This is a genomic window from Flavobacteriaceae bacterium, from assembly GCA_003443635.1.
Taxonomy (GTDB): domain Bacteria; phylum Bacteroidota; class Bacteroidia; order Flavobacteriales; family Flavobacteriaceae; genus AU392.
In genome coordinates, this window is the sequence record CP031964.1 from 807401 (window position 1) to 865071 (window position 57671).

Below are 57671 nucleotides of genomic sequence, written 5' to 3' on the forward strand. Positions count from 1 at the left end.
ATTCTAAAAGTAGAAGCAGAAAGAGTGATAAAGTTGTTGCCTAAAATGAAACCAGGTATTCAGTGGGGAGAACCAGTAACTGTACCTTATGCCTTTCCTATTGTTTTTCGAGTTCAATAATTTTTAAGCTTGTTATACTAATAATTATCAATGACTTAAAACTATTGCTGAGTTGCAAAAAAATATGTACTTTTGCAGCCCAATTTTCATATTTAAAAAGCAATGAATATTACAAGAGAAAACGTTGACACTTTAAATGCAGTAGTAAAAGTAGATATCACAAAAGAAGATTATAGTGATAAGGTTGATAAAATTTTATCAGATTACCGTAAAACAGCAAATATTCCTGGATTTAGAAAAGGACATGTACCTATGGGAATGGTAAAAAAGCAATATGGTAAGGCTGTTTTAATTGATGAAGTTAATAAACTTATTCAAGATGCTCTTGGTAAATATTTAACAGAGGAAAAATTAGATGTTCTAGGTAACCCATTACCTAAAGCACAAGATGATTTAAATTGGGATGATGATAATTTTTCTTTTGAATTTGAATTAGGTTTAGCACCACAATTTGAAGTTACTGTAAAGGGGAAAAAAGCAATCACGCAATATAAAATTGTTGCAGATGATAAAATGATTAATGACCAGTTAGAGAATATTCAAAAACAATATGGGAAGTTAGTTTCTAAAACAGAAGTTGCTGAAGGAGATGAGATAACTGGAGTTTTTGCAAATGAAGAAAAAGGAATTGATAATTCTACAACAATTACTTTAGATAAAATAAAAGGAAAAGTAAACGCTAAAAAGTTTATAGGAGCTAAACCTGGAGATGTTATTACATTAAAATCTAAAGGATTATTTGCTGAAGAACAAGATGTCGTGAATTTATTAAAAGTAACATCTGATGAAGCTGCAAATTTAGATGTAGAGTTAACCTTTACAATTAATGAAGTTAATACTAGAGAACTTGCAGATTTAGATCAAGAGTTGTTTGATAAATTATTTGGAGAAGGAAATGTGAAATCTGTTACTGAACTTAAAGATAAAATTAAGGAAGATGCAGAGAAACAATTTGTTCAGCAATCAGATCAAAAATTATTAAATGATATTACAGAGTATTTAATTGATAATACAAAGTTTGATTTACCTGTTGAATTTTTACAAAAATGGATTCAAGCTGCTGGAGAAGAACCTTTAGATGAAACTCAAGCTAAAGAAGAATATGAGAAATCAGAAAAAGGAATGCGTTATCAGTTAATCGAAGGACGTATTATGGCAGACAATAACCTTCAAGTAAATTTTGAAGATATTAAGGAGTATTCAAAACAAATGATTAAAACTCAAATGGCTCAATTTGGACAGTTAAACCCTTCAGATAAAGAGTTAGAAGATATCTCTGCTAGAGTATTATCTAATCAAGATGAAGTAAAACGTTTATCTGAGCAGGTTGTAAGCCAGAAATTGTTAGAATTTTATAAGGAAAATGCAAACTTGAAAACTAAAGAACTTACATACGAGAAATTCGTCAAAGAAGTTTACGGATCATAGTTTAAAAAATGATTATATTTAAGCGTTGAATTCTATAGAATTCAACGCTTTTTTATTGATAATAATTTTACACAAAAAAAACATATGGATTACGGAAAAGAATTTGAAAAATTCGCAATAAAAGATCAGGGAATTAGCAGTACATATTATAATAAAATCATTAGTAGTATGTATCCAACTAATTTAACACCTAATATTATTGAAGAACGCCAGATGAATATTGCGATTTTTGATGTGTTCTCAAGGTTAATGATGGATCGTATTATTTTTATGGGTACAGGTATTAACGACCAAGTAGCTAATATAATTCAAGCACAACTACTGTTTTTAGAGAGTACAGATGCCTCAAAAGATATTCAGATATATATTAATTCTCCAGGAGGTAGTGTATATGCGGGTTTAGGTATATATGATACGATGCAATTAATTAAGCCAGATGTAGCTACTATTTGTACAGGTATGGCAGCATCTATGGGAGCAGTATTATTGTGTGCTGGCGAAAAAGGTAAACGTAGTGGCTTAACACATTCACGTGTTATGATTCACCAACCATTAGGAGGAGCACAAGGTCAAGCAAGTGATATTGAGATTACTGCACGTGAAATTTTAATACTTAAAGAAGAGCTTTACAATATAATTAGTAAACATTCAGGACAAGATTACGACAAAGTATATAAAGATAGTGATCGTGATTATTGGATGAAAGCTGATAAAGCTTTAGAATATGGTATGATAGACGAGATACTAGCTCGTAACTAATAATTAAAGATGAATCTTGTTTTTTAAAAACTTATGGCAAAGGAAGAATTAGAATGTTCGTTTTGCGGGCGTAAAAAACCTGAAACTAATTTACTTATCGCTGGTTTAGATGCACATATTTGTGATCGTTGTATTGAGCAAGCACATGGTATTGTTGTAGAAGAATCTAAAGATATTGTAAGTGACGAACTTTCGGCAGAATTAATGTTGAGGAAGCCACAACAAATCAAGGCTTTTCTTGATGAATATATTATTGGTCAAGAACATACAAAACGCGTAATGTCTGTAGCTGTTTATAATCACTATAAACGTTTATTGCAATCACCGACAGATGATGATATTGAGATTCAAAAAAGTAATATCATAATGGTTGGGCAAACTGGTACCGGGAAAACTTTAATGGCGAAAACTATTGCCAGAATGCTTAATGTACCTTTAGCAATTGTAGATGCGACAGTATTAACAGAGGCAGGGTATGTTGGAGAAGATGTGGAAAGTATTTTAACACGTTTATTACAAGCAGCAGATTATAACTTAGAAAAAGCTGAGCGTGGTATCGTTTTTATTGATGAAATTGATAAAATTGCTCGTAAGAGTGATAACCCATCTATAACACGAGATGTTTCTGGAGAAGGTGTACAACAAGCATTATTAAAACTTTTAGAAGGTACAGTTGTAAATGTGCCACCCAAAGGTGGACGTAAACACCCAGATCAGAAGTTTATCGAAGTGAATACAGAAAATATATTATTTATTTCTGGAGGAGCTTTTGATGGAGTAGAACGTTATATATCAAGACGCCTTAATATGTCTGCCATTGGTTATAAAGCATCACATGATGATGAAACTATAGATCCAGATAATTTATTGCAATATATTACACCTAGAGATTTAAAAGACTTTGGGTTAATTCCAGAAATTATTGGAAGACTCCCAGTCTTAACTTATATGAATCCTTTAGACGGTAATACATTAAGAGCAATTCTTACAGAACCTAAAAATGCTATCATTAAGCAATACAAAAAATTGTTTGCTATGGATGATATTGAATTAAATGTCACAGATGGTGCTTTAGAATTTATTGTAGGTAAAGCTATCGAATATAAATTAGGAGCTCGTGGATTACGTTCGTTATGTGAAGAAATCTTAACAGATGCGATGTTTAACCTTCCTGGAAGTGAAGAAACAAAGCTAAGTGTAACTAAATCTTATGCAGAAGAAAAACTTACAAAAACAAAACTTAAAAAGTTGAAAGCAGTATCTTAAAAAGCTTTTTAATTAATGTTTTATATAAAAAAGAAACCACTCTAAATAGAGTGGTTTTTTATTTTGGATTTTTAATTAATACTGCTTTATTATTCTTAATAGCGATGTAAATATAAAATTATTCTTGTATGAAAAAAGCTATATTTCTAGTTTTTAGATAAAGCACAAATTATAATCGTTAAAGGAAAATAAAATTGATTTTCGTCGATGAAATAAGATGTGTAACTTATTTAGCGATTTAAAATTAATAACTCATCTATATAATTACGAGTATTAGACAATCGTGGTACTTTATGTTGTCCGCCAAGTTTATTATTTTGTTTTAGCCAATCATAAAACAAGTGCTTTCTAGCAATACAAATTTTAGGCTTGTTAAGTGTCATATTATTATAACGTTTTGCTTCATAATCTGAATTTAATGACTTTAAAGCATTGTCAAATAATTCATTAAAATAATCAATGTCAGCTGGGAGTGTTTTAAATTCTATCAGCCATTCATGAGCTCCTTTTTCTTTACCTTCCATAAATATTGGAGCAGCAGTGTAATCTTTAATCTCAGCTTTTGTTCTTTTACAAACTTTCTTAAGCGCATCTTCTGCATTTTCGATAATTAACTCTTCACCAAATACATTAATATGGTGTTTTGTACGACCAGAAACTTTAATTCGATAAGGTTTTAAAGAGGTAAATCGTACGGTATCTCCAATTTTATAACGCCATAATCCAGCATTTGTAGTAATAACAACTGCATAATTTTTATTTTTTTCAACTTCATTTAAAGGAATTATTTTTTGATGAGAAGTTCCATAAGTATCCATAGGGATAAACTCATAAAAAATACCATAATCTAACATTAATAATAACTCACTCGATTTATTTCGATCTTGAATTGCGAAGAAGCCTTCTGAAGCATTATAGATTTCATAATATTTAAAATCAGATTTTGGAATAATAGATTTGTATTGATCAACGTAAGGTAAAAAACTTACTCCTCCATGAAAATAAGCTTCCAAATTAGGCCAAATATCTAATAAACTGTTTTTTCCGGTAGATTCTAATACATTGTTTAATAACACGAGCATCCAAGAAGGCACACCAGCCAAACTTGTAACATTTTCTTTTATAGTTTCATCAACAATTGCCTGCATTTTATATTCCCAATCACTCATTAATGATACTTTACTACAAGGAGTACTACTATATTCTGCCCAAAAAGGCATATTATCAATCAAAATAGCAGAAAGATCTCCAAAAGCAGTGCCGTTTTCTTTATATAATTCTTTACTGCCCCCCAAACGTAAACTCTTTCCTGTAAATAGTTGAGAGTTTTCATTATTATTTAAATACATGCACAGTAAATCTTTTCCAGCTGCATAATGACAATCTTCTAGAGATTCGGCACTAACGGGAATAAATTTACTTTTTGCATTTGTAGTACCACTAGATTTAGCAAACCATTTTATAGGAGTTGGCCAGAAAATGTTGTGCTCTCCTTGCCTAGAGCGTTCAATATTTACTTGTGAATCTTCATAATTTGAAATTGGAACACGTTCGCTAAATGTTTTATAATTTTTTATAGAAGCAAAATCGTATGCCTTTCCAATTTCGGTATCTTTAGCAGTGTTAACGAGATCAAGAATTAATTCGTTTTGTACTTCGTCAGGGTATTTTAAAAACAATTCGATTTGATGAAATCGCTTTTTTAAAAACCATGACGCAACAGAATTTACTAAAGGAATTGGCATATATTGGTTATCTTTACGATACTAAAATAACAAAAATCTTTTTATGCATTACCAAGGTGTTTTAACTAAAATGGAAACGGAGTTTGCACAGCCTATTCAATATTTTTTAGTTTTTGAAAACGACTTTTTAAATATGAATCAATTGCTAAATAAAACTGTTCATATCCAATTCGTTAAACATCAATGTTTAAACTGTAAAAACGATCGAGAGATATATAGGCAAGGGTTTTGTAAATCTTGTTTTTTTGAAATTCCTCAAGCTGCAGATTGGATTATGCGCCCTGAATTAAGTACTGCACATTTAGATAAAGAAGATCGTGATTTGGAATATGAAAAGCGAGTGCAATTGCAACCACATATTGTATATTTAGCAAACTCTAGCAATGTAAAGGTTGGGGTTACACGAAAAAACCAAGTACCTACACGATGGATAGATCAAGGCGCACATGAAGCTATTGAAATTGTAGAGGTTCCAAATCGATATTTAGCAGGAATTACAGAAGTTGCATTAAAAGAACATGTAGCAGATAAAACAAACTGGCGTGTAATGCTGAAAAATGAAGCTGAAGATGTAGATTTAATTAATTGGAGAGAAAAGCTTAAAACATATATTCCAGAAGAAGCACAATCATATTTTATTGAAAATAATAAAGAAACAAACTTGGAGTTTCCAGTATTTCAATACCCCCAAAAACCTAAATCTTTAAACTTAAAAAAAACATCAGAGTTTACAGGGAAACTTGTTGGTGTAAAAGGGCAATATTTAATTTTTGAGGATGATACTGTTTTTAATATAAGAAGTAATGAAGGAACAGTAGTAAATATATCTATGATTTGATTTTTTTTTATAGATTTATAAGAAATTATAACCATATTTAAAATGCTTTATCAACTAAAATTAATCACTTTTTTTACCTCCTTATTTTGTTTTATTAATATATATGGCCAACAAAAATCTATCGAAATAACTAGTAAAAGGAATGACGATAATTCAGTGACTCTCAACTTTAAAAAAATGAATCCTGGTAGTACATATGTTATAATTAGCTTTAAAAGGTTGGCAAATACGAATAGTAGAAGTGTAGTGCAAAGAACAATAAAAGGGAGATCAGGTAATGTATTAACTCTAAAACCAATAAACGATAAGAATGGTATAGAGTATTCATATAGTTATACTTATATGGATGGAGATCACAAACCTAAACCAGATGAAAATTTTAAATACGTATTACCATTTAAAAATAAAGAAAAAGTTGAGGTTAGAAATTTAAGTTATTTAGGAAAACGATTTGGAAATACGGAACCTAAGAATTGGAAAGCTTTTCAATTTTTAGTGACCTCAGGAGATACTATTTATGCATCGCGAAAAGGTATTGTTGTTAAAATTGAAAACGATTTAAACTCAGATAATACTCAAGAATATAGTTTTAAATCTAAAGCTAATTATATTATTGTTGAGCATAAAGATGGAACATTAGCTAGATATGGTGTTCTTAAAAAAAATAGTATAATGGTTAAATTAGGGGATAAAGTATATCCTTCAATGCCAATAGCTATTGCTGGCAGTTATGATAAACCCGAAAATAGCCAACTTAGATTTACTGTATATTATTTAGATAAAGGTAATTTAGAAAGTTATGATAGGAGTAAAGAAAATTTGTCTAATCAAAGACATTTTTATGCTCATATTGACCCATTTTTTTATGTTAATGATGGGCAAATAATAAAACTAACTGCTGGAAATACTTATTCCACAATTCTTAATAAAGAAATTATTGAATTAGAAATGACTAAAAGAGAAAAAAAGAAACTGGCTAAGTTTAACTAAAACGCATATAACTTTATAGCTTGTACTAATCCAATAACCACTAATAAAACTCCTGTGATTTTATTAATCATTAAACTTATATTTTGAACCTTGTTTTTAATAATGATACTAAATTTACTATATAAGTATAGTGTTAATAGTTTACCAAAATAAACTCCAAAAAAGAATAAAAATAATACAGTTAATGATGATTTTAAGGATAGCATAATATCGTTATTATTAATAATACTAAATGCTACGATCCAATAAATTAAAACGGGGGGGTTTAAAATACCAGTTAAAAACCCTGTGGCATATTTAGATTTTGCTAGTTTATTCTTTTTTGGTTTTTTTTCAGATTGTTTTTTAAAAAATAAAAACCCTCCAATTGTAATTAATAAAATCGCAATTACAATTTGGATCCATAGGTTATCATTAAAAAAATCGCGAACGACCATATTACAATGTAATGCGTAATATGATAAAATTACTTCAGCAATTCCAGCAGCAAAAGCTATTTTAAAAGCTTGTTTTGCATTTTGCTTTAAAGTAGTATTTATAACTGCTATATTAGAAGCGCCTAGAGGTAAAGCTCCTATAAAGGCTGCTAAAACACCTACTATAAAATAAATTATAACCATTATCTTTTTGTAGTGATTGGAAGATCAAACTTACAAAGAATTTAAGTATAACAAAAAGAAATATAATTTATACTAAAGGGCTAATTAACAGTATCTTTTTTCTTCTTCTTTTTCTTGAAAAGACTATTAATGGCATTATTTACGCCGTCTTTTATGATATCATCTTTTGCTTTAGTAGAATCAGGAGTATTAGATTTTGTTTTTTTTCCTCCCAATAAATCACCTATTAAATCTCCAACTTTATTTTTCCCTTTATTAAGTAATTTTTGTTTTTCAATTTCGATAAGCTGTTGAGTTAAATTAGTTATTGCGCTGGTAAGATCGGTTTTTACTAGTGGTTTTGTATATGTTCCACCAATAGTTGCTGTAATAGGGATCGTCATTGTATTAACTTGAGAATCATTTATACGTCCTATAAGCTGATTAACATCGCTTCCTAAATATTTTGCAGGAACTTGAAAAACAGCATCGTAAGCTATAGAGGTATCAAAACCATGAGATCCAGAAATTTCAATAGGAATATCTTCGTATTTAAGATTAAATGGTTTAACATTTACTTTTCCGTTGGCAAAATCTAACCTTGTTTTTAAATCTTTAAGTTGTAATTTTTTAAAATCTATAAATTGTAATGCTCCTCCTAGTTGATTTAATATTTCTGTATTAAGTGGGTTTACGGTAGAAGTCATTATTTCTGCATTAGAATTTCCAGAAACTGTATTTAAATCAGGAGTAAACTCATTAGTTAATTTTCCTGACAAATCAATAGTGGTATTCAATTTTCCGTTAAGAATTCCTGCAATTGGAGCTAAGTTTTGTAATAATTTTAAACCATTAAATGATTTTGCAATGTCAAAATCATTAGCGCCAAGTACTAAATTAAAAACAGGAATTTCTGTATGGGTTGCTACATTACCATTAATAGTTAATTTCCCGTCAAATAAATTTGAAGTTAAATTGTTTAATGAAGCCTGTTGATCTTTTATCTTTAAATTTCCTTTTACATCTTTTAAAATCAAATTATCATACACTACATTTTTTACATTGGCATTAATATTACAATCTAAAAAATCCGGAATTTTAAGTGATTCAGTATCGCTTGTTGTTTTATTTGAAGTGTTATTTGTTTCATCTTCAACCATAAAGTCACTTACTGAAAAATTATCAGAAGTGAGATTAAAGTTTCCTTGTAGCTTTTTATCGCTTAATAAAAAACCTAGTAAATTAGTAATAGTTCCATCTGCATTAAAATCACTCTGTCCAGTTTTAGCACTAAAATCTTTTAGTGTAACAAGGCCTGGTTTAAAATTTACATTTGCTGTAGAAATATGAATTGGATTGACGATATCTTCTGAGGAAAAAATAAAGTTATCTATACTTAAATCACCATTATTTTTAATACGTTCATAAGCATTAGTTTCAAGAGCTTTCATATCAAAATTAGAACGAATATTTGCTTTTAAAACTCCACTCAATTCTTTGTCTAATTCAATAGGGTAGGCTTTCGTAATATTTCCTAAATTAAGTGTGCCATCAATATTGCTATTAACCAGCATATTAGTCGTTAAATTCTTTAAAGTAGCTGATGATTTAAATATATCTTCATCAATTTTAAAATTCAACTTATCAATTAATATATAGGTGTCATCAATATTCCCTGTTGTGTTGCGTATTGAGGTATTTATAGAAATATCTTTAACGCGTTTTGGCAGATCAGGGTATTTAAATGAGGCATTATTTGATGCAATATTTATATTTAGATTTGGAATAGTTTCGTCAGAAGACAAACCTTTTATGATACCTTTTACTTTAAAATCACCAGAAGTTTCTACATTATCTAAATTTTTAGAATAAGCTTTAGGAATTACAGCTAAGAAATCTTTAAATGATGATTCTGGATTTTCAAAAGTTATATCAATGTCTTGACCATTTTCTAATTGTTGTACATAGCCCTCAAAATGTAGAGGTAACTCGTTAATATAACCTTTGTTTTCTTTAAAAGTGTATTTGCTATTAGCAAGATCTAATCCTATAAGTGCATCTAATTTAATAGGATTACTATTTAAGTAACTAGTGCTATCAATATTAAAACTAATATTTGCTTCTGTATTAGTATCTAATTCAGATTGGTCAGCAGAGAAGATTCCTTTTCCTATATGGTTTAATTCAGAAATATATATGGATGTTTTTGAAAGATCATCAATATAGGTTAATGCGCTGTTATTAATTTTGTAATCTTCAATGTCGATAGAAAATCCACTAGATTCTTTTTCAATAGCATCCTCTTCATCCACACTTTTTTTAGCAATATCATAATTGGCGTTTCCAAATTTATCTGTTTTTAATACTAATAATGCTTCATTAACATAAATAGAATTCACAACCATAGGGTCTTTACTTGTGTCTTTAAATAATTCTTTTATAGACATTGTAAAAGCTATAGATTTTATAGAAGCTAAATTTTCATTTTCAAAAGGCGCAAAATTGGTAACTTCTAAATCATTTACACTAACATTAGCTTTAGGGAAGCTACTTAAAAAACTTATGTTAACGTTACTGAATTCAACTTTAGCATTAATATTGTCATTAATAAGGTTTTTAACTAAATCTTCTATTTGTGATTTAAATAAAAATGGAGCAACAATCAATAAAATAAGAATTGAGAGTAGTGTTATACCAATTACTTTTAGAGCTTTTTTCATAATTTTTGTCATTCTGAATTCATTACTGTGTAGGCAACAATCTTTGTAAGGATATATAATTAAATACGTGTAAGATTAAAAAATAGTTTATAATTAGATGTTTTTTAATGTTAAATCAATTCTATTTCTTCATTAGTTTTAAGTTTAAAACGTTTTCTAAACAGAAAAACACCTAAATATAAAAAAGGAGTGTCAAACAGAGCGACAAGTACTTTAAACAAAAAGCCACTAATTAATAAACCTTTAAAATTAGACCAATCTATAATTCCAAATGAACAAAGAAGTAATAAAATAGTTAATGTATCTACAAACTGAGAAAACCAGGTTGAAAAATTATTACGCAACCATAAATGTTTGCCTTTGGTTAAACGTTTCCAAAAATGATAGATTTGAATATCTATAAATTGTGCAAATAAATATGTAATCATACTGGCAAATACAGCAATAACAGAATTTCCAAATACGGTAGTGAACAATTTATCATCTACTGGAGACCAATCTGTAGCTGGAACACTATTAGATACATAAATAATTAAGAGTGAAAATACTGAAGCAAATATCCCTGCTATTACTACTTGATTCGCTCTTTTTTTTCCATAGATCTCACTAATTAAATCGGTTATTAAAAAAGTTATAGGATAAGGTAAGATGCCAACAGAAATTTCAAAAAGTTTATTTCCAAAAACTTCTACGTCAATTGGATACCAATAAAAAAATTTCTGAAAGATTAAATTTGAAACTACTAAAGATGTGATAAATAAAGCTGCTAAAAATAGATAAATACGTTGTGCTGCAAGTTTGTCTTTAAGAGTCATAATTGTGGATAAATTCTTATTACAAATATAGCTTAAAGTGATTTTGTTTTGTTTATTTGGAAAACGAATTATGAGTCAACCATCTAAAATTTACATATCGTTAGGAAGTAATAAAGGAGATAAATTTAAAAATCTTCAGAATGCTATTGACGCTATTCATCAGAATGTTGGAAATATAAAAAATATCTCCAAAGTATATAATTCGCCAGCATTTGGATTTGAAAGCAGTGATTTTTTCAATGCTTGCCTTTGTGTAGAAACTCTAAAAAAACCTAATGCAGTGATGAAGCAATTGCTTGCGATTGAAAAATCTTTAGGGCGAGTTCGTTCAAAAAAAACTAAGGGTTATGAAGCACGGAGTATTGATTTAGATATTATTTTAATTGATGATAAGATTATAGATACAAAGCTACTTAAAGTTCCACATACAGAAATGTATAAGCGAAAGTTTGTGTTGAAACCTTTAAATGATATTGCTTCAAAAATACCTCACCCCGTATTTAATGAAACAGTAGAAGCTTTACTTAAAGATTGTTCTGATGAAAGTAATGTTGAACCTGTTAAAATTTGGCTGAAAAACCCTATGAGAAATTATGGATTTTCAAAATACCGTTATATAGCCATTGAGGGAAATATAGGAGCAGGAAAAACTAGTTTAGCAACTAAGATAGCACAAGATTTTAATGCAAAACTTATTGCTGAACGTTTTGTAGACAATCCGTTTTTACCTAAATTTTATGAAAATACAAAACAATATGCTTTTACATTAGAGATGTCTTTTTTAGCAGATCGTTATCAACAGCTTACAGACGATGTTTCGCAACTTGATCTGTTTAAAGATTTTATAGTTAGTGATTATGATGTATTTAAATCATTGATTTTTTCTAAGATTACACTTCAGGAAGATGAGTTTAAACTCTATCGAAAGCTTTTTTATTTAATGTATAAAGATGTTTCAAAACCTGACTTGTATATTTACCTGCACCAAAATACAGCACGCCTTCAAGAAAATATTAAAAAACGAGGCCGCAAATACGAGCAGAATATTGAAGATGATTATTTAGAAAAAATTAACGCAGGATATTTAGAGTTTTTAAAAACTCAAACCAATTTTAATGTTAAGGTTATTGATATCTCAGATAGAGATTTTGTGAAAAACAGAGAGGATTATTTGAGTGTCCTTAAAGAAATAACAAATTAAAACAGTGTATATAGTGTTGTTATAATCCTTCCTTTATTATTATCCAAAATAACCTCACTTAAGTTTTCTTCTTCTTTGACTTTTAAATTAAAAGGAGCTTCTAGCAAATTTACACCACTATTATGTTTTAATCGGATGCCTTGACCAGAAATAATATCTTTGTTTGGAGTAAAACAACCTATTGGTATATGCTCAGTTAAGATAATATATTTGTAATGCTTTAGTTTTTTGATTATTTGATTTATTTCAGTATTAGATAGATGCTGAAGAACTTGTCGTAATATAATACAGTTAGTGGTTGGTAAATTATCTTTGGCAATGTCTAAACAATAAAATTCTAGACCATCTGCTTTAAAAAGCATTTTATTTCTTTTAATTAATGATTCAACAATATCTATGGCAATATATTTGCTGGTATGTTTGATGAGATGTTTTCCTATGTTGAAATCTCCGCAACCCAAATCACAAATGGTTAATGAATTATTGTGAGCATCTAAAAAATTAGTTACAGCTTTTAAATAAGGATTTATGATTTTTGAGATATGTGAGCCTTCACCAGAATAAAAGTCAAAATTTTTTCCACCCCAAAGATGCCTCTCGTAAATTTGTTCCATTGCAGCTTTTGTAGCCCAAGGCACCTTTATTCTTTTCGTCATTTTTTCGTTAGGATATCAAGATTATTGACATTTTAGATAAAGATTTTGTGAAAAACAGAAACGATTATTTGAGTATTGTTGAAGAGATTTGTTCGAGAGATTAAAAAAGCAAGTAGGGTTTGCTTTTTTAATTTTAATTATGATAAAATGGAATCATAATTAAGAACAACCACATGGTTTTCCTACGCAACTAAGGATAGGGTTGCAATTTGGTGGTGGTGTTTGCTCAGGAATTCTTATGCAACATTTATGAGTCTCTCCAGTTTCAACATCACCTCCAAATAAATTGGATAACTCCTGTAGTGTAAGTTGTTGTATTCCATTAAGTTTTAAAAGATTTTTTAACATAAGACAAAATTTAAAATTAATAATTGTCTTAAAAGTAGTAAAATAAACAGAAGAATTTACTTTGTTTATTATTTTATTAATTTTGAAAACAAATCCCAGATCATAACTCCAGCACTAACAGAAATGTTTAAAGAATGTTTGGTGCCAAATTGAGGGATTTCTAGTACTAGATCACTGGCAGAAACTATTTCTTGATCAACACCTTTAACTTCGTTTCCAAAAACGAGAGCATAAGTTGTGTTAGTTTCAGGAGTGAAATCATTCAGCATTATTGCATTTTCAGCTTGTTCGATGCTAACGATTTTAATGTTTTTAACTTTCAATTTTTCAATAACACCCATTGTATGTTCAGCATATTCCCAAGCAACAGTATCTGTACTCCCTAGCGCTGTTTTATGAATATCTTTATGTGGTGGTTTAGCTGTAATTCCGCAGAGATAAATTTTTTCAATTAAAAATGCATCGCTGGTTCTAAAAACACTCCCAATATTATTTAAACTCCTAATATTATCTAAAATAATAATTAAAGGGGTTTTTGGAGCATTTTTAAAATCATCAATACTTAAACGTTCTAATTCGCTATTTTTTAATTTTCTCATGTTAAAATCTCCATATTATTGTAGATAACTTATGTATTTTCAATTTTATAAAAAATCAAATATTAATTACATTAGCAATCTTATGACTTTGCAAAAATAATATTTATAAACTACTTGTCTGTTGGCTTCAAAAATTAAAAAAGTAACACCTTTAATGCAACAATATAATGCTATAAAAGCAAAATATCCAGATGCATTATTATTATTTAGAGTAGGTGATTTTTACGAAACATTTGGAAGTGATGCTGTAAAGACTTCAAAAATTTTAGATATTATTTTAACCAAACGTGGTGCTGGTAGTGAAAGTGAAACCGAATTGGCAGGTTTCCCGCACCACTCTTTAAATACATATTTACCAAAACTAGTAAAAGCGGGAGAACGCGTTGCTATTTGCGATCAGTTAGAAGACCCTAAACAAACCAAAAAAATTGTAAAACGTGGTGTAACAGAATTAGTAACACCAGGTGTAGCACTAAATGATGAGGTGCTACACTCTAAATCCAATAATTTTTTAGCATCCGTTTATTTCGGGAAATATATTGGAGTTTCTTTTTTAGATGTTTCTACAGGAGAGTTTTTAACCTCACAAGGGAATGAAGAATATATCGATAAGCTATTACAAAATTTTAATCCGAGTGAGATCTTAATTTCTAAACAAAAGCGTACTGAATTTGCTAATGCTTTTGGAAGTGATTACCATACATTTTATATGGAAGATTGGATATATCAAGATGATTATGCTAATGAGACGTTATGCAAACATTTTGAAACAAAATCACTCAAAGGTTTTGGTATTGCAGATTTATACGAAGGAATTATAGCTTCAGGATCTATTTTACATTATCTCGCCGAAACTCAGCATCATAAACTACAACATATTACAGCAGTAAATCGTATCGCAGAAGATGAGTATGTGTGGATGGATCGTTTTACTATTCGAAATTTAGAATTGTATCATTCTACAAATATGAATGCGGTAACGCTCATTAATGTTATTGATAAAACGATTTCTCCAATGGGAGGTCGTATGCTAAAGCGTTGGTTAGCATTGCCCTTAAAAAATGTCGAAAAAATAAAAAGCCGCCACGAGGTAGTTAAATACTTATTAAACGAATCGGAAACCTTAAATAAAATACAGAATCAAGTAAAAAAAGTAGGTGATATAGAACGTTTAATATCTAAAATAGCAACTGCTAAAGTATCGCCTCGAGAAGTAGTTCAACTTAAAAACTCGTTAGAAGCTATTGTTCCTATTAAAGCAATGACATCTAATTGTAGTAATGATGCTTTAAAAGTTATTGGGGATACTATTCAAGATTGCGAAGTGCTTCGTGAAAAAATTAAAGAAACTTTAAATGAAGATGCACCAGTTAATATTTTAAAAGGAGGAACAATTTCTTCAGATTTCTCTTCAGAGTTAAAAGAACTTAGAGATTTGGCATTTTCTGGGAAAGACTATTTGGATAAAATGCTGGAGAGAGAAAGTGAACGTACAGGTATTCCGTCATTAAAAATAGCATCAAATAATGTATTTGGTTATTATATAGAAGTACGAAATACACATCGTGATAAAGTTCCAGAAGAGTGGATTCGTAAACAAACCTTGGTAAATGCCGAACGTTATATTACTGAAGAATTAAAAACCTATGAATCTAAAATTTTAGGTGCAGAAGAACGCATTTTAGCTATCGAACAACAGTTGTTTTCTGAGTTAGTTGGTTGGATGAATCAATATATAAAGCCAGTACAGCAAAATGCACATCTGATTGGTCAATTAGATTGTTTATGTGGTTTTGCACAGTTAGCAAAAGAGAATCATTATGTATACCCAATTATAGACGATTCATACGATTTAGAAATAAAAGAAGGACGACACCCAGTTATTGAAAAACAATTGCCTTTAGGAGAACCTTATATTACTAATGATTTATTTTTAGATAGATTTACTCAACAAATTATAATGATTACAGGGCCTAATATGTCTGGTAAATCAGCGATTTTAAGACAAACAGCACTAATTGTTCTATTAGCACAAATAGGAAGTTTTGTGCCAGCTGGAAGCGCACGAATTGGTTTAGTTGATAAAATTTTTACACGTGTAGGTGCAAGCGATAATATATCGATGGGAGAATCGACATTTATGGTGGAGATGAATGAAACAGCATCTATACTTAATAATATGTCAGAACGTAGTTTGGTATTACTTGACGAGATTGGCCGTGGTACAAGTACTTATGACGGAATTTCTATCGCTTGGGCAATTAGTGAGTATTTACATGAGCATCCAGCAAAAGCAAAAACATTATTTGCAACGCATTATCACGAACTGAATGAAATGACCGAAACTTTTGAACGCATTAAAAATTATAATGTGTCTGTAAAAGAGTTGAAGAATAATGTTCTTTTTTTAAGAAAATTAGTTGAAGGTGGTAGCGAACATAGCTTTGGTATTCATGTGGCTAAAATGGCTGGAATGCCACAGCAAGTGATCCATCGTGCAAATAAAATATTAAAGCAATTAGAAAAATCACATTCTAGTGAAGAACTCACTGACAAAGTGAAATCTCTAGATGATGAAATGCAATTGAGTTTTTTTAATTTAGATGACCCTCTTTTAGAGGGCATTAAAGAAGAAATTCTGCATATAGATATTAATACTTTAACCCCAGTTGAAGCTTTAATGAAGCTTAATGAAATTAAACGAATGCTTCAAAAAAAGAAAAGAGCTTAAAAGAAATTATTTTTTGCAAAAAAGCCTTTGGTATTATTATAAATATTTTAAATTTGCACCTCCTTAAGCAATTAGGGATTACAACAAACGTTGTAAGTTCTTTTAAAACTACTGCGAAAGTAGCTCAGGGGTAGAGCATCACCTTGCCAAGGTGGAGGTCGCGGGTTCAAATCCCGTCTTTCGCTCTAAACCTTAAAAATATACCAATGCTGAAGTGGTGGAATTGGTAGACACGTTGGACTTAAAATCCAATGTCCATTAGGACGTACGGGTTCAAGTCCCGTCTTCAGTACTAAAGCCTTTATCGAAAGATAAAGGCTTTTTTTATTCAAATTAAAATGTCTGTTATTTTAGCTTTTAAGAATATTATCTATAACAGAACCAGAAATAATCTTTATAGCTCCTTCTTGTTGTTCACCAGCTATTTGACTATTAACCCTCCAATTGTATGTGGTAACAATAATGATTTTTTGTTTTGGTACAATTAAAATCGTTTGCCCTCCATAACCCTGAGCCATAAAACCAGAAACACCATTTCCTTCTCCTATCCACCAACCATATCCATAACCTTCATTACTTCCAAATAAATTGGGTGGCTGCTGTTGTTTTGTAGCATCTTTAATGAATCTTTCAGAAATAATACGTTTTCTATTAAACTTACCTTTATTTATATAGAGTTCCCCAAATTTCATCATATCTTTAGGTTTTAACTCTAAGCCAGCACCACCGTTATAAAAACCATCTGCATGTTGCTCCCATCGTAAATCGGTAATTCCTATAGGTGAGAACAAATATTTTTTTGCAAACTGAAGTGTACTCATACCAGAAGCTTTGGTTAAAATAGCAGAAAGTAAATGCATTCCACCACTATTATAATTCCATACTGAACCAGGTTCATGAATGATAGGTTTGTCTAAAACGTAGTTGAACTCATTATTTGAAGTAACCCATTTATTGTATTCTGAATTTCTGCCATTTTCATTCCATTCTAACCCACTAGTCATACTAAGCAAGTGCTTTATTTTAATGGCTTCTTTTTCTTTGGAAGTTTCGCTTAAATAAATTGAAATAGATTCGTCTACCCCTCCAATAATCCCTTTGTCAATAGCGATTCCAATTAATGAAGCTATTACACTTTTTGTTACCGAACGAACATGATCTAGGCTATCTGAAGAATAGCGTTTAAAGTATTCCTCAGCAATTAACTTATGATTGTGATTTACTAATAAACTTTTAATATTATTAATGTTTCGAGCTGTTTTGTATACGTTTTCTAATTCTAAAGGATAGTAACCTTTAGAGTTTGACGCGGAATATCTATCAGATTTATTTTGTCCACAACTTTGAAAACAAATCAAGATCACTAATAATTCAATAATTCTTTTCATTTCAAATTAACTTTATAAAACGGATGAATTTTTTTAATCTTATTTTTTGTCGAGATATTCAAACAATTTTAATTTCAGCCACCAACGATAGATCTCATCATCATCAGCGTTATATAAACCTTGTGCTAATAAATAGGGAGCTTCATTAATAATAAAAAACTTATTGACTACCGCAGAAGTAGGGTTGTTAGTATTTTCTACTACATATGGTTTGTATTTCTTATTATCTGGTGTTGTATAATCTACTTGTCTGGTAACAATACCTACAGCAAAAGCCTGAGCTCCTTGAGATGGAAAAAATATTGGTTGTAATTTAATTTTATCCCCTTCTTTTAAATCCATTGCTCCCCACATTAAAAAACGCAATTGACGAAATCCAAACGAAGGTTCTGAAGTTGTCAGTTCTTTTAAATCTACTTCTCCAGTTGCTGTATTTAAACGGGAAGTGACAATTTTATCTTCGAGCACTCGAACCGTGGTATAATCTTCAGGGGTTGAAACTTTTGGTCCAACCGCTAAATATAGCTGTAGTGTTTTTTCATCAAGATAATAAAATTGTGTACGTCCGTTGGTATCTTCAAATTCGGGAGAACCTGTATCGTGAACTTCAAAAAGAATAGCAGATTTTCCATACCAATATACTTTCTGTGCAGTCATGATAACCTGATCGTTTACCGCTTGTCCTTTTTTATTTGTGTATGTACGACTATAAACAGCTCGATATGGGCGGAAATTTTTGAAAGTAATGTCCTTAGGAAACGTTGATGGCCAACTTTGAAGGTCTGCAAATTTTTTCTTGTAAGGGTGAATACTTTGGGCATTACATAATGATGATGTAATAGCCACTAGAAGTATGATTAATAGTGTTTTAAAATAATTTTTCATAATATTGTTGTTAATTGATTGATGCTTTAAATATCGCTTGTAAAACTTCAAAAAAAGGGATTTAAAGATGTTTTTTATGTGACGTTTTTGTGATGAACAGAATGAGATAATTATCTGATGTATATTGTCAAAAAAAATCTTTTATGAGTAATACTATCACTGAACCATTTACAGTTGGCGATTGGTTAATTGAACCAGAGTTATTATGTATTTCAAAAAGTAAAGAAGTCAGAAAGTTGGAATTCAGAACTATGGAGATTTTACTTTGCCTTGTTTCTAATCAAGGAGAAGTAGTGTCAAAAAAGAAATTACTTAATGAAGTTTGGGGAGAAGTATATGTAACTAGTAATTCATTAACAAGAGGAATTTCAAAATTAAGAAAAGCTTTTGATGATGATCCTCACAATCCAAAATATATTGATACTATAAGTAAGTCTGGTTATAGGTTAGTTGCTCCCGTTAAATTTAATCTGGATTCTAATTATAACACACAACTTGGCACCTTAATATCTCCAACAACCTCAGATGATAAAAGTAGACGATGGTTATGGAGTTTGGTCGCTATAACTGTTGTTTTAGTATTTAACTTAGCGAGTGTTTCGTTTAGAGATATCTATTCTGAGTTCTATGACCCAATTCCAGTTTCTACCCTTGTAGGGCCAGAGAGAGGGTTGGCTATATCTCCTGATGGAAAAAAAATATCTTTCTCTTATGTCGAGCCAGGAACAAATAATATAGATGTTTATGTAAAACTTCTTGACGATTTGAGTCAAATCAAATTTACAAACCTAGAAACTCAACAAGCCTATGGTATTTGGTCTCCTGATGGGAATTACATGGCTTATGCTAGCGTAGAAGATGGAAATTGTGGTATATATAGAGAACCAAGTTTTGGAGGAGAAAAGGTTCGTATTGGAGATTGTTTTCAGGCACCAAGAGATTTTGTATGGTCTCCCGATGGAAAGACTATTGCATTTACTGATTTCAAGCCTAGACGGCAAACCAGAAGTATTTTTTTCTTGGATATAGAAACCCATGTTTCTGAAGAAATTTTAACTACCGAAAAAGGAATATCAAATAAGACTCCTACCTTTAGCTCAAATGGAGAATATCTTTTTTTTAATAGAACCATCGATGGTCAAAATGGAGATATTTATAAAATGCGCATTTCTGATAAAGAATTAACCCGTCTAACTTTTGATAATTCATGGATTCTTGGATTAGACATTTTTGATAATGGGAAGCAAATAGCTTTCTCCTCAAATAGAGGAGGTCCATGGGCGATGTGGAAAATGCCTATTTCAAATGGAATTATAACACGATTTCATATCAATGATCGAGTGCCTGCTTATCCAAGATTTTCTGCTAATGGAAAACGTATGGTATATAAAAGTATCCAAGACCAAATTCAACTTTGGACTATTGAGAAAGAAGAATCAGGATTTAAAACCCCTGTACAAGTTGCCAGTTCTACCAGAACTGAAATACACCCATCTCTTTCTAACGATGGAAATAAAATAGTATTTATATCTAACAGATCAGGAAATTTTGAAGTTTGGTCCAATAACTTAAAAGATAATAATCTTACTAAATTAACGTCACTTAAAGGTAGTTTTGTTAATATGCCGTCCTGGTCTCGAGATGGATCTGAAGTGGTGTTTGATGCTAGAATTAATGAAGATAATGCCATATATATATTAGATGTAGCTTCTAAACTAATAAGAACTTTTATTGACTTAAAAGGAGATCAGGTTAATGCTCGTTATTCTAGAGATGGGAAATTTATTTATTTTGCCTCTAATCACTCAGGAACATGGCAAATCTGGAAAAAATCAGTTTTTGATACTAATGCAGCTATTGAGCAAATAACCACCAATGGAGGATATCATATGCAAGAAGGTTATAATGATGGTTATTTGTACTATTCTCGATCTGACGCTTCAGGTATATGGAGATTAAAAGAAGGAGATGATAAAGCAGAAGAATTATTTATATCAAATTTAAGTAGTATCGATTGGGGGAGTTGGGTGCCAGTTAATGATGGAATTCTCTATATAAATAGAGATTTTGGAATACAAATTTACCACCAATCTTATAATACAGAAAAAGCACCTGTTTCTCTATTTAATCCTGCCAAGCGAATTCAGCTAGCAAACCCAACCTTAACTGCTACTTTAGATGGAAGTAAAATTATATTTGCTCAGATTGAAAATAGTGAAGATGAAATTATGATGGTAGATTTTAAATAATGTCTTTATAATATTTTTATTAATCGAATACTATATTTTGTTCAGATTTATTATAAAGCTCTATATTTTTCACTTCACTTAATCCATAAAATCGATACCGCACGCCAACAATATCTCCAATAGAATTTTCAAATTGAGTTGAGAAAACTTTTTTATGATCTACAGAAACTGTAAGATGTTTGTTTTCTGTTTTAATATTAATAATTCTAAATTCAGAAAAATCTACGCCTAAAGAAGATAAATCATTTGTTTTACCATTTATCGTTTTTTCACTTATTAAGCCTTCAATTTCTGAAATACAACCTGAAATTGCAAACGGAATAATTAATGCACTTTTTGTGCCTATAATGTATACATATGTTTTTTGACAAACCGCCCATTTTTCTCGATATACATTTTTAATACTCGAGTTTAAGATAAAATTATCGCCAGAAATGGAGTCTAAAGAATTAATATAATGAAATGTAGAAATTAAAGGTTGTGTACTAGATTTAATTTCATTCATTACGTTATTCGAAAATGATAAATTGTGCTGTGACCAGCTTTTATCTCTTATGTATTTTGGTATAGGTTCATAATCTATGGTTGCTAACCAGCCATCTGTTTTAATAAATAAATCGTGCTCTTTTATGATATTACCATCAATCATTAATTTTGCTCTAAAATAACCAGGATAGTAATACTGTCCAGTCGCTTGAGTTTGCTCTTGTTCTAACTTTATGATTTTTGTAGGATCCCAAAACTGCTGAATATAAATGCTATCTGATTGAACTCCGTTTAAATTAAAATCAAAAACTACTGAGTTAGGTAGTCCTTTGGTAACAGGCTTACTTGCAAATGTTATCTTTGAAACATCAAAACCTGCCTCTTCTTTATTATTAATACCTATAACCGAAAACAGTGAAATAAAAAACAGAGCAATTATTGAAGCATATCCAAAAATTTTAACCTTGTTATCGTTAGGTTTTATTTTTCTGTTTTCAGAAATGTTGTCCTCAGATTTTATTTTAAAATCTCTCCAATTATCATATCCTGCAAATTGAGAAAGAGTATTTAAAGTACTTATACTTGGAGCACTTTTATAATTTACTTTGCCCCAAACACGTTTTAATGTTGTTGAACTAAGAAGAACCTGTGTTTCTTTTTGTATTACCTCACTTAACTCAATAAACATTTCGCTATGCCATTCTTTGGCAATTCCCCATCCTAACTTTTCTTCAATTTGAAGTAAGCATTTTTGAACTAAACGATATTCTTTGTAATGATTCATGTTAATAACCAAAGTTCATTAAAAAAAACGATGTGTACAATATTGAATGGTTTTGTATCAACTTGTTACAGTAAAACACAAAAAAAAACAAAGCTTTACAAAAAAAGCATTATGAGATTTTTCAAAATAACTATTGTATTATTATGTATTTGGCAAACAAGCATCGCACAAAATTATATTCCTATTGATACCCTAAATTGGGATATAAGAGCTAAATCGTACGAGCTAAAACATTACAAAGGAAAAGATGCTATTTATATAGAAAATGGTGCAATTTTTCTTAAAAATGCTAAATTTTTAAATGGAACGATTGAGTTTGATATATTTCTTAATGAAGAACGTATGTATCCTGGTGTTTTTTTTAGAGCTGATGAAAATTTTAATAATGGAGAGCAATGGTTTATTAGAACACATTTATCTGGTTTAGAAGATGGTAATCAAGCTGCGCCTGCTACAAACGGCATAACACCTTTTCAGTTTTATTTTGGCCCAAAATATTCTTTTGCATACGATTATAAATATGATGATTGGACACATGTAAAGGTTGTCGTTAATAATGATAAAGCACAAGTGTTTTTAGATCATGCAAAAAAACCAAACTTATCTTGGAATTTATTTCATGAACCCAAAGCAGGTGGATTAATGATTAGAGGAGGAAGAGTACCTATGCATATAGCAGATGTTAAAGTTAATATAAATGAATACAAATTAATAGATTTTAACCCCATAGAAAAGAAACCTATTGAAAGCTTAATACAAGAATGGGAAGTGTCTGATAAATTTGAAGAAAAATTGCTAGAAGACCCTACAAAAATCTCATCGGTTATTAAAGAAAGAAAATGGGGAAGAACAATTGAATTAGAAGAAGGTATTGCAGCTAATATCTCTAGAGTGCAAGTACTACGTAATGGCACTCCTGGAGAAACTGTATTTGCAAGAGTTATAATTGATTCAGATTACAATCAAATTAAATTATTTCATTTTGGATATAGTGATAGGGTTATTGCAATTTTAAATGATGAAGCTATTTATAAAGGTGATAATGGATGGAGAACAAGAGATTATCGATATTTGGGTACCATTGGATTATTTGATGGGATTTATTTAAATTTAAAAAAAGGCAAAAACACTTTGTTAATGGCAGTTTCAGAAAATTTTGGTGGCTGGTTGATTACTGGGAAGTTTGATAATAATAAGGGAATTAAAATATTAAAATAACTTAAAATAAAACGTGAGCTCTTATGAATTCATTTTTTAAAAAATATAAAATAAAAGCTTTAATATTTCTGTCAATTTTTAATTTTTTATCATGTCAACCTCAAACAACACTTAATAATGGTAAAACAAATGAATACCATTTTAAATTTGGAGGAATAGAAGATCGTTTAATTACTGTTGAAGCAATAATTCCGGTCAGAGGAGATGAGTTGAATATGATATCACGCCCTCAAAGATTTATTCCTGATATTAATAGTTGGTGGGATATTATTACAATAGAAGAAATTGAAGACGAGCAAGGCAATTCCATTAAGATAATTGATATTTCTAATGATAAGGCAAAACTAAATCAAAGAGTAGATGGAGTTCTTAAGATTAAATATACAATAGATATTTCTTATATAGATAAAAATTATCCTAATCTAAATACAGCTATTGGAAAATCTTTTAAAGAAGGATTTTTTATAGTTGGAAAACCATTATTCATTTTTGAGGATTGGAAATTACCTGTTAAAGTACAAATAAGCAAACCAGATGAGGTGAAAATAACCGTTCCTTGGGAGACCAAAGATTCTGTGTATTCTGATATTAATTTAAGAAAATTAATGCTCTCAAATATTATTATTAGCACAGATACTATTGGAGTAGTAGATTTCTCTATAGATAAATTTTCTTATAGTTTAGCCACATTTGCTTTAGAAGACAAATCGATTGATTTAGTTAAACAAACCGCCAAAGATATTTCTAATTACTATGTCAAAACATTTCCATTTGATCATGATATTAGATATGTGCAGTTAGTTTATGGTGTCTCAGGAGTAAATGGAGGAGGAGAAGCCTATCCAAACAGTTCTGCAAGTGCTATTTCAAAGAATAATATGAAAGATTCGTTTTTATGGAAGATTACGGTATTTCATGAATTATTTCACATGTGGAATTCACATATGCTTAATGGTGTAGCTGGATCTGCAGATATGGAATGGTTTCAAGAGGGCTTTACAGATTATATGACAGAATTAGCATTATTAAAAACTGGACATATAGACGCTTCTACGTTATCTGATTTTCAAAATCAGAGTTTAAAGTTATTAAAAAGAAGATTAGAGAATAATACTGAAAATATTACTATAAAAAACAGTGGCTCTGATAAGGGGGAAAACTACGTTATTGTATACAGGGGCGGATGGCTAATAGCAAATTGGCTAGATAATAGATTAAAGGAAATAACTAATGATAAATGGAACATAGAACGATTATTTCAACAATTATTTATAAAATACCCACCTAATGGAGAATTTGTTTTGAATGTTGATAATCTTTTAAAAGATATCTCGATAATAGATGAAGGTATTTCACAAGATTTAAAATCGATTCTTAATAGCACAAATTGGTCAACTATAAGTAACTATATAAATCAGTAAAATCAAGAAGAAATTTAAATTAATCTTTAATATTTCGAGACTTAATCTTTTTGTTCATTCCTTCTAACCATTTAAATTGCTCTTTAATTTGCTCACGACGCTCCTCAATAAGCCTATATTTTTCATCTATCTCTTGCTGTACTTTTAATTTGCGATTGCGCTCATCTTCTTCTTTTTGGAGCTCTGCTTTTCGAGCATTTTCGAGTTTCACTTTTTTCTTAGATTTATTAATTACAGAAAACATAATAATAAAAATAAGTATTACTGAGGCTGCTAATACTATTTTAATCCAGTCTTCCATAGTATATAAAGTGTTTTAAAAATGAAAATAATATTTAAAGATATAAAAAAAGAAGTAAATGTATTTTTATTAAATAAGTAGTATACTCTTTATTTTAATCCAATTCTAATTGATCCATACTTACTCTATAAATATCACCCATACCATTTTTTACTTGATTAGCTTTAGAACATCCAAATAAAAGTAAGATCGTTAGAGTTGATATGAGATATTTTAGCATCATAATTATAATTAATTACTGCTAAAATAATTCTTTAATAATAAATTGTCAATTTAGTTAGTAATGTTAATGTAAGACATTATTATCGTTACTGCACCTTTGTTTTTAGAAATATAAGCTGCATTTAAATCTCCAGCAATCTGTCTCGAATCTTCTTTTTGTATTAAATTATTGAGAATTTCATTAAACTCTTTTTGATCAGAAATCGAAAACAATCCTCCATTTTTTATCATTTGATGTGCCTCGGGAAATTTGCTAAAATGATTGCCAATAATAATTGGAACACCAAAAACGGCAGGCTCTAAAGTGTTGTGTAGTCCCGTATTTCCCATTGCACCACCCACGTAAGCAATATCAGCATAGCTATAGGTTTTCGATAAAATCCCTATAGTATCTATAACGAAAACTTGATTAGTAGAAATATCTGATTTCTCCTTTTCAGAAAATAGAACAACACTTTTTTTAATACGTTGCTTTAATTGTTCAATCTGATTAGCTTTAATATTATGAGGAGCAATTATAAACTTTATGTCATTGGATGAAGCATTAATGTAGTCTATAAATAAATTTTCATCTTCAGGCCAAGTACTACCAGCAACTACACATAATTTATCTTGCTTAAAAATTTTGATAAACTCTAAAGTGTTATCAATTTTTAATTGATTGGAAACGCGATCAAACCTAGTATCACCAGAAACAGTAACGTTATTAAAATGAACACTCTCAAGTAGTGTTTTTGAATGTTCATCCTGAACAAAGATATGTTCAAAAGCACGAAGTGATTTTTGCATCCAAGCACCATAAAATTTGAAGAATCGTTGTTCTTCTCTAAATACTGCTGAAATTAAAATGGCACGAATATTTTTATTAATTAACTCCTGTAAATAATTAGGCCAAATGTCATATTTTACAAATACAACAAGTTCGGGGTGAGTTATATTTATAAACTTTTTTGCATTTGCCTTAGTGTCTAAAGGGAGGTAAATTACAACATCTGCAATTGGTGATTTTTTTCGTATTTCATAACCCGATGGAGAAAAGAAACTCAGAATGATCTTATGGTTGGGGTGTTTTTTTTTAATTAACCCAAACACAGGAAGCCCTTGCTCATACTCTCCTAGAGAAGCACAATGAAACCAGATAGTTTTATCTTTAATGGAAAGTTTAGATTTTAAAATCGAAAATGTTTCTGCTCTTCCTTTAACCCCAAGCTGTATTTTTCCATTAAAAATCGAAACTATTTTTAATGGAAAAACAATGGTATGTGTGAGTATATTATAAAGAGATTTCAACGATTTTCTTTATGGCTAAAATACATTTCTTTATTTTAATTTTATCTGTTTACATAAATGATTTTTGTATTTTAGCTACCAACAAAATGAAACCCACCTAATTTTATAAATCACTAGAATAATTGATGAGAAAAATTCAAATGGTTGACCTTAAAGGTCAATATCAAGATATAAAAGATACCGTAAATGCTTCAATTGCTGAAGTATTAGAATCTACAGCCTTTGTTAATGGCCCTGAAGTACATGCATTTCAGAAAAACTTAGAAAATTATCTAGGAGTGAAACATGTTATTCCATGTGCTAATGGAACCGATGCATTGCAAATTGCAATGATGGGATTGGGATTGAAACCTGGTGATGAAGTTATTACTGCCGATTTTACTTTTGCGGCTACTGTTGAGGTAATTGCTCTGTTACAATTAACTCCAGTTTTGGTGGATGTTGAACCTGATACGTTTAACATTAATGTTGAAGCTATAAAAAAAGCAATTACTCCAAAAACTAAGGCTATTGTTCCAGTACATTTATTCGGACAATGCGCTAATATGCACGAAATCATGGATCTTGCCAAAACACATAATTTATTTGTGATTGAAGATAATGCACAAGCGATAGGAGCTACATATACATCTAAAGATGGAAATAAAGCAAAAGCAGGAACAATTGGTCACGTAGCATCTACATCATTTTTTCCTTCTAAAAACTTAGGATGCTATGGAGATGGTGGAGCAATTTTTACTAATGACGACGATTTAGCACATACTATTCGTGGAATTGTAAATCATGGAATGTACAAACGCTACCATCACGATGTGGTTGGTGTAAATTCTCGTTTAGATGCCATACAAGCAGCAGTGTTAAATGCAAAGCTACCAAAGCTTGATAGCTATAATAAAGCACGTCAATCGGCAGCAAGAAAATATAATGAAGCGTTTAAAGATGTTAAAAATATCACAACACCATTTACAAAAAAGAATTGTGATAATGTATGTGATGATTGTGATTGTCATGTATTTCATCAATATACTTTAAAAATAAAAAATATTGATAGAGATGCTTTGGCACAATATTTAAATGATAACGGAATTCCTTGTGGAGTATATTACCCAATTCCATTACATAAACAAAAAGCGTATGCAGATACGAGATATAATGAAGCAGATTTTCCTGTGACAAATCAATTAATAAAAGAAGTTATTTCATTGCCAATGCATACAGAGTTAGATGATGAACAAATTAATTTTATCACATCAAAAGTTATTGAATTTGTGAATGGGTAAAATACTTGTTACAGGTGGCTTAGGGTTTATAGGATCTCATACAGTTGTAGAGCTTCAAAACGAAGGCTTTGAAGTTATAATTATTGATGATTTATCAAACTCTTCTATAAACGTTTTAAACGGGATCACCTCAATAACAGGAATCACTCCTATTTTTAAACAAATAGATTTAAAAGAAAAATCTAAAGTACAAGCCTTCTTTAAATTACACCAAGATATAAAAGGCATTATTCACTTTGCAGCTAGTAAGGCAGTTGGGGAAAGTGTTGAAAACCCTTTGTTGTATTATGAAAATAATATAAATACGCTGGTATATGTGCTTCAGGAATTAAAACAATTGCAGCAGGCAAATTTTATTTTTAGCTCATCTTGTACAGTTTATGGACAAGCCGATGTATTACCAATTTCTGAAGAAGCACAAATTAAATTAGCAGAATCTCCTTATGGAAATACTAAACAAATAGGAGAAGAAATTATTAAGGATGTTTGTAAAAGTAACCTGAATATAAAAGCAATTGCTTTGCGATATTTTAACCCTATTGGTGCTCACAAAAGCGGGTTTATAGGTGAATTACCAATCGGGATACCTCAAAATTTAGTGCCGTTTATTACACAAACTGCTATTGGATTGCGAAAAGAACTTTCAGTATTTGGAGATGATTACCCTACACCAGATGGTACTTGTATTCGTGATTATATTCATGTGGTAGATTTAGCAAAGGCACATGTTATAGCATTACAACGATTATTAAAACTTAAGAATAAAAGTAATTATGAAACTTTTAATATTGGAACAGGTACGGGGAGTTCCGTTTTAGAAGTGATTCAATCTTTTGAAAAAGTTTCTGGTCAAAAGTTAAATTATAAAATAGCTAACAGAAGAGAAGGAGATGTTATTTCTGCATATGCAAATACCACTAAAGCAAATATAGAATTAGGATGGATAGCGAAATCTACCTTAGATGATGCTATGCTATCGGCTTGGAAATGGGAGCAAAACATTAAGAATAAATAAAAATTGAATATATGAAAAAAGTAATTTTTGCATTACTAATAATGCTTACACTAGGTGTTACTGCACAAAACACCTATTTACATTGTGGTAAATTAATAGATACAAAATCAGGTAAGGTTTTAACTAAAAAAACTATTGTGGTTTCTGGAAATAAGATTATTTCTGTAAATGAAGGTTATACAAACCCTAAAAATTCTAAAGACATTGTTGTAGATCTAAAAGATAAAACGGTAATGCCTGGGTTAATTGATTTACATGTTCATATCGAAAGCGAGACAAACCCAAGGAGTTTTGTGGCCAAGTATACCGACAACGAAGCAGATGTTGCATTTCAATCTACAGTATATGCTAAACGTACCTTAATGGCTGGATTTACCACAGTTAGAGATTTAGGAGGCTCAGGAGTAAATATTGCATTACGTAAAGCCATTGATGGAGGCCTTGTTGATGGGCCTCGTATTTTTACTGCAGGAAAAATAATTGCTTCTACAGGAGGACATGGAGATAGAAGTAATGGTGCTAAAGCTGATTTATTAGGAGACCCAGGCCCAAAAGAAGGTGTAGTGAATTCGGCTGCAGATGCACGTAAAGCAGTTCGTCAGCGCTATAAAAATGGAGCTGATGTGATTAAAATTACAGCTACTGGTGGTGTGTTAAGTGTTGCTAAAAATGGAAGCAATTCTCAATTTACTGCTGAAGAATTGGAAGCCGTAGTATCTACGGCTAACGATTACGGAATGTTAACTGCTGCACATGCACATGGAGATGATGGAATGCAGAGAGCTGTTAAAGCTGGAATTAAAACTATTGAGCATGGAACGTTTATGAGTAGTGAAACTATGGATTTGATGAAACAAAAAGAATCGTATATGGTACCTACTATTAGTGCAGGGAAATATGTAGCCGAAAAAGCTAAAATCGATGGTTTTTATCCTGCAATTATTGTTCCTAAAGCTTTAGAAGTTGGTCCGCAACTACAAGGTACTTTTGCTAAAGCTTATAAAAGAGGAGTGCCAATTGCTTTTGGTACTGATGCTGGTGTATTTCCTCATGGAGAAAATGGTAAAGAATTTAGATTTATGGAAGAAGCTGGTATGCCAGCTATTGAAACTATTCAATCAGCAACTATTACTAATGCAAAATTATTGAATAGTGAAGACGAATTAGGCCAAATCGCTCCTGGGTTTTTTGCAGACATTGTAGCGACTGACGATGATCCTACTAAAAAGATTTCGACTATGGAGAATGTAACATTTGTAATGAAAAACGGAAAAATATATAAGAAATAAAATTTCACTTCATTATAGAAGAGTAAAATGACACATAAACAAAAAAAGCTTTAACGTTTAGTTAAAGCTTTTTTTGTTTTCCTATATTAACTTAATGTTCAGTTAATTTATTGGTTTCTTTTTTCGATTCAAAAAACTTCCTACTAATAACATAATCATTCCTGTAGTTACTGAAACATCAGCAATATTAAAAATACCGGTTCTAAACACGCCACCAAAATCTAAGTGTAAAAAATCGGTAACAGATCCATAAACAAAACGATCAAATACATTGGCAATACCGCCACCAATAATAAATGTAAAAGCGGTTAGAGTCCATCTATCCATATGTTTCTCTTTAAAAATATAAAAAGTAACCAGACCTAAAACAATTACAGGTAATAAAAGTAATAATAAGATCCTCATCATAGGACTTAAATCACTCCCCATCCCTAGAAAAGCTCCAGTATTCTCTACATTTGTTAAAATAAATGCGTCTCCTATTAATTGAATTTCTTCACGAAAAGTTATAGAACCTCTAACCAAAACTTTAGTAATCTGGTCAATAGCAATATTTATAATAATTAAAATAATAATATAGGCCGTACGAGACAATTTCATCTGTATATATGGTGTTATAATGTTGCCGAAGCAACTTCTGCTTCTCTATGTATTTTCTTAACTAAACCTTGTAAAACTTTCCCAGGACCAAATTCGATAAAATGTGTTGCGCCATCAGCTACCATTTGTTGTACAGATTGGGTCCAACGAACTGGTGCTGTTAATTGAGAAATTAAATTTGTTTTAATCTCAATTTCATCAACAATAGCACTAGCTGTTACATTTTGATAGATAGGACAATTAGGTCTATTAAATGTTGTTCCTTCAATAGCCGCAGCTAATTCTTCACGAGCAGGTTCCATTAAAGGCGAATGAAATGCACCCCCAACAGGAAGTACTAAGGCACGACGCGCCCCTTCGGTTTTTAAAGCTTCACATGCGATATTAATAGCATCTATTTCTCCAGAGATGACCAATTGTCCAGGGCAATTATAATTAGCAGCTACGACAACACCTTCAGTTTGCTCACATACTTTTTCTACAATAGTATCATCTAAACCTAAAACAGCTGCCATTGTACTCGGTTGTAATTCGCAAGCTTTTTGCATAGCTAAAGCACGTTGAGAAACTAATTTTAGAGCATCTTCAAAATTTAGAGCACCATTAGCAACTAATGCTGAAAATTCACCAAGTGAATGGCCTGCAACCATATCAGGGTTAAATGTATCGCTTAAAGTTTTAGCTAGAATTACTGAATGTAAAAAGATAGCGGGCTGTGTAACTTTAGTTTCTTTTAGAGCTTCTGGTGACCCTTCAAACATCACATCTGTGATATGAAATCCTAAAATGTCATTTGCTTTTTCAAATAGCTCTTGAGCTAAAGGAGAGTTTTCGTATAAATCTAAACCCATTCCAGAAAACTGAGCTCCTTGACCAGGAAATATATATGCGTTCATTTAATTTTGTTTTTTAAAGCTGCTAAAATAACAATAATATTAAACTTATAATCCAATAGTTGCTGCTTTGGCACAACGTTCACCATCCATAGCAGCAGAAACAATCCCTCCAGCATAACCACCACCTTCACCACAAGGAAAAAGATTAGTTATTGTCGGGTGTGCTAAATTATCATTCCTGGGAATATTTACAGGAGATGAAGTTCTGGATTCTACACCTATAATATTGGCTTCAGAAGTATAATACCCTTTCATTTTTTGATCAAATGCTTCAAATCCTTTTCGTAACCTACTTCCGATTAATTTAGGTAATAAGGAATGTAATGGTGCAGAATTAAGTCCTGGTTGATAAGAAGTAGAATTTAATGTAGTAGATAATTTCCCTTCTACAAAATCTGTAAGACGTTGTGCAGGCGCTGCCTGACTTCTGCCTCCTGAAGTAAATGCTAAACGCTCTAAATCTTTTTGATACTCTAAGCCTTTTAAAGCCCCAAAACGTTCATATTTGTATAAATCTTTACTTGAATTAATTTCGACTACAATCCCGGAATTAGCAAATGTGTTATTGCGTTTAGACGGAGACATCCCATTAACTACAACTTCACCATTGGCAGTAGCAGCAGGGACTATAAACCCACCAGGGCACATACAAAAAGAATATACACCACGTTCATTAATTTGTTGAACTAAACTGTATGAAGCAGCAGGAAGTAACTCATCACGTTTCCCGTCACAATGATATTGAATCCGATCTATAATTTCCTGTGGATGTTCTACACGAACCCCCATTGCAAATGATTTTGCTTTTATGGCAATATTTTTTTTATGTAATAAATAGTAAATGTCTCTAGCTGAATGCCCTGTTGCTAAAATAACTCTATTAACTGACATTTCTTTATCATCTTGAAATTGAAGCGCTTGTATAGTATTGTTTTTTATTACAAAATTTGTGACACGAGTTTCAAAATGAATTTCACCACCATATTTTAAAATAGTTTCTCGAATATTCTGAACTACTTTTGGTAGTTTATTCGTTCCAATATGTGGGTGAGCATCTACTAAAATTTGATTAGTAGCTCCATGGAATACTAAATTTTCAAAAATACGTCTTACATCACCACGTTTTAAACTACGAGTGTATAATTTACCATCAGAATAAGTACCTGCTCCACCTTCTCCAAAGCAATAGTTTGAATCTTCGTTTACAAAATGATCTTGATTAATAGCTTTTAAATCACGACGACGATCTTGTACATTTTTACCGCGTTCTAAAACAATTGGTTTAAAACCTAATTCGATACAGCGAAGTGCTGCGTACATTCCTGCTGGTCCAAAACCGATAATATGAATTGATTTTGCATTAGATATATCTTTATAATTAAAAATATACTCAGAATCTTGAGGTACGGGTTCTTTTACATAAACGGCGATTTTATAATTTAAAATGATTAATCGTTTTCGCGCATCGATTGATTTACGAAGTACTTTTATGCCAGTAATATCAGCTTCTTTAATGTTTAAAAACTGTGCTGCCTTTTTTATAAGAATATCGGATTGTGATTCTTCTTTAAGCGTTACACGAAGCTGAATATCTTTTACCATGCTGCGAAATTAGGAAAATAAAGCTTAGCTTGATAAGTATAAACAAACTTGATTAATTACTTCTTTTATCAGTCATCACTTCTCTATAAATACCTTCAAAAACGAAGTATGATATAATTTGTGTTTTTAGAGAGACAGCAAAAAAATTTTATTAAATTTAAGAAAATAAAATAATCCTAAAGATGATAGCTTATGGAATTTACATTGAAAACAACTATTAAAGCTACTGCTAAGCAAATTTATAAAGCATGGTTAAGTACTCAAGGTCATACAAAAATGACAGGAGGTGTAGCTTTTATTTCGGATAAGGTGGGTGATAGTTTTACAGCTTGGGGTGATCACATAAAAGGAAAAAATTTAGTTTTAGAACCATATCATAAAATTGTTCAATCTTGGAGGGGATCTGATTTCAAAAATACAGATGAAGATTCTCAAATAGAAATTATACTTAATGAAATTGAAGCTGAAACGGAGTTAACGTTAAATCATACGAATACGCCAGAAGATAAAGATAGTGAGCATTATGTAGAAGGCTGGAAAAGACATTATTTTGAGCCTATGAAAGCTTATTTTGAATTTAAGAAGTAAAGAAAAACTATAATAAATCATCGTTTTTCATAAGTAATAAATGAAAAAGCATGTTTGTGAGTATCGTTTTTTTCGTGAAGTATATTATTAGTTTCTTTCCAAATGGTACTATCAATTTTTGGAAAAAAAGTATCTGCTTCAAAACTTTCATGCACTCTTGTAAGCTCAATTTTATCTGCTAAAGTCATTGCTTGTTTATAAATTTCGCCGCCACCAATAATAAAAGGCTGTGAATCATTTTTTGAAGCATTAATTGCATTTTCTAAAGAGTTTACAACAATTACACCTTGAGGGACAACATAATCAACCTGTCTTGTAATAACTATATGAGTTCGGTTAGGTAAAGGCTTAGGGAAGCTCTCAAAAGTCTTGCGCCCCATAATAATATGGTGACCATTAGTAAGTAATTTAAACCGTTTTAAATCATCGCTTAAATGCCAAATTAATTGATTGTCTTTTCCAATAGCATCGTTCTCTCCAGCAGCAACAATAATAGTAAGGTTTTTCATTTTTTTAGAAACAACTTCTTTATAAACCTCGCTTTTTGCAATATGAACTTCTTCTTTTTCAAATTTGTTTTTAAGTTTTTCTATACGAACTTGCTGTAAAGCTACGAGTTTATCAAGTTGTTTTTGTTCCCAATTTTTACCCATAAACTTATGAGTTATAAATACATTACATAAATGGTAAATTAAAATAGCCAACCATCCAATAATAGCAAAAACAAACCAGTCGATTTGAAATATTTTTACACTCTTTCCAATGCCTAAAACAAGATTTGCGACTACTAAAAATAAAGCACCAATTAAAAACACTATAAAATGAATGTATAAGCGTTTTTTTTGCCTGATACGCTGTTGTGCATTTTGGATTAACTCCAATTGCTCTGCATCTATTTGTGGTTTTGGTGTATTTTTTTTACCGAACATAATTATTGTTATCTAAAGTTGATTCTTCTATGCTCGATGCTTTGTTGTACTTTTTGCTTCGATTTTTGAGTCTCACTAATTTTAAACTTTACAGGAATGAACATAGGAACTTCGACCGCTTCATTATTTATATAACCAGGCTTGACCATTTCAGGAATTAATTTAAATATTCTAATGATTTCGTTTTTGATCATTTCATGAGGTATATCTACCTCTATATTTATAACTTTACCTTGCTTATTAATTTTAAATTTAACGTTATATGAATACTCTTTTGCTGGTAATCCTAATGAACTTAAAAACTCTTTCTTTAGGTTACTTGATATATGTTTTGATATTTTAGTTTGAAAACATTTACGTTGTTTGTAAATATCTTTTTTCTTTTCACAACCAAGGTATATAGGGTAAGTTTCTATAGGATTAATCTTCTGATTATTTTCTTGTGCAAAAGAAATTGTGCTAAAAATGAATAAGACAAATAAATATTTCATAAAAACCCTATTTAGATTATACAGCTACCACTCCTTTAATATGCGGATGTGGGTTGTAATCTACTAAGGTAAAATCTTCAAATGTAAAATCAAAAATATTTTTAACTTCAGGATTTAAAATCATTTTTGGTAATGGTCGTGTATCACGAGATAATTGCAATTTTACTTGCTCAAAATGATTACTATAAATATGAGCATCTCCAAAAGTGTGAATAAATTCACCAACTTCGTAGCCACAAACTTGAGCCATCATCATCGTAAATAAAGCATAAGATGCAATATTAAAAGGCACTCCTAAAAAGATATCTGCGCTGCGTTGATAAAGCTGGCAAGATAATTTTCCGTTAGCTACATAAAATTGAAAAAACGCATGACAAGGAGGTAAAGCTGCTTTTCCGTGAGCTACATTTTCGCTAAACGATTTTGAAGTATCAGGCAAAACCGAAGGATTCCAGGCAGAAACTAGCATTCTACGACTATTGGGATTGTTTTTAAGCGAATGAATTACTTCCTGTATCTGATCAATCTCGTCACTATTCCAATTGCGCCATTGATGCCCATATACAGGCCCTAAATCACCATTCTCATCAGCCCATTCATTCCAAATACGAACTCCATTTTCAGTAAGATATTCAATATTTGTATCGCCTTTTAAAAACCAAAGTAGTTCGTAAATAATAGATTTTAAATGCAATTTTTTAGTGGTCACCATCGGAAACCCTTCACTTAAATCAAATCGCATTTGATGCCCAAACACACTTTTTGTACCTGTACCTGTACGGTCTCCTTTTTCATTTCCGTTTTCTAAAACGTGTTTTACGAGATCTAAATATTGTTTCATGCTCACTTTCCGCGAAAACGGAAATCTCTTTAAAATTAAACATCTAATTTCTAGGAAATAAAAATATAAAAAACATTATATACAAATTGTAAAAGAGAAAGTTAATATTAAAAGTTATTAACCTAAAGCCATTAGTGTAAATAAGAAACTACTTAGCTTGATTTAGAATAAATGACTGTAAGTTAAGAGCGGATAAACTTATCCTCGTTTAGAAATTTCATCCCTTATTCTTGCTGCAGTTTCGTAATCTTCGTTTGCAACAGCTTTATCTAGCATATCGTGAAGCTCTTCTAAAGATTTCTCTTTAAATGTTTGAATGGATTTACTTTCCAATTCTTCTGCTAAAACTTCATCAACTAAGATATTGTCTTTTTCAACAGAACTTTCATCTTCAGGATTTACCTTTAAATAAATGCCAGCTTTATCAAGTATGTTTTTGTAAGTAAATATTGGTGCTTTAAAGCGTAAAGCTAAAGCAATGGCATCACTTGTACGTGCATCTATAATTTCTTCAGTAGAATCTCGTTCACAGATTAAGCTTGAATAAAAAACGCCATCTACAAGCTTATGAATAATAACTTGCTTTATAGTTATATCAAAACGATCAGAAAAATTTTTAAATAAATCGTGAGTAAGTGGTCTGGGAGGTTTTATTTCTTTTTCTAAAGCAATAGCAATAGATTGGGCTTCAAATGCTCCAATAACGATAGGTAATTTTCGATCACCATCTACCTCATTCAGAATCAATGCATAGGCACCATTTTGCGTTTGACTATAAGATATACCTTTTATGTTAAGACGAACTAAACTCATATTTATATAGCAAAAAACCGTTTAAATTAGGACTTTACCAAACCTATTACCCATTAATTTAAATTTAATATGAATTATTAGATAAAATGATTAATTGGTTAGTTGATTGAATTTTATAAATCAGTTAACCTTATCTAAACGATCTTTTGTGATGTTTACAATTTAATAAATTTAAGCGTTTTGTGCTTTAAATTCTTTTAGTTTTTCTATTAATTTAGGAACTACTTCAAAAGCATCTCCAACTACACCGTAATCTGCAGCTTTAAAGAAAGGTGCTTCAGGATCTGAATTTACGACAACTTTTACTTTAGAAGAGTTAATTCCTGCTAAATGTTGGATTGCTCCAGAAATTCCAATTGCAATATATAAATTAGATGCTACTGGCTTACCAGTTTGTCCTACGTGTTCACTATGTGGTCTCCATCCTAAATCTGAAACGGGTTTAGAGCAAGCTGTAGCTGCACCTAAAACTTCTGCTAATTCTTCAACCATTCCCCAGTTTTCAGGGCCTTTTAATCCACGTCCACCAGAAACAACAATTTCTGCATCAGCTATTGTTACTTTATCTGTAGCCTTATCTACAGATTGGACGTTAATATTAAAATCGTTATCTCCAAATGAAGGAGAAAATGATTCATTAATAGCGCTTGCCGAATTTTCAACTAAACCAAAAGCATTTTTTGATAATCCAATAACTTTTACATCTGAAGTAATCTCAGTATTGCTAAATGCTTTGTTTGTAAATGTAGTACGCTTTACTGTAAATGGAGCTGTACTTGAAGGTACTTCTACTACGTTTGAAGCAAAACCTGCATTTAATCCTACAGCTACTAAAGGTGAAAGGTATTTGCTATTTGCACTAGAGCTTAAAATTACCACAGTTGCATTTTCTTGTTGTGCAGCTTGTTGGATGGCACTAGCATAAGCTTTTGCGTTAAATCCATCTAACTGTGCATTAGTTGCATTTAAAACTTTATCTACACCGTAGGCTTTTAACTCAGATGAGTCACTCGCATTTATAGTAATGGCTGTTACTGTTGTATCTAATTGATTAGCTACAGCTTTGGCGTAAGATGCAACTTCAAAAGCTACTTTTTTAAAAGCACCTTGTTCTGATTCTGTATATACTAAAACGGACATATTTTTTTATTTGTCACCCTGAATTTAATTCAGGACTTGTTTGATTTTATTTGTATTTTTTTGATTTTAAATTAGATGACTTTAGCTTCATTATGAAGTAAACTCACTAATTCATCTATATTATCTGCATCTACAAGCTTAACAGAACCTTTTTCTGCAGGTTTTTGAAAGGTAACATCTTTAGTTTGGGCTTCTCCTGAAGTTGGTTCAACTACAGTTAATGGTTTTTTACGAGCCATCATAATTCCTCTCATATTAGGAATACGTAAATCACTTTCTTCAACCAAACCTTTTTGCCCTCCAATAATTAAAGGTAAACTTGTAGTTACAGTTTCTTTACCACCGTCAATCTCTCTAGTTGCAGTAGCATTTGTACCATCTACCTCTAAATTAATACAAGTATTAACAAAATTAGCACCTGTTAACCCAGCAATCATTCCAGGTACCATTCCGCCATTATAATCTATAGATTCACGACCAGCAATTACTAAATCGTAACCACCGTTTTCGATAACACTGGCTAATTGCTTTGCTACAAAAATACCATCTGTAGCGATTGCATTAACACGAATTGCAGAATCAGCACCAATAGCTAAAGCTTTTCTTAAAGTAGGCTCAGTTTCTGGCCCTCCAACATTTACGACATCTACTGATGCTCCTTGCTTCTCTTTAAACCACATTGCTCTTGTTAATCCAAATTCATCATTAGGATTTATTACAAATTGCACACCATTGGTGTCAAATTTTGTATCGCCTTCAGTAAAATTAATCTTTGAAGTCGTATCAGGAACATGACTTATGCACACTAATATTTTCATCTATTTTAAAATTTTATATAGTTTATGTTTAGACGTAATTGCCATTACAAAATAACCTTTAAGGAAAGTCATAATTTTAATTTCGTAAAACATTGTTTTTTAAGGCTGCAAAGGTACATAAAATTCCAAATATTTGCTATGCGTGCATAATAAATATTTTTAAGAAATAGTTTCGAGAATAGTAATACAATAATTACTATTTTTGCTCTCTATTGTATATAAAACATTATTTATAAAAAATAAATTAAATGAAGACAATTCAGTTTAGGGAAGCAGTTTGTGAGGCCATGAGTGAAGAGATGCGAAGAGATGAGAGTATTTTTTTAATGGGAGAAGAAGTTGCAGAGTATAATGGTGCTTATAAAGCTTCAAAAGGGATGTTGGATGAGTTTGGCCCTAAACGAGTGATTGATACTCCTATTGCCGAACTTGGTTTTGCTGGGATAGCTGTAGGATCTACAATGACGGGAAATAGACCTATTGTTGAATTTATGACTTTTAATTTTTCATTGGTAGGAATCGATCAAATTATAAATAATGCAGCAAAGATCAGACAAATGTCTGGCGGGCAATTTAAATGTCCAATAGTATTTAGAGGGCCTACAGCTTCTGCAGGACAGCTAGCTGCAACACACTCGCAAGCATTTGAGAGTTGGTTTGCTAATACACCAGGACTTAAAGTTGTGGTGCCATCAAATGTATATGATGCTAAAGGTTTATTAAAATCTGCAATACGTGATGACGATCCGGTAATTTTTATGGAGAGTGAGCAAATGTATGGAGATAAAGGAGAAGTGCCAGAAGGAGAGTATGTGATACCAATTGGTGTTGCAGATGTAAAACGTGAAGGTACTGATGTAACTATTGCTTCTTTCGGTAAGATTATAAAAGAAGCATATAAAGCAGCAGATGAACTGGAAAAAGAAGGTATTTCTTGTGAAATTATAGATTTGCGTACAGTCCGCCCAATGGATCATGATGCCATTTTAAATTCAGTTAAAAAGACTAATCGATTGGTAATTTTAGAAGAAGCATGGCCATTTGGTAATGTAGCTACAGAAATTACTTATCAGGTACAAGCACAAGCTTTTGATTATTTGGATGCGCCAATAGTAAAAATTAATACAGCAGATACTCCAGCTCCATTCTCACCAGTATTACTTGCAGAGTGGTTGCCAAACAGTAATGATGTGATAAAAGCTGTAAAAAAAGTAATGTATAAATAAAAAATAATTTTTTACGTTATAAAAACTTCATCACTATGTCGATGAAGTTTTTTTATGAATTTATAATATGTCAAAATCTAAGGATTATTAGTGAGAACACTAAAATTATTTATTAAATCTAAATTGTGGCATGTAAAATGATAAGTGTATATAGATGAAATATAAATTACTCTATTTATTTATTTTAATAACCGGCATCACTTTTTCGCAAACAAAAATTAGCGGACATGTATTTGATGAAAATAATGAACCTGTTGCTTTTGCAAATGTTATATTTAAAGGCTCTATTATAGGGACTACAACCAATGAAAATGGTAGGTTTTATTTAGAATCTGATAAAAACTGGAAAGAGGTGAAAATTTCTTTTGTAGGATATCAAACTTTAGAAGTTGCTCTTGAAAAAAGGATAAGTTATGATTTGAAATTCACACTTAAGGAAGATGTTGCACAGTTAAATCAAGTTGTTATTGTATCTGGAAAACAGCCTAAAAAAAATAATCCAGCAATAGATATCTTGCGAAAGATTTGGGCGAATAAGCGTAAAAACGGACTAAAGCAGTTTAAACAATATCAATACGATAAATATGAAAAAGTAGAATTTGACCTGAATACTATTGATAGTGCTTTAATAAAAAGCCGTTTGTTTAGAGGAATGGAGTTTGTATTCGATCAAGTTGATACTTCTAGTGTTACAGGAAAAACATATTTGCCGATGTTTATTAATGAAGCAGCTTCGGAAGTTTTTGGAGACAATATACTTAATAAAGAAAAGGAAGTCATAAAAGGAAATAAAAATTCTGGATTTAGTGATGATCAAATTATTATTGATTTTGTTGATGACCTGTATGCAGATTTTAATGTTTATGACAATTATTTAAAGTTTTTCGATAAGAGTTTTGTAAGTCCATTATCTCGTACAGGGATTAATACTTATAATTATGTGCTTTCAGATAGTACTTATATTGATGATAAATGGTGCTATAATATTATTTACTATCCGCGACGAAAAAACGAGTTGACGTTTAAAGGCGATTTTTGGGTTAACGATTCTACATATGCTATAAAAGAAATTAATTTACAGGCTACAAAAAGCGCAAACATAAACTGGGTTAAAGAGATTTATATAGAGCAGGAATACGAAGTTTTAAACGATTCACTGTTTTTAATAAAACGAGATTATATGCTTTCGGATTTTGCATTAAGTAAAAAAGAAAAATCTCGAGGAATCTATGGTAAACGAACTACGCTATATGATAATTATCAATTTGATAAAGAATTAGAAAACCCTAAGTTTTATGACAAGGTAGTTTATGAATACGATAAAGATGTATATCATAGAGGTGATGAATTTTGGGAAGCAAATAGATTAGAGAAGTTGAATAATGATGAGAAAGGGGTTTATAAGATGTTAGATACCTTGAAAACGGTAAAAAAGTTTAAACGTCTTTATAACTTAGGAAGTATTTTAGCATCCGGATATATCGAATTTCCTTCTTTAAATTTAGATTATGGTCCTATTTTTTCTACCGTTGGATTTAATGAAGTTGAAGGGTTTCGTTTAAGAGCTGGGGCACGAACTTATTTTGGAAGCAACGATTTATGGCGTTTAGAAGGGTTTACAGCTTATGGTTTTAGAGATAATAAATTTAAATACGGAATTTCAGGAAAATGGCTGCTCGATAAAAAGAGCAGGCTTATTATTTCTGGAGGTAATCGTCGAGATGTAGAGCAGATAGGAGCAAGTTTAACAACATCTACAGATGTTTTAGGGCGTAATTTAGCATCTTCATCTATTGTGAGTACAGGTGCTAACGATAGATTAACAAATATAAACTTATCTACATTAGCTATAGAAGCAGAGCCATTTCGGAATTTTATTGTGAGGTTGGGAGGAAGTTATAGAACTTTAGAATCTGCATCACCTACTTTTAGTTTAGATTATAATGACCCAGATTCTCCAACAGGAATTTCTTCTGAGGTAAAGCAATATGAAACCTCATTATCACTTTTTTATTTTCCAGGAAGGAAGACCACAGGTTTTGGAGTAGAACGATTAGATGCAAATGATGGTTTTTCAAGATTATTTGCACAAGTTAGTCGTGGCGATAAAAGCATATTAAATAGTGATTTTGATTTTACAAAAGTTCAGTTTTCATATACTCAACCTTGGCAGCTAGGTGGTTTTGGACGCTTAACTTCATCTTTAGAAGCAGGTAAGACCTTTGGAGAAGTGCCTTTAGGGTTGTTAAGTGTTGTACCAGGAAATCAATCTTTATTTTCTATATATAATACGTTCTCACAACTCGATTTTTATGAGTTTGTAACAGATACTTATACATCACTACATTTAGAGCATAATTTTAACGGACGCTTATTTTCTAGGATTCCATTTTTACGAAAATTAAACCTGAGAGAAATAGTTAGTATTCGTGGAGTATGGGGAGAACTTTCGGATGAAAATATTGCATTAAGTACAACAAGTAACCCTAATAGTATTCTTTTACAGGCACCAGATGACGAAATTTATTGGGAATATAGTTTAGGAGTAGGTAATATTTTTAAAATCTTTAGGTTAGATTTTAATTTTAGAGGAAATTATCTTGATAATCCAGGAGCTAGACGATTTGGTGTTACAGGTACTTTTGGGTTCCATTTCTAACGTCTCTTAAAAAAAGAAAATCATTTAGCTTTTTCTATAAAAATTTTCAATTGATTTTGAATTTCTTCAAATCTTATGTGCCCAAATTTATGATACAAAACCTCGTGATTATCATTAAACAAGATCATACTAGGCGTACCTTTTAATTGATTTAAAGTAAACGTCATTGAGATAACTTCTAAATTATTCAAATAATTTGCTACATGATCTTTAAAAAGTGATTTATCTGAATCTGAAAATGAATCGTAATTGAGATTTATAGAGCAAACATGATGTACTGCGTTTTTAATATCGGCATCATTCTCTATTTTTTTATCCATCGCAATAGGGAAATCTATTGAAAAAGGATAGGTGTCAAACCCTTCTTGCTGTAACGCTTTTTTTGTGTGCCCTATAACTTCATTTTTTTCAATTAATAAGTGAGTATTTTCAGTAGTATTATAGTTAAAATCTTCAAAAGCAGTAGAGAGACCTAAAAAAGAAATATCCTTATTAAATTCTTTATAGAGTTTATTTACTAACGGAATACCATATAAAAAGCAACCAGGACAGTTTACTTGAAATACAAAAAGGAAGTTTAGTTTTCTTAATTCAAAACTTCCTTTAAGTAGTTCGTTATAATGTAATGCTAATTTTTGCATTTATATTGAAGCTATTAATTCTTCACTATTCATAATTTCTGCAAACTCTTCTCTAAGATTTGCTAAAGTAGTATTATGAATAATGTCTGCACTATACACTTCACCATTAACACCAATTCTGTCGAATGTAGCAGTAGCATCAGAAATTAAAATGGTTTCAAAACCAAAATTCCCTGCCATTCTGGTTGTTGTAGAGATACAATGGTTCGTAGTTAACCCGACAATTACTAATGTAGATATATTTTGAGTTTCTAGCTGTGATTTTAAATCGGTACCAATAAACGCACTATTTACATTTTTTATAATCAGTGGCTCGTCGTTTATTGGTTTTAGATCTTCTTTCATTTCATGCCCTGGATGCGTATGATGCAATAAAGATTTTGGATCTTGAGAACTATGGATAATATGAAAAACAGGGAGTTTTAAAGCTCTCCACGTATCAAGAATGTCTTTAGATTTTTTTTCAGCATCTTTATTATTTCTGTTACCACCCCAATATGCTTCGTCATCAAAACCCTTTTGCATATCTATAAGTAGGAGTGCTGGATTTTTATCTTTTAAATTCATATTCATTTTTCCACGAAAGTGGAAGTCTCTTTAATTTTTATCTTTAAACTGATCAAACTGTGATTTTGTTTCAACTTTAGGAAACGAATTGTTATTCATATCTGTATCTGCAAATTCAAAATTAGGGTCTAAGTTTACTTCTTTAACCTGTTTTGCTTTTATAAATGTTTTCTTGATCTCATTTTCATTTAATCTCCAAATTGTAGCTGGTAATCTATCAATTTCTTTAGTACCGTCCGTGTAAATCCACTCAATAGTAACAGGCATTACAAGCCCTCCAACATTTTTAATAGTAAGTTCATAAATGTTCTTATCTAATAACTGTTTGCGTAATTCGGTATTATCAATTCGAGATAAAAATTGCCCATAACTTGCATCAGAAGCATTGTTCATGGTAATTACTTCAGGACCGCTAGAAAAATCTTTAGCCTTATTTCCTGAATTTTCTTCAGAAGCTTTAACGGCTACACTTTCTGTTTTGTCTTCAATATTCACTTCTTTTTTTACAGTAAACCATTTTACATTAGCTAATTCAATATCAACATGGTCTGTTGTAAAAAACCAACCTCTAAAAAACCAATCTAAATCTACAGCAGTAGCATCTTCTAATGTTCTGAATAAATCTGCCGGATTCGGGTGTTTGTATTTCCAACGGTTTGCATATTCTTTAAATGCCTGATCAAATAATTCTTTCCCAACAATTGAATTTCTCAGCATTTGCAACCCTACAGTTGGTTTTTGATAAAAATTAGCACCTATTCGGAATAAACTTTCACTATCCGAAGAGGTCATTATTGGTCGCATAATATCAGTATCACCACCCATATAAGGCACGATGCTTTTTGGTGTTGTATGATTAAAATCAGGATATTTCTCTGCTACTGTTCTTTGATGTAAAAAGGTGTTTAATCCTTCGTCCATCCACATCCACTGACGTTCGTCAGAACTCACAATCATAGGAAACCAATTGTGACCCACTTCGTGAATAATAGTTCCTATCATTCCTGCTTTAGCATTGTTAGACATTTTTCCGTTTGTAGCACGCCCTCCGTTAAAACTAATCATAGGAAACTCCATCCCGATATTAGAAGTATTTACAGAAATAGCTACAGGGTAAGGATAATCAAAAGTAGATTCAGAATATACCTCTAAAGCAGCAGCAACTGCTTTTGTAGATTCTTCAGACCATACTGGTAAGCCTTCTTTTGGATAAAAAGACATCGCCATAACTGTACTTTCTGATAATTTTACCGCTTGTGCATCCCAAATAAACTTACGAGACGATGCAAATGCAAAATCTCTTACGTTAGTGGCGTTAAACTTCCAGGTTTTTGTTTTCGTAGTTTTTTTCTTTTCGTTTGCTTTAGCTTCTTCAGGAGTTACAATTAACACAGGCTTATCATACGAAGTGCGTGCCTTATTCATACGTTTTATTTGTTCTTTGGTAAGCACAGCATTACTGTTTTGCAATGCTCCAGTTGAGGCTACAATATGATCTTCAGGAACCGTAATCTCTACATTGTAATCTCCAAACTCTAAAGCAAATTCACCTAACTTTTGAAACTGTTTATTTTGCCATCCCTCTGTATCTGTATAGGCTGCCATTCGTGGAAACCAATGCGCTATTAAATATACGGTATTATCATCTTCTGGGAAATACTCATAGCCTTCTCTGGATAACCTAAACAAACTTCTATCAGTAATATGGTAAGACCAATCAATAGAAAAAGAGATAGATTCACCAGATTTTAAGGGCGATTTTAATTGCAGTTTCATCATGGTATTATTCACTAAAGAAGTGATGCTTTCTCCCGAAGCGTCTTTTACAGATTTAATGGTATATCCAGCAGGAAAATCGATTGCTCGTGTTAAAATTTGCATATGTCTGGTATCCATACCATCTCTAATACCTCCCAAAGTTTCGCTAAATCCTTCGTTTTCTTTACGATTAACATTTTGATCTAACTGAATCCATAAGTAACTCAAATCATCAGGAGAATTATTGTAATAGGCAATAGTTTCTGTACCTGTAAGGATATTATTTTTTTCATCTAAACTGGCTTTAATCGTGTAATCTGCACGTTGTTGCCAATAATCTTTTCCTGGGGCACCACTGGCAGAGCGATAGCTGTTAACAGGCGTAATCATATTATCTATAGGTTCGAACTTGCCTTGCCAAGATTTTTTTTGAGCGCTGAGGTTTGAAGATAAAAACAGTGATAGAAATAAAAATAAAATAAGTCTCATGATCGTATTAGTCAATTAAAAATTAAGAGGCTACAAGATACTAAAATTCATATTAGAGAAAGTTATTTTAACAGTTAGAGAAATAATAAATTATATGAAAAACTGAAGAGTTCTTTTAATGTGATTGTATTATGATTAGTTGCTCTTTGTAGTCAAAATAGGAAAGAGGAAGTGGTCTTAAGGGAATTCGGAGAATTTTCGAATTAAATATTTATAAGACTCTAGCAATTGCTTATAAACGTTGCTAACCACTGTTTTAATTTTCTTTCTTTATTTCCTGAATGAGCTATATCCAATTATACTCCATATAATAAATAATCCAAATAAACCTATCCCTGCATAACCAAAAAATACACTAAACAAAAGTATTAGGCTAAATATTAGAGCTATAATTGTTACACTTTTTTTGGTTTTTCCAATAGACTTAGATTTTTTATTATGAATTAACTGATTTAAAAAGATTTCATCAGATTTTTTTAAATAATACTGAATTTGAGATTCTTCTAGACCTTCCTCTTTTAGCCTTTTTCTTATTTCGTTTGATGCAAAACCTTTTTCTCTCAATGAAATACTATAATCTAATTTGTTCATTTCACTAATGTTTGTAGTCATGCATTGTTGTAACCAGTTTTTTTATTTAAAATGCATTTTCATTCCTTCATGAGTTGAATTAAACCCTATATCTTCATAGAATTTAATTGCTTTCGGTCGCTTTTTATCAGTCGTTAATTGTAGTAAATGGGCATTCCGTTCTTTTGCTCTGTCAATTGCCCATTCAAACATTGTCTTTCCAATTCCAAGTCCTCTTTTGTCTTTTCTGATTCTTACCGCTTCTATTTGTGCTCGAATTCCGCCACGATAAGTCAGATATTGAATAAATGACAATTGCATAGTGCCTATAATTTCAGAATTTTTGTTTTCTACAACAATTAATTCCTGATTTTGGTCAGAATCTATATTTTCGAATGCGACAAGATATTCAATCGGCAAAGGTATTTGATAATTTTCTCTTGTTTTTCCGAGTTCATCATCTGCAATCATTTCTACAATTTTGGCAATATCGTTTTTGGTTGCTTTTCTAAATTTCATTTCCCAGTTCGTTTTTTCGAGCTTGTTGCTAACAGTCTTGGTGAGTAGTAGCAGATTTCTACTGATGAATTTTTCAGTTTTGCACTGACCTTTGTTTTATGTTTTTATCTTCATTTTATCAATTAAACCGCTATTACTTATTGCCGTGTTAAGTACTTTTTTTACTCAGCTACCAATATTCAAAAATTCTAGATATTTTTCCTTTTTCAAACTCAAAAAGAGTCACTTGTGACTCTTCTTCCTCAATTTCTTCTCCCTTTTTTATTATATAGATTCTTTCAACGACGACGACATTGAGTCCAATAATTTTATTTTGTATTTTAATACCCGTGATTTCTCCATTATATGCTCCATTTTTTTGATTTCGAACATAGCCATTGTACAAATCTTCCCGAGTATAAATTCCTCCATATTTTGGATGAATATAGGTAAATTTGTCAGTAAAAATTTCAAAAATCCTATCGATATCTTTTATTGTTGAGTTCGCCTGAAATGTTTTAAGGTTTAAGTCGTAATATTTTTTGACTACAATTTCTAATGAATCTTTATGAGCTTCAGTAACATCCTGTGCTATAATTTGATTCGTAGTGAAAAGAATTAGAACAATAGAAATAAATATTTTTAAATGTATTTTCATAATTGACTTTGTTTCCTGTGAGTTGTACCTAAGTAAGGATATGTTTACTGGTGTATATACACCCACTTAATATATACATTCTCAAATCTAATAAATTATTTATAATTGAAGTAGATTGTTAATTGTTTTTACTTGCTGCTATTTTAAGCTAACTATTGTTTTAATTATGCTGAATAATTGTTAAATGAAGCGAATATTTTTTGTTATAAACTCAAGTTTGTTTTAGTTGTCTAAACTTAAACACTTCTGTATCTTTGCAGCCACAAAAAAATAGAACATATGAGTCCACAAGGGCAACAAACATTTGATGTATTAATAGAAATCCCAAAAGGGAGTCGAAATAAGTATGAATATGATTTTGAATTAAATAAAATACGCTTTGATCGTATGTTGTTTTCTTCAATGATGTATCCTGGTGATTACGGATTTATCCCAGAAACTTTAGCTTTGGATGGCGATCCATTAGATGTTTTAGTAATGGGTACAGAGCCAACATTTCCGATGTGTGTGATGGAAGTAAAACCAATAGGGGTATTCCATATGGCAGATGAAAAAGGACCAGACGAAAAACTAATTTGCGTACCGGTTACCGATCCTATTTGGAATAGTTATAATGATATTACAGATTTAAACCCACACAGAAAAAAAGAAATCACTCATTTCTTTCAAGTGTATAAAGATCTGGAAAAAAAGAAAGTAGACGTTGGTGGTTGGGGAGATGCTAAAGAAGCTTACGATATTTTAAACAAGTGTGTTGATCGTTATGAAAATAGCGAATACAAAACAAGAGGAGATTTTACGATTTAGTAAATAAACTCACTTTAAGTTAGATAGGCCTCTTAATGAAAATTAAGAGGTTTTTTATTTCTGTTTGATTTTGTTACATTAGCGCAGCAAAAAAATAATCAAACAGAAAAATAGTATGGAATCAATGATGATTTATGTGCCAATTATATTGGCGGCTTTAGGTTTAATTTATATGATAATTAAACAAAAATGGGTAATGAAACAAGATGCTGGGGATGGCAAAATGAAAGAGATCTCAGACCACATTTATGAAGGCGCTTTAGCATTTTTAAATGCAGAATATAAATTGTTAACCATATTTGTAATTATAGTAAGTATTTTATTAACTATAGTTTCATTTATTGTTCCTACCACACATATTCTTATTGTAGTAGCATTTATTTTAGGAGCAATATTTTCTGCTTTTGCAGGAAACATAGGAATGAAAATAGCAACTAAAACTAATGTAAGAACTACACAGGCAGCTCGTACAAGCTTACCAAATGCACTTAAAATATCATTTGGTGGAGGTACGGTTATGGGACTTGGTGTTGCTGGTCTAGCAGTATTAGGTTTAACTGCATTTTTTATCTTTTTCTTTCACTTTTTTATGGGAGGTGAATGGACAAATACAATGGACATGACTGTTGTGTTAGAAACTCTAGCGGGATTCTCATTAGGTGCTGAGTCTATCGCATTATTTGCACGTGTTGGAGGTGGTATTTATACTAAAGCTGCAGATGTAGGAGCCGATTTAGTAGGTAAAGTAGAAGCAGGTATTCCAGAAGATGATCCTCGTAACCCAGCTACAATTGCTGATAATGTAGGAGATAATGTAGGAGATGTTGCAGGTATGGGAGCCGATTTGTTTGGATCGTATGTAGCAACAGTATTAGCAGCTATGGTATTAGGTAATTATGTAATTAAAGACATGGGTGGTTCGATCTCTGATGCATTTGGAGGGATAGGCCCAATTTTATTACCAATGGCTATAGCAGGTGCTGGTATTATTATTTCTATTATAGGAACAATGCTTGTGAAAATTAGTAGTAATGATGCTAAAGAAGCTCAAGTCATGGGTGCTTTAAATAAAGGGAATATTACTTCTATTATTTTAGTGGCAGCCGCATGTTTCGGGTTATGTACATGGATGTTACCTGAAACAATGAATATGGAATTTTTTGGAGAAGGATTACAAGAAATATCATCAATGCGTGTATTTGCAGCAACGATAGTTGGTTTAGTAGTAGGTGCAGTGATTTCGTCTGTAACAGAATATTATACAGGATTAGGTAAAAAACCAATTTTGCAAATCGTACAAAAATCAAGTACAGGAGCAGGAACAAATATTATCGCTGGTCTAGCAACAGGAATGATTTCTACATTCCCATCGGTACTTTTATTTGCTGGTGCTATATGGGCATCATACGCTTTTGCAGGATTTTATGGTGTAGCATTAGCGGCATCGGCAATGATGGCAACTACAGCAATGCAATTAGCTATTGATGCTTTTGGACCAATTTCTGATAATGCAGGTGGTATTGCAGAAATGAGTGAGCAAGAACCAATAGTGAGAGAGCGTACAGATATTTTAGATTCGGTAGGGAATACAACAGCAGCAACAGGGAAAGGATTTGCAATTGCTTCAGCAGCATTAACATCGTTAGCACTATTCGCAGCATATGTAACCTTTACAGGAATTGACGGAATTAACATCTTTAAGGCACCAGTTTTAGCAATGTTATTTGTTGGAGGGATGGTACCTGTAGTATTTTCAGCCTTGGCTATGAATGCTGTAGGTAAAGCTGCTATGGAAATGGTATACGAAGTACGCCGTCAGTTTAAAGAGATTGCTGGTATTATGGAAGGTACTGGAAAGCCAGAATACGATAAATGTGTAGCAATTTCTACAAAAGCATCGCTTAAAGAGATGATGTTGCCTGGATTATTAACTATTGGATTCCCGTTAATAATTGCTTTCGTACCATTAGCTTTTGGTATGGATAATTTGGCTATTGCTGAAATGTTAGGAGGTTATATGGCTGGAGTTACTGTTAGTGGAGTATTATGGGCTATCTTTCAAAATAATGCTGGTGGTGCTTGGGATAATGCTAAAAAATCATTTGAAGCTGGTGTAGAGATCAATGGTGAAATGACCTATAAAGGTTCTGAAGCTCATAAAGCTGCTGTAACAGGAGATACAGTTGGAGATCCATTTAAAGATACATCTGGACCATCAATGAATATCTTAATTAAATTAACATGTTTGATTGGATTGGTAATTGCTCCAATTTTAGGAGGACATGAAGAAGGAGAGACAGCTTATGCATCAAACGAAATTAAAAAAGAGATTAACGTTGAAATGAATTCAACAAATGGAGAAAATATTAAAGCAATTGTAACTGCAACAACAACTGAAAATGGAGATATTGTTACTGAGGAGAAAATTTTTGAAGGATCTAAAGAAGAGGTGGAAGCTAAGATTGAAATGATGAAAAAACAAACTTCAGCTGAAAATACTAGAAACAAGTTTCAAAGAATTAAAGAAGAAGTGAAGAAAGAGCATTAACTTTCTTTTCTCTATAAATTCAATAAAAAAGAGTCGTATATATTACGACTCTTTTTTATTTTAAATACTCTGTAAAATTTAAATTTATTTTGTTCCTAGTACTTCAATTTCAAAAAATAAAGTTGCATTTGGAGGAATGACTCCTCTTCCAGCGCCTCGACGCCCATAGCCTAATTTTGATGGTACTTTAATAAGTGCTTTACTACCAACAGTAAGTTTTTGTATAGCCTCATCCCAAGCTTTTATCACTTCTCCTTTACCAAGATTAAACTCAAAAGGTTCGTTGCGATCTACAGAACTATCAAATTTTTCACCGTTTTCTAAAAAACCAGAATAATGTACTTTTACACGTTGCCCTTTTTTAGGTAATGCTCCAGAACCTATAGTTAAAGTTTTGATGCCTAATCCAGATTCAGTGTAGATATGACCTAAATTCCAACTTTCTAATCGCCAAACTTTTAAAGCTTCTTGAATAAATAAGATGTCTGTAGCAGAAATCTTTGCTTTTTTATTTTCACTTATAGCAATTAAATCTTTTAGAGTTGCTTTTGAAGTTAAATCAATCGTTTTACTTTTTTTTCCTTTAGATAATAAAAATGTAGAAGCGCCGTCTGTAAAAGTGGCACAATATTCATTAAAGTTATTGTTTTGATAGCAAAACGTTAATGCATCTTTGTTTTCTTCACAAACTTCACATTGAGCGTAAGTAATAAAAGAAAACCCTATACATAGAGCTATTGAAAATACTAGTTTTTTATACATTTAATTCTATTTATGGGGATTGTTTTATTTTTTGTTTAACGACATTAGTTCGAATAATAACCATGTGTTTGGATCTAACTCAATAGACTCAACAGCCTTATTGATGGTTAAGTTTGTCTCTTGTGATTTTTGAGTTATAGACAATGTCGCTATCGATGAAGATCCATCAGTATGATAAAGTCTGACATCTAATGGGAAATCAAAATCCGATTGAGGCTGTACTTGATTTATATTTAATTTTACATTTGTGTTAGTAGCAGTCCAATTTACCTGTAATTTTGGATGCCCTGTTTGATATAACCATTGTTTAAAAAATACATCAAGTGATTTTCCTGATACAGATTCCATAACTTTTTGTAAATCTTCAGATAATGCATTTCCATATTTAAAAGTATTGTAGTAGCTACGAATACCTTCCCAGAAAATAATATCTCCTAACTCTTTACGAAGCATATGTAATGTCCAACCTCCTTTTTCATATGAATTGCGATTAAGAAGTTGCATATAATTTTCTATTTTGGTATTTATCGTGGGAACGAGAGATTGATTAGCGAAATTAATAATGGCTTTTCGCTGTGTTTTTTCTCTTTCAACAAATACATCACGACCGTATTTATGCTCAAAAAACAAGTTAGTGAAATAGGTGGCAAACCCTTCACTTAGCCATATGTGATGCCAATTGGCTTCGGATGCCGAATTACCAAACCATTGATGAGCAATTTCGTGCGCAATTAAAGCTTCACTACTACCAGTTCCAGTTACACTGCTTTCGGTATAAAAAATATTTCCTGCATTTTCCATTCCACCAAAACGTGTTTTAGATTGTACGTTGGCTAATTTTTTAAACGGATAATCACCAATATGACTCACAAAATAATCCATAATAGGAGAAGCTAAAGCGTAATCACTAAAACCATTATCTCGATCTTGAGGATATACCCAAGTTGAAATAGGAGTATTATTAATCTCACCCAAATTCTCTACTGCAAAGCGAGCAGCTCCAATCACCATAACTTTTGTTGGTATAGGGTCTACCATTTTCCATCTTGATAAAGTTTGTGTGTCTGAGATATTGGTTTCTTCAACTTTTATACCGTTACCAATAGTTTGATAATGAGAAGGCGCAGTAATAATCCACTCTACTGTTGCTTTATCAGATGGATGGTCTACAATTGGAAGCCAATTCTGCCCACGATCAGGCCAATTATCACCAAAAAAAGTACGTTCATTATGCTTATTTTTTGAGATAATTAATCCGTCTGCAGGAACTCCTTTATAAGTAATTTTATAAGTTCTAATTTCGTTAGGGGCAGTTTCGCTTATAGAAAAAACTAACTTTCCGTTTGCATGTGTATGTGATATAGTGTTTTCGTTTTCAGATGTAGTTACAACTTGCATCCCTGTATTTGTTGCTTCTTTTTTAACAAGATCTAACTGAAAATTTGTTATGACTTTTTTAAACTTAATTTTAATCTCTGCTATACCTTCAATTTCGTTAGTTGTATCGGAAAGTAAAATATTAAATTTATAATTTAAAACATCAATAGCATCATATCTTCTTTGATGTTTTTGTGCAGTTACATTTAAAGCTATTGCGAGAAAGAAAAGTAAACAGAAATATCTTTTAGGTGAAATCATAATTATTTTAAGAATGAATTAGAAGAATTTAGTTTTAAAATAAACCATTTATTTCAGCATCTATAGTATTAATAACAGTGCCTAAATCTTCGGGATTATCTACAAAATTTAAATCGTCAACATCTATAATAAGTAATTTCCCTTTGTCGTAACCATGAATCCAAGCTTCGTAACGCTCATTCAGCCTGCTTAAATAATCGATACTTATAGTGTTTTCGTATTCTCGACCGCGTTTATGAATTTGAGACACTAAATTTGGAATAGAGCTTCTTAAGTAAATTAATAAATCTGGGCCTTTAACTAAAGATTCCATAAGATCGAATAACGATTTGTAATTTTCGAAATCACGATTGGTCATCAAACCCATTGCGTGTAAATTGGGTGCAAAAATATGAGCATCTTCATATATGGTACGATCTTGAATAATGTCTTTTCCACTCTCACGTATTTGTAATACTTGACGAAATCTGCTATTTAAAAAATATACTTGCAAATTAAAGCTCCAACGTTCCATTTGATTGTAAAAATCATCTAAATACGGATTGTCCACTACATCTTCTAAATGAGCTTCCCATTTATAATGTTTTGCAAGTAATTTTGTAAGCGTAGTTTTTCCTGCGCCAATATTTCCAGCGATTGCAACGTGCATAATATTAATTAATTAGTAATTGATATTGATGAAGATATTCATTGTCGTAAATATACAAGGTTTCATTGGTTACAAAAAACTGATTTATCAACAATTCAGGTAATTTAATAGGCCTGATTTCAGTATCATTTTTTAATTTTAAAAAAAGACGATTGTCTTTAAGTAAAATTAAATTTTCGTTGCTTTCTGCAATATTAGTATATCCCATATTGCCCTCTTTAGTTACTAAACTGCCAAAATAACTATAGGTATAAATATGATTTTTAGTAAGTAGCCAACAGAAATTATAGTTGCTTTTTAAATCTAAAACCTCACCTTCGATAGGTTGTAATGGCTGAACACGAGTATTATTATTTTTATAATCATAAAGCTCTAATTGCTGAGTACCTTGATCAAATAACCATACGGTATTATCATTTCCGGTAGATACATGAGTAACGTTCCTAAATGGAGATAGTATATTAAAATCTATTCGGGTAATTTCGGCTAAGCGATTATCTAAAACTACTACTGTATTGAAATCTTTATAAAAAACATTAATTTTTAAAGAATTATATGCATTTGCAGAAGTTATCTCACCCAGCTGTACATTACTGTAGGTTGTGTTTTTAGAATTCTGACTTTTAACAAAAGTATTTTCTTGAGTGTAGAACAATGCTCCGAAATCATCAAACTTCACCAATAAACTGGCATATAAAGGTGTTTTTTTTATGAACTTAGTATCTATTTCTTGCTGAGCAAAAATAGAAATGGATAAAAATAAAATTATGTATTTAATGAGATGCATAGTGGGTTGAAAAATACAAAAATCAATCCACTTTTAACAGATTAACTTATATCCGAACCCTCTAACGTTTACAATTTGTATCGAATTGTCTTTTGCAAGTTTTTTTCGAAGTTTTGTAATAAAAACGTCCATGCTTCTCGCATTGAAAAAATCATCATTACCCCAAAGTTTATTTAAAATTAGAGTGCGATCTAAAACTTCATTTTTATTTTTTATTAAATGAAATAATAAATGTGCTTCACGATGAGTAAGTTGATGTTCATTTTCAGTCTTATATTGAAGTGTTTGTTTTGGAAAATCGAATGTAAAACTTCCAAACTTTAGAATTTTTGATGATTTTTGTTGTTTTGTTCGATCTAGTAAATTATGAATTCGAACAATAAGCTCTTCCATACTAAAAGGCTTCTTTAAATAATCGTTACCACCAATTGTAAACCCTTCAACCACGTCCTGTGTTTGTGATTTAGCAGTAAGAAATATAATAGGGATCACATCATTTTCTATACGAATTTCTTTTGCTAATGTAAAACCATCTTTTTTAGGCATCATTACATCTAATACTAATAGTTCGGGTTGCTCCTTTTTATAGGTGTTAAAAGCAATTTCACCATTCTCACAGAGTAAAACTTTAAAATTGCGTGTCTCTAAACTTTCTTTAATGATCAACCCTAATGCTGGTTCATCTTCTGCTAACAATATAGTGGTAGGCTTATGCATTTGGGAATGACAGTTTAAAAGTAGTTAAAGAATTTTCTATATCTAAATGAATAGCACCTCCATGTTTTTCAACAATCTTTTTAGCGTAATATAAACCTATGCCAAATCCTTTTATATCATGTGTATTTCCTTTTGGGATACGATAAAATTTATCAAAAATGTGCGCTGCATCAGTTTTTGTTAACTTACCGCCATTATCAGAAATAATAACTGTAAAGGCGATAGTTGTTTGTTTTAAATCTACTGAAATTACATCTCCTCCATATTTAATAGCATTGTCAACTATATTATTAATTGCATTCTCAAAATGAAAAGCATCTACCTTAGCCATTAAGGTGTCTGAAGATGTAGTAAAAGAGACAGTCTTCTCTTTTGTCTGCATACGATGCTTATTAATAATTAGATTTAACAAATCGGTAATATTTATTTCTTCTTTATTCAAATTTAGGTTTTCACTATCTAATGTAGCGGTCTCAAGTAGTTTTTCGACCATTATATTTAATTTAGATAGCTGCCTGCCAGACATATCTAAATAGTTTTTTGTCTTCTCTTTATTATCTATAATATTAAAATCCTTAATACTTTCTAAAGCAACACCAATAGTAGCAATAGGAGTTTTGAATTCGTGGGTAATGTTACTTATGAAATCATTTTTAACCTCGGCTAATTGCTTTTGATGTTTTATAATTCGTAATAAATAGAACAGACAACTTATAACAGCTAAAATAAGTAGTGTAGAAATTAAAATACCTGATAAAATTCGTTTTAAAATAATTTTAGTTTCATTAGAGAAATGAGCATTTAACACTCCATTTTTAGGCAAGAAAACAGATTTTGATGATGTACTCAGTGTTGAATTTTCAATATTCGCTTTATTGAGATGTTGAGGGGTCTTATAATTTTCTTCAAATGACAAGCCGTGACTTATAGTTATATTTTTTCGATGTAATTCATCAATAAAAAGTGAATCCATTTGACTTAAATTAATAGAATCATTAGAGATTGAAAGAACAATTTGAGTTGTTAAAAATTCTACGTTTTTTAATAAAATAGTATCATTAGGATTGTTAATAGCTCTGACTCTATTGTTTTGAGATGAAGATTTCCAGAACTCGTGCTTGTTTTTATTATCTCTTAAAAAAGAATCCGTTTTGATACCTCTATAAATAGATATATTTTTAATAGAGTTTTTATTTATAGAATCGAGACAGCAAAATGAATTATTTATAGAATCAATTTTTATTTTTTTTAAAATACTGTCAAGTGCTTTATCTCTTTTTTTGTTGCTATCTCCATATTTAGAATTTATACTAAATCCAATAGTATTTTTTTTAGC

The 57671-nt window shown here is 31.0% G+C and carries 52 protein-coding genes and 2 tRNA genes (2 of these 54 running past the window's edge); 21 read left to right on the plus strand and 33 right to left on the minus strand.

Annotation, left to right across the window (positions count from 1 at the left end):
- The 4 genes from D1817_03485 to clpX form a co-directional block, all read left to right on the plus strand.
- Positions 1–120, plus strand: the 3' end of a protein-coding gene (locus tag D1817_03485; GenBank protein AXT18961.1) for a hypothetical protein. Its footprint begins 963 nt before the window's first position; 120 of the gene's 1083 nt are visible here — the last part of the coding sequence; the start codon falls outside the window, past its left edge; the stop codon is at positions 118–120.
- A 102-nt stretch (positions 121–222) separates the two neighbouring features.
- The gene (gene tig / locus D1817_03490; protein AXT18962.1) at positions 223–1548 is read left to right on the plus strand and encodes a trigger factor; all 1326 of its coding nucleotides are present in this window, start codon (positions 223–225) and stop codon (positions 1546–1548) included.
- A gap of 84 nt (positions 1549–1632) precedes the next feature.
- The gene (clpP, locus tag D1817_03495) at positions 1633–2307 is read left to right on the plus strand and encodes an ATP-dependent Clp endopeptidase proteolytic subunit ClpP (GenBank protein ID AXT18963.1); all 675 of its coding nucleotides are present in this window, start codon (positions 1633–1635) and stop codon (positions 2305–2307) included.
- A 33-nt stretch (positions 2308–2340) separates the two neighbouring features.
- The gene (gene clpX / locus D1817_03500; protein AXT18964.1) at positions 2341–3573 is read left to right on the plus strand and encodes an ATP-dependent Clp protease ATP-binding subunit ClpX; all 1233 of its coding nucleotides are present in this window, start codon (positions 2341–2343) and stop codon (positions 3571–3573) included.
- Positions 3574–3803: 230 nt separating this feature from the next.
- Here clpX and D1817_03505 read toward each other — a convergent pair whose 3' ends face one another.
- Entirely contained in the window at positions 3804–5318 is a 1515-nt protein-coding gene (locus tag D1817_03505) for a hypothetical protein (protein ID AXT18965.1), read from the minus strand.
- A gap of 43 nt (positions 5319–5361) precedes the next feature.
- Here D1817_03505 and D1817_03510 point away from each other — a divergent pair, with 43 nt between their 5' ends.
- Positions 5362–6156, plus strand: a complete 795-nt coding sequence (locus D1817_03510; GenBank protein ID AXT18966.1) for a DUF2797 domain-containing protein — start codon at positions 5362–5364, stop codon at positions 6154–6156.
- 42 nt (positions 6157–6198) lie between these two features.
- The gene (locus D1817_03515; protein ID AXT18967.1) at positions 6199–7146 is read left to right on the plus strand and encodes a M23 family peptidase; all 948 of its coding nucleotides are present in this window, start codon (positions 6199–6201) and stop codon (positions 7144–7146) included.
- Here D1817_03515 and D1817_03520 read toward each other — a convergent pair.
- The 3 genes from D1817_03520 to D1817_03530 form a co-directional block, all read right to left on the minus strand.
- Positions 7143–7766 carry a hypothetical protein gene (locus tag D1817_03520; GenBank protein ID AXT18968.1) on the minus strand — a complete coding sequence of 208 codons (624 nt, stop codon included), beginning with the start codon at positions 7764–7766 and terminating at the stop codon, positions 7143–7145. The genes D1817_03515 and D1817_03520 overlap by 4 nt on opposite strands.
- Positions 7767–7846: 80 nt before the next feature.
- Positions 7847–10465, minus strand: a complete 2619-nt coding sequence (locus tag D1817_03525) for an AsmA family protein (GenBank protein AXT21219.1) — start codon at positions 10463–10465, stop codon at positions 7847–7849.
- A gap of 110 nt (positions 10466–10575) precedes the next feature.
- Complete coding sequence (locus tag D1817_03530) at positions 10576–11280, minus strand: VUT family protein (GenBank protein ID AXT18969.1); 705 nt, start codon at positions 11278–11280, stop codon at positions 10576–10578.
- Positions 11281–11350: 70 nt separating this feature from the next.
- Here D1817_03530 and folK point away from each other — a divergent pair, with 70 nt between their 5' ends.
- Positions 11351–12481: a 2-amino-4-hydroxy-6-hydroxymethyldihydropteridine diphosphokinase gene (gene folK / locus D1817_03535; protein AXT18970.1), complete on the plus strand. Its 1131-nt coding sequence runs from the start codon at positions 11351–11353 to the stop codon at positions 12479–12481.
- On the opposite strand, the gene D1817_03540 is transcribed toward folK, so the two are convergent.
- The 3 genes from D1817_03540 to D1817_03550 all read right to left on the minus strand — a co-directional run bounded on the left by D1817_03540 (position 12478) and on the right by D1817_03550 (position 14084).
- On the minus strand, positions 12478–13137 hold the full coding sequence (locus tag D1817_03540; protein ID AXT18971.1) for a class I SAM-dependent methyltransferase: 660 nt from the start codon (positions 13135–13137) through the stop codon (positions 12478–12480). The genes folK and D1817_03540 overlap by 4 nt on opposite strands.
- 159 nt (positions 13138–13296) lie before the next feature.
- Positions 13297–13485, minus strand: coding sequence for a hypothetical protein (locus D1817_03545; protein ID AXT18972.1), 189 nt, complete (start codon positions 13483–13485; stop codon positions 13297–13299).
- 68 nt (positions 13486–13553) lie between these two features.
- Positions 13554–14084: a TrmH family RNA methyltransferase gene (locus D1817_03550; GenBank protein ID AXT18973.1), complete on the minus strand. Its 531-nt coding sequence runs from the start codon at positions 14082–14084 to the stop codon at positions 13554–13556.
- A gap of 121 nt (positions 14085–14205) precedes the next feature.
- On the opposite strand from D1817_03550, the gene mutS reads away from it, so the two are divergent.
- The 3 genes from mutS to D1817_03565 all read left to right on the plus strand — a co-directional run bounded on the left by mutS (position 14206) and on the right by D1817_03565 (position 17110).
- Positions 14206–16815 (plus strand): DNA mismatch repair protein MutS, encoded by a 2610-nt coding sequence (gene mutS, locus D1817_03555; protein AXT18974.1) that lies wholly within the window; start codon positions 14206–14208, stop codon positions 16813–16815.
- A 113-nt stretch (positions 16816–16928) separates the two neighbouring features.
- Positions 16929–17003 (plus strand) — tRNA-Gly (locus tag D1817_03560).
- Between the two features lie 20 nt (positions 17004–17023).
- Positions 17024–17110: transfer RNA gene (locus D1817_03565), tRNA-Leu, on the plus strand.
- A gap of 55 nt (positions 17111–17165) precedes the next feature.
- Here D1817_03565 and D1817_03570 read toward each other — a convergent pair.
- Both D1817_03570 and D1817_03575 read right to left on the minus strand, forming a co-directional pair.
- A complete protein-coding gene (locus D1817_03570; GenBank protein AXT18975.1) occupies positions 17166–18203 on the minus strand; it encodes a class C beta-lactamase-related serine hydrolase in 1038 nt (345 codons plus the stop codon).
- A gap of 39 nt (positions 18204–18242) precedes the next feature.
- Positions 18243–19088 (minus strand): hypothetical protein, encoded by an 846-nt coding sequence (locus D1817_03575; GenBank protein AXT18976.1) that lies wholly within the window; start codon positions 19086–19088, stop codon positions 18243–18245.
- A 143-nt stretch (positions 19089–19231) separates the two neighbouring features.
- Between D1817_03575 and D1817_03580 the strand changes: the two genes are divergently transcribed.
- A complete protein-coding gene (locus tag D1817_03580) occupies positions 19232–21337 on the plus strand; it encodes a hypothetical protein (GenBank protein AXT18977.1) in 2106 nt (701 codons plus the stop codon).
- A 19-nt stretch (positions 21338–21356) separates the two neighbouring features.
- Here the strand turns inward: D1817_03580 and D1817_03585 are convergent, their stop codons facing one another.
- Positions 21357–22607 (minus strand): hypothetical protein, encoded by a 1251-nt coding sequence (locus D1817_03585; GenBank protein AXT18978.1) that lies wholly within the window; start codon positions 22605–22607, stop codon positions 21357–21359.
- Between D1817_03585 and D1817_03590 the strand changes: the two genes are divergently transcribed.
- Together D1817_03590 and D1817_03595 are read left to right on the plus strand one after the other, a co-directional pair.
- Positions 22599–23825, plus strand: a complete 1227-nt coding sequence (locus D1817_03590; GenBank protein AXT18979.1) for a hypothetical protein — start codon at positions 22599–22601, stop codon at positions 23823–23825. The genes D1817_03585 and D1817_03590 overlap by 9 nt on opposite strands.
- A 23-nt stretch (positions 23826–23848) precedes the next feature.
- The gene (locus D1817_03595) at positions 23849–25246 is read left to right on the plus strand and encodes a hypothetical protein (protein AXT18980.1); all 1398 of its coding nucleotides are present in this window, start codon (positions 23849–23851) and stop codon (positions 25244–25246) included.
- A gap of 19 nt (positions 25247–25265) precedes the next feature.
- Here D1817_03595 and D1817_03600 read toward each other — a convergent pair whose 3' ends face one another.
- A complete protein-coding gene (locus D1817_03600) occupies positions 25266–25547 on the minus strand; it encodes a hypothetical protein (GenBank protein ID AXT18981.1) in 282 nt (93 codons plus the stop codon).
- Positions 25548–25820: 273 nt separating this feature from the next.
- Entirely contained in the window at positions 25821–27059 is a 1239-nt protein-coding gene (locus D1817_03605; protein AXT18982.1) for a 3-deoxy-D-manno-octulosonic acid transferase, read from the minus strand.
- 125 nt (positions 27060–27184) lie between these two features.
- Here D1817_03605 and D1817_03610 point away from each other — a divergent pair, with 125 nt between their 5' ends.
- From D1817_03610 to D1817_03620, 3 genes are read left to right on the plus strand one after another with little or no spacing between them, the layout of a single operon-like run.
- Positions 27185–28339: a DegT/DnrJ/EryC1/StrS family aminotransferase gene (locus D1817_03610; protein ID AXT18983.1), complete on the plus strand. Its 1155-nt coding sequence runs from the start codon at positions 27185–27187 to the stop codon at positions 28337–28339.
- Entirely contained in the window at positions 28332–29354 is a 1023-nt protein-coding gene (galE, locus tag D1817_03615) for a UDP-glucose 4-epimerase GalE (protein ID AXT18984.1), read from the plus strand. Before D1817_03610 ends, galE begins: the two co-directional genes overlap by 8 nt.
- 11 nt (positions 29355–29365) lie before the next feature.
- Positions 29366–30643: an amidohydrolase family protein gene (locus tag D1817_03620; GenBank protein AXT18985.1), complete on the plus strand. Its 1278-nt coding sequence runs from the start codon at positions 29366–29368 to the stop codon at positions 30641–30643.
- Between the two features lie 102 nt (positions 30644–30745).
- Here the strand turns inward: D1817_03620 and lspA are convergent, their stop codons facing one another.
- From lspA to D1817_03635, 3 genes are read right to left on the minus strand one after another with little or no spacing between them, the layout of a single operon-like run.
- Positions 30746–31243: a signal peptidase II gene (lspA, locus tag D1817_03625; protein AXT18986.1), complete on the minus strand. Its 498-nt coding sequence runs from the start codon at positions 31241–31243 to the stop codon at positions 30746–30748.
- A gap of 14 nt (positions 31244–31257) precedes the next feature.
- A complete protein-coding gene (fabD, locus tag D1817_03630) occupies positions 31258–32139 on the minus strand; it encodes a [acyl-carrier-protein] S-malonyltransferase (GenBank protein ID AXT18987.1) in 882 nt (293 codons plus the stop codon).
- A gap of 45 nt (positions 32140–32184) precedes the next feature.
- Complete coding sequence (locus D1817_03635) at positions 32185–33741, minus strand: FAD-binding protein (protein AXT18988.1); 1557 nt, start codon at positions 33739–33741, stop codon at positions 32185–32187.
- Positions 33742–33933: 192 nt separating this feature from the next.
- Here D1817_03635 and D1817_03640 point away from each other — a divergent pair, with 192 nt between their 5' ends.
- Complete coding sequence (locus tag D1817_03640) at positions 33934–34329, plus strand: hypothetical protein (GenBank protein ID AXT18989.1); 396 nt, start codon at positions 33934–33936, stop codon at positions 34327–34329.
- A gap of 17 nt (positions 34330–34346) precedes the next feature.
- On the opposite strand, the gene D1817_03645 is transcribed toward D1817_03640, so the two are convergent.
- The 6 genes from D1817_03645 to D1817_03670 form a co-directional block, all read right to left on the minus strand.
- Positions 34347–35258, minus strand: a complete 912-nt coding sequence (locus D1817_03645; protein AXT18990.1) for a dihydrofolate reductase — start codon at positions 35256–35258, stop codon at positions 34347–34349.
- Positions 35259–35266: 8 nt separating this feature from the next.
- Positions 35267–35749, minus strand: coding sequence for a hypothetical protein (locus D1817_03650; GenBank protein AXT18991.1), 483 nt, complete (start codon positions 35747–35749; stop codon positions 35267–35269).
- A 16-nt stretch (positions 35750–35765) separates the two neighbouring features.
- Positions 35766–36590 (minus strand): thymidylate synthase, encoded by an 825-nt coding sequence (locus tag D1817_03655; GenBank protein ID AXT18992.1) that lies wholly within the window; start codon positions 36588–36590, stop codon positions 35766–35768.
- Between the two features lie 198 nt (positions 36591–36788).
- The gene (locus D1817_03660) at positions 36789–37403 is read right to left on the minus strand and encodes a hypothetical protein (GenBank protein ID AXT18993.1); all 615 of its coding nucleotides are present in this window, start codon (positions 37401–37403) and stop codon (positions 36789–36791) included.
- Positions 37404–37574: 171 nt separating this feature from the next.
- Positions 37575–38543, minus strand: a complete 969-nt coding sequence (locus D1817_03665; GenBank protein ID AXT18994.1) for an electron transfer flavoprotein subunit alpha/FixB family protein — start codon at positions 38541–38543, stop codon at positions 37575–37577.
- A 71-nt stretch (positions 38544–38614) separates the two neighbouring features.
- Entirely contained in the window at positions 38615–39361 is a 747-nt protein-coding gene (locus tag D1817_03670; GenBank protein AXT18995.1) for an electron transfer flavoprotein beta subunit/FixA family protein, read from the minus strand.
- A 248-nt stretch (positions 39362–39609) separates the two neighbouring features.
- Between D1817_03670 and D1817_03675 the strand changes: the two genes are divergently transcribed.
- Positions 39610–40587 (plus strand): pyruvate dehydrogenase complex E1 component subunit beta, encoded by a 978-nt coding sequence (locus D1817_03675; GenBank protein ID AXT18996.1) that lies wholly within the window; start codon positions 39610–39612, stop codon positions 40585–40587.
- Positions 40588–40741: 154 nt separating this feature from the next.
- Positions 40742–43246, plus strand: a complete 2505-nt coding sequence (locus D1817_03680) for a carboxypeptidase-like regulatory domain-containing protein (GenBank protein AXT18997.1) — start codon at positions 40742–40744, stop codon at positions 43244–43246.
- Between the two features lie 20 nt (positions 43247–43266).
- On the opposite strand, the gene D1817_03685 is transcribed toward D1817_03680, so the two are convergent.
- The 6 genes from D1817_03685 to D1817_03710 all read right to left on the minus strand — a co-directional run bounded on the left by D1817_03685 (position 43267) and on the right by D1817_03710 (position 48427).
- Entirely contained in the window at positions 43267–43887 is a 621-nt protein-coding gene (locus D1817_03685; protein ID AXT18998.1) for a hypothetical protein, read from the minus strand.
- A complete protein-coding gene (locus D1817_03690) occupies positions 43888–44454 on the minus strand; it encodes a cysteine hydrolase (GenBank protein ID AXT18999.1) in 567 nt (188 codons plus the stop codon). It abuts the gene before it with no gap.
- Positions 44455–44484: 30 nt separating this feature from the next.
- A complete protein-coding gene (locus tag D1817_03695; protein ID AXT21220.1) occupies positions 44485–46704 on the minus strand; it encodes a M1 family peptidase in 2220 nt (739 codons plus the stop codon).
- Positions 46705–46971: 267 nt separating this feature from the next.
- Entirely contained in the window at positions 46972–47313 is a 342-nt protein-coding gene (locus D1817_03700; protein ID AXT19000.1) for a hypothetical protein, read from the minus strand.
- A gap of 21 nt (positions 47314–47334) precedes the next feature.
- The gene (locus D1817_03705; GenBank protein AXT19001.1) at positions 47335–47790 is read right to left on the minus strand and encodes a GNAT family N-acetyltransferase; all 456 of its coding nucleotides are present in this window, start codon (positions 47788–47790) and stop codon (positions 47335–47337) included.
- Between the two features lie 169 nt (positions 47791–47959).
- Positions 47960–48427 (minus strand): nuclear transport factor 2 family protein, encoded by a 468-nt coding sequence (locus D1817_03710; GenBank protein ID AXT19002.1) that lies wholly within the window; start codon positions 48425–48427, stop codon positions 47960–47962.
- A 279-nt stretch (positions 48428–48706) separates the two neighbouring features.
- Between D1817_03710 and D1817_03715 the strand changes: the two genes are divergently transcribed.
- Both D1817_03715 and D1817_03720 read left to right on the plus strand, forming a co-directional pair.
- On the plus strand, positions 48707–49234 hold the full coding sequence (locus D1817_03715; protein AXT19003.1) for an inorganic diphosphatase: 528 nt from the start codon (positions 48707–48709) through the stop codon (positions 49232–49234).
- A gap of 115 nt (positions 49235–49349) precedes the next feature.
- Complete coding sequence (locus D1817_03720; GenBank protein ID AXT19004.1) at positions 49350–51782, plus strand: sodium-translocating pyrophosphatase; 2433 nt, start codon at positions 49350–49352, stop codon at positions 51780–51782.
- 84 nt (positions 51783–51866) lie between these two features.
- On the opposite strand, the gene D1817_03725 is transcribed toward D1817_03720, so the two are convergent.
- The 6 genes in view from D1817_03725 to D1817_03750 are tightly spaced (at most 34 nt apart) and all read right to left on the minus strand, a layout consistent with a single transcriptional unit that may run on beyond the window.
- Complete coding sequence (locus D1817_03725) at positions 51867–52544, minus strand: FKBP-type peptidyl-prolyl cis-trans isomerase (protein ID AXT19005.1); 678 nt, start codon at positions 52542–52544, stop codon at positions 51867–51869.
- Positions 52545–52568: 24 nt separating this feature from the next.
- Entirely contained in the window at positions 52569–54182 is a 1614-nt protein-coding gene (locus tag D1817_03730) for a M1 family peptidase (protein ID AXT19006.1), read from the minus strand.
- Between the two features lie 34 nt (positions 54183–54216).
- Positions 54217–54831 (minus strand): deoxynucleoside kinase, encoded by a 615-nt coding sequence (locus tag D1817_03735; GenBank protein ID AXT19007.1) that lies wholly within the window; start codon positions 54829–54831, stop codon positions 54217–54219.
- Between the two features lie 4 nt (positions 54832–54835).
- Positions 54836–55618, minus strand: coding sequence for a hypothetical protein (locus tag D1817_03740; GenBank protein ID AXT19008.1), 783 nt, complete (start codon positions 55616–55618; stop codon positions 54836–54838).
- A gap of 33 nt (positions 55619–55651) precedes the next feature.
- Entirely contained in the window at positions 55652–56335 is a 684-nt protein-coding gene (locus D1817_03745) for a DNA-binding response regulator (GenBank protein ID AXT19009.1), read from the minus strand.
- Positions 56328–57671, minus strand: the 3' portion of a protein-coding gene (locus tag D1817_03750) for a sensor histidine kinase (GenBank protein AXT19010.1). Its footprint extends 174 nt past the window's final position; only the last 1344 of its 1518 coding nucleotides appear in the window; its start codon lies beyond the right edge, outside the window; the stop codon is at positions 56328–56330. The genes D1817_03745 and D1817_03750 overlap by 8 nt, the downstream gene beginning before the upstream one ends.

Excerpts from the sequence above, each read along its gene's own strand:
- D1817_03665 (AXT18994.1), bottom strand. The coding sequence starts at position 38,543 with ATGTCCGTTTTAGTATATACAGAATCAGAACAAGGTGCTTTTAAAAAA.
- D1817_03685 (AXT18998.1), bottom strand. The coding sequence starts at position 43,887 with ATGCAAAAATTAGCATTACATTATAACGAACTACTTAAAGGAAGTTTT.
- D1817_03700 (AXT19000.1), bottom strand. The coding sequence starts at position 47,313 with ATGACTACAAACATTAGTGAAATGAACAAATTAGATTATAGTATTTCA.
- D1817_03520 (AXT18968.1), bottom strand. The coding sequence starts at position 7,766 with ATGGTTATAATTTATTTTATAGTAGGTGTTTTAGCAGCCTTTATAGGA.
- D1817_03505 (AXT18965.1), bottom strand. The coding sequence starts at position 5,318 with ATGCCAATTCCTTTAGTAAATTCTGTTGCGTCATGGTTTTTAAAAAAG.
- D1817_03740 (AXT19008.1), bottom strand. The coding sequence starts at position 55,618 with ATGCATCTCATTAAATACATAATTTTATTTTTATCCATTTCTATTTTT.
- D1817_03545 (AXT18972.1), bottom strand. The coding sequence starts at position 13,485 with ATGTTAAAAAATCTTTTAAAACTTAATGGAATACAACAACTTACACTA.
- D1817_03635 (AXT18988.1), bottom strand. The coding sequence starts at position 33,741 with ATGGTAAAAGATATTCAGCTTCGTGTAACGCTTAAAGAAGAATCACAA.
- D1817_03705 (AXT19001.1), bottom strand. The coding sequence starts at position 47,790 with ATGAAATTTAGAAAAGCAACCAAAAACGATATTGCCAAAATTGTAGAA.
- D1817_03645 (AXT18990.1), bottom strand. The coding sequence starts at position 35,258 with ATGTTCGGTAAAAAAAATACACCAAAACCACAAATAGATGCAGAGCAA.
- D1817_03725 (AXT19005.1), bottom strand. The coding sequence starts at position 52,544 with ATGTATAAAAAACTAGTATTTTCAATAGCTCTATGTATAGGGTTTTCT.
- D1817_03675 (AXT18996.1), top strand. The coding sequence starts at position 39,610 with ATGAAGACAATTCAGTTTAGGGAAGCAGTTTGTGAGGCCATGAGTGAA.
- D1817_03530 (AXT18969.1), bottom strand. The coding sequence starts at position 11,280 with ATGACTCTTAAAGACAAACTTGCAGCACAACGTATTTATCTATTTTTA.
- D1817_03680 (AXT18997.1), top strand. The coding sequence starts at position 40,742 with ATGAAATATAAATTACTCTATTTATTTATTTTAATAACCGGCATCACT.
- D1817_03745 (AXT19009.1), bottom strand. The coding sequence starts at position 56,335 with ATGCATAAGCCTACCACTATATTGTTAGCAGAAGATGAACCAGCATTA.
- D1817_03610 (AXT18983.1), top strand. The coding sequence starts at position 27,185 with ATGAGAAAAATTCAAATGGTTGACCTTAAAGGTCAATATCAAGATATA.
- D1817_03620 (AXT18985.1), top strand. The coding sequence starts at position 29,366 with ATGAAAAAAGTAATTTTTGCATTACTAATAATGCTTACACTAGGTGTT.
- tig (AXT18962.1), top strand. The coding sequence starts at position 223 with ATGAATATTACAAGAGAAAACGTTGACACTTTAAATGCAGTAGTAAAA.
- D1817_03650 (AXT18991.1), bottom strand. The coding sequence starts at position 35,749 with ATGAAATATTTATTTGTCTTATTCATTTTTAGCACAATTTCTTTTGCA.
- D1817_03660 (AXT18993.1), bottom strand. The coding sequence starts at position 37,403 with ATGAGTTTAGTTCGTCTTAACATAAAAGGTATATCTTATAGTCAAACG.
- D1817_03670 (AXT18995.1), bottom strand. The coding sequence starts at position 39,361 with ATGAAAATATTAGTGTGCATAAGTCATGTTCCTGATACGACTTCAAAG.
- D1817_03715 (AXT19003.1), top strand. The coding sequence starts at position 48,707 with ATGAGTCCACAAGGGCAACAAACATTTGATGTATTAATAGAAATCCCA.
- D1817_03515 (AXT18967.1), top strand. The coding sequence starts at position 6,199 with ATGCTTTATCAACTAAAATTAATCACTTTTTTTACCTCCTTATTTTGT.
- D1817_03510 (AXT18966.1), top strand. The coding sequence starts at position 5,362 with ATGCATTACCAAGGTGTTTTAACTAAAATGGAAACGGAGTTTGCACAG.
- fabD (AXT18987.1), bottom strand. The coding sequence starts at position 32,139 with ATGAACGCATATATATTTCCTGGTCAAGGAGCTCAGTTTTCTGGAATG.
- D1817_03585 (AXT18978.1), bottom strand. The coding sequence starts at position 22,607 with ATGAATCATTACAAAGAATATCGTTTAGTTCAAAAATGCTTACTTCAA.
- D1817_03575 (AXT18976.1), bottom strand. The coding sequence starts at position 19,088 with ATGAAAAATTATTTTAAAACACTATTAATCATACTTCTAGTGGCTATT.
- D1817_03710 (AXT19002.1), bottom strand. The coding sequence starts at position 48,427 with ATGAAAATACATTTAAAAATATTTATTTCTATTGTTCTAATTCTTTTC.
- D1817_03570 (AXT18975.1), bottom strand. The coding sequence starts at position 18,203 with ATGAAAAGAATTATTGAATTATTAGTGATCTTGATTTGTTTTCAAAGT.
- D1817_03735 (AXT19007.1), bottom strand. The coding sequence starts at position 54,831 with ATGCACGTTGCAATCGCTGGAAATATTGGCGCAGGAAAAACTACGCTT.
- D1817_03655 (AXT18992.1), bottom strand. The coding sequence starts at position 36,590 with ATGAAACAATATTTAGATCTCGTAAAACACGTTTTAGAAAACGGAAAT.
- lspA (AXT18986.1), bottom strand. The coding sequence starts at position 31,243 with ATGAAATTGTCTCGTACGGCCTATATTATTATTTTAATTATTATAAAT.
- D1817_03580 (AXT18977.1), top strand. The coding sequence starts at position 19,232 with ATGAGTAATACTATCACTGAACCATTTACAGTTGGCGATTGGTTAATT.
- D1817_03690 (AXT18999.1), bottom strand. The coding sequence starts at position 44,454 with ATGAATTTAAAAGATAAAAATCCAGCACTCCTACTTATAGATATGCAA.
- D1817_03600 (AXT18981.1), bottom strand. The coding sequence starts at position 25,547 with ATGGAAGACTGGATTAAAATAGTATTAGCAGCCTCAGTAATACTTATT.
- clpX (AXT18964.1), top strand. The coding sequence starts at position 2,341 with ATGGCAAAGGAAGAATTAGAATGTTCGTTTTGCGGGCGTAAAAAACCT.
- D1817_03730 (AXT19006.1), bottom strand. The coding sequence starts at position 54,182 with ATGATTTCACCTAAAAGATATTTCTGTTTACTTTTCTTTCTCGCAATA.
- D1817_03550 (AXT18973.1), bottom strand. The coding sequence starts at position 14,084 with ATGAGAAAATTAAAAAATAGCGAATTAGAACGTTTAAGTATTGATGAT.
- clpP (AXT18963.1), top strand. The coding sequence starts at position 1,633 with ATGGATTACGGAAAAGAATTTGAAAAATTCGCAATAAAAGATCAGGGA.
- D1817_03540 (AXT18971.1), bottom strand. The coding sequence starts at position 13,137 with ATGACGAAAAGAATAAAGGTGCCTTGGGCTACAAAAGCTGCAATGGAA.
- D1817_03525 (AXT21219.1), bottom strand. The coding sequence starts at position 10,465 with ATGAAAAAAGCTCTAAAAGTAATTGGTATAACACTACTCTCAATTCTT.
- D1817_03590 (AXT18979.1), top strand. The coding sequence starts at position 22,599 with ATGATTCATGTTAATAACCAAAGTTCATTAAAAAAAACGATGTGTACA.
- D1817_03595 (AXT18980.1), top strand. The coding sequence starts at position 23,849 with ATGAATTCATTTTTTAAAAAATATAAAATAAAAGCTTTAATATTTCTG.
- galE (AXT18984.1), top strand. The coding sequence starts at position 28,332 with ATGGGTAAAATACTTGTTACAGGTGGCTTAGGGTTTATAGGATCTCAT.
- folK (AXT18970.1), top strand. The coding sequence starts at position 11,351 with ATGAGTCAACCATCTAAAATTTACATATCGTTAGGAAGTAATAAAGGA.
- D1817_03720 (AXT19004.1), top strand. The coding sequence starts at position 49,350 with ATGGAATCAATGATGATTTATGTGCCAATTATATTGGCGGCTTTAGGT.
- D1817_03640 (AXT18989.1), top strand. The coding sequence starts at position 33,934 with ATGGAATTTACATTGAAAACAACTATTAAAGCTACTGCTAAGCAAATT.